The sequence below is a fragment of the Vibrio sp. Vb1980 genome, from assembly GCF_033338615.1.
In the GTDB taxonomy this organism is placed as follows: domain Bacteria; phylum Pseudomonadota; class Gammaproteobacteria; order Enterobacterales; family Vibrionaceae; genus Vibrio; species Vibrio alginolyticus.
This window is the reverse complement of the sequence record NZ_JAWOSZ010000004.1, coordinates 230,687-288,357: the sequence shown is the minus strand read 5'-3', so window position 1 is coordinate 288,357 and position 57,671 is coordinate 230,687. Positions and strand designations below refer to the sequence as shown.

Below are 57,671 nucleotides of genomic sequence, written 5' to 3'. Positions count from 1 at the left end.
TGCAGTGGTTATTTTGGCGCTCTTTTCGCTGCTAATGGCACGTAACTTACAGCAACCATTGGATCGATTGAGAGAAGCAAGCAAAAAGCTATCTAATGGCGATTTTAATGTTAGTGTCGTGAAAGAGCTGAAGTCGAGCACGCGTGAGTTTAACGAGTTAGCGCAAGACTTCGATCACATGACGCAACAGATTCATTCTCTCGCTGAAAAGCAGCGACTGCTTATAAGAGATGTCTCTCACGAATTGAGAACGCCGTTAGCGAGGCAGAACTTGGTTCTGCATCTTTTGCGAAAGCGTGTTGGAGAAAGTGAGCAAAGCCTAGTGACAAGGCTAGAAGATGAAGCAAAAGAGCTAAACCATTTGATCAGCGATATATTGGAGTTCAGTCGCTTGGAAAATGCGCGCTTCGACAAAGCCACGAAACGCTGTGATTTAGAAGTTTTGCTCTCCCCGCAAGTAGAACGTTGCAAAATAGATTTGAAGTCAGAACAGACGTTGTCTTTCCGCTCAGAAGCTGTATGTGCTAAAGCCATTTGTGAAGAAACGCTGGTCATTCGTTGTTTGAACAATCTTATTGGTAATGCCATTAAATATTCAGGACAAGCATCTCAGATAGAAGTTTCTCTGGAAAATTATGTCAAAGAAGGGCAGCAATTCACCACCATGTCAGTATCTGATAATGGGCCTGGTATTCCAGAGAACAAGCTGGTCGATATTTTTGATCCGTTTACACGCTTAGATGCTTCTAGAGATAAAAAGCTTGGTGGCTACGGTTTAGGTCTTGCGATTGTCAAAGAATCCATGCGTATTATGGGTGGAGCAGTCACGGCGAAAAACCGTGAGCAAGGTGGTTTGAGGGTTACTTTAGTGTTCAAACAATAAGTATGATTAAGTTGTATTTTTTGTGATTAATGTCACATTATCATGGCGCATCATCAGAGAGTACTTTACAAAAGTTTGCAAATGCAAAGAATGTAAATTTAATGCAAATGGTAATACTTATCACTTATATTCACCCGCGAAATAATTAAGAGGGAATCGCATTCAACAAGTATGTGACCCGAAAAATAATAATCGGAGTGAAAGGATATGTTTACTAAGAGCCATTTGGCGTTAGTGATCGGTGCAGTGTTAGCAACACCTGCAGTGGCGGAAGTTCAAACAGACGAACATGTAGTTGTAGAAGGTCGAGAGTTCGGCTACAAGGCAGATACAAACAGTACAGCAATGCGCATGGAAATGACGCAGCTGGAAACGCCGGGACAAGTAGCGGTTATCGATGAAACGGTAATTGATGAGCAGCGTGCAAGTACACTTGGTGAAGTGCTACGTAACGATGCAAGTGTTAGCGCGGGTGGTACAAGCCGTAACCGCGAACGTTTCTCTCTACGTGGTTTTGAACTTAGCAGTTCAGACGGTTTTCTTCGTGATGGTCGTCAACACTGGTCACACTACCGTCAGCCAATTGAGCTTTTAGAGCGTGTTGAAGTGCTTAAAGGTCCATCAGGTCTGCTATACGGTAAATCTGAGCCGGGTGGTTTGGTAAACATGGTTTCGAAAAAACCAACAACTCAAACACAAGCAAGTTTGAGTCAAGATCTAGGTTCGAATGATCACTCACGCACTGTGCTTGATGTGAGTGGCGCGCTAAATGATGCAGAGACACTGCGAGCGCGCGCAATTTTTGCCAAAGAAAGCTACGGCTCTTGGCGCAGGTACGGTGATGGCACTGAGCCTAAAACAGATCGTACGGTAGCTGGCCTAGTGGTTGAGTACGATATCACCGACAACTTTATGGTATCGGCTCATTACGATCGCACGAAAGACGACGGTAGCGTGGACTCTGGCGCATACATTGTTGATGGCAAAGCGGTTCGCGGTGATAAGTACATTTGGGATGCGCAGTGGTCTGAAATTGATAACGAAGTAGAAAACTACGGTGTCGATATTAATGCGCAAGTCACGGATAACGTGAACGTAAAAGCAGGTTACAACCGCCAAGACTTTAAGCGTTTTGATGTAGAGTCTTACCCTAAGTTTGATCAGTATGAAGAGTTAAATACGATTAAGCATCGAGGCAACGATCGCTCCGATAATTGGGTATTTGATACTGCATATATAGATGTGACGACGGACTTTACTTTGTTCGGTACGGAAAACACGTTGTTAGTGGGCGCTAACTACTTAGATTACAGTTATGATCGCTTTATGGCATTTCATAATGAGGCGAGTATTGCGCCAGGAGAAACGGTGCCTAAGCCTAGCTATAGTAGTTCGAGGAAATCACCAACAGCTGAGTACGATACTTGGGGTATCTACGCGCAAAATATGATGACGATTAATGATTACTGGCAAGTGCTTGCAGGTGTTCGTTATGACGAAAAGCGTGATGATGAACTGACCGAAAACCAAGTTTCTCCAAAGTTAGGTGTGATATTCCACCCATCGACGAATGGCTCGGTTTACGTTCAGTATTCTGAAAGCTTCATGCCTCAAGGTGAAGTCAGCAACGGTAGTCGTACCTACATCAATGAAGGTGAGAAACTCGACGCTGAGCGTGGTATCTCTTATGAAATCGGTACGAAGTGGGAACTGTTTGATCAGCGTTTATTTGTATCTGGTGCTGTGTTTGATATCACGTTAGAGAACATCTCGCTGGATGTTGAAAGCGGCAAAGACGCGGGCGGCAATCTCCTACACAAGAAAACGCAAGGTGGTGAGCAAGTTCACAAAGGCGCTGAGTTAATGGCTCAAGGTTTTGTGACCCCAGAGTTGTCGCTAACCGCTTCTGCAATGTATTTGGATGCAGAGCTTAAGAAGGCAGAAAGATATGAAGGTAACCGCCCTGTAGACGTGCCAGAGTTCTCGGCAAGTCTATGGTCTAGCTACAAGGTTCAAGACAACACTAACTTAAACCTTGGTTTGATTTATGAAGGTGATCGCTACGGTGATGCAAAGAACACCTTCAAGAAAGATGGCTACGCTCGCGTTGATATGGGCGTGTCATACAAACATAAGTACGATGAAAACTTGGATATTATTGCTCGATTCAATGTCGAGAATTTATTCGATACCGACTACTTCGCAGGTGGTGGTAGCACGAATGGCGAGCAAAAAGGTGCGAGTGGGGTTGTGGTTGGAGAAGGCCGCAACTACATGGCAACAATCCAGTTCAAGTACTGATAACAATTTGATTATTAAAGGGGAAGGGTAGTCTTCCCCTTTGGTCGTTTTTGGAACACAGAAATATAACTCGTATGAATCTAATGAAATCAAGTATCGCTCTGTTGATATCATCGGTTTTGATTCCCGCTCACGCGGCGAACTTAAACGATGCACAAGCTGTGCAGAGTAAAACAAACCAGTCGTCGGCGGTAAGCCAAAAACGTATTGATGCAAGCGCAGAAAAATCACTTACTCTAGAAGCTGAAATTGAGCAGCTGCAAGAGGAAGTCGGTAACTTGAAGATTTATCGCGATCATCTTGCAAGCCTTGTTGAAAGTCAAAATCAAGAAGTTGATAGCTTGAACGAGCAAATTGAGCAGATTGCTCAAACTCGTCAAGGTGTCGTGCCTTTGATGTATCACATGCTTGAGGGCTTAAAAGTGCTCGTCGCTAACGACAAGCCTATACGCAAAGCGCAACGTGAGGAGCGAATTGCAAAGCTGGATTCCATGATGACGCGTGCAGACGTTGCGGATGCAGAGAAGTTTCGTCGTATTTTAGAAGCGTACCAAATTGAAATGGATTACGGCACCAAGCTTGGCGTTTACCAAGGCAAGATTAACCTAGGTGACAATGAAGCTGTGGAGGCGGACATTCTCTATTTAGGGCGTTTGTCTTTGGTAGCGCGTAGCTTATCTGGTGACACATTTTGGAGCTGGTCACAGCAACAACAAGCATGGCAACAAGTGGGTTCTGAGCAAAAATCAGAGCTAGACAAAGCGTTCGCTATGGCGAATAAACAGATCGCGCCGAGCATGTTAACTCTACCAGTGTCGTTAACCGCTGCGGAGGGCAAATAAATGATGAAAAAATGGTTATCGGTTGCATTAATCTCGACAGCCGCATTAATGCCTTATACAACTTTTGCTAGTGATGCGTTGTTACAAAAGGCGCAGCAAGAAAATCGTCAACAGCAATCGCACAATGTCGCGCGTGAATCAGGTTTTAAGCAAACAGAGCAAGACCTACAGGCTATAAAGAATAAATTGGTGGCAGAGCGTGCTGCTCTTCAAGCAGAGGCGGACTCATTAAGTGTTACCTTCGGTGAAAATGAAGCAGAACTGGCACAGCTAGAAGAAAAGTTGCGTCTAGAAACCGGGAGCCTAGGTGAGTTATTTGGCGTCGTTCGCCAGAACGCAAAAGAGCTAGAGTCTGAGCTAAAAAGCTCAGTAACCGGTGTAGATGCAAACTCATATCAGAAAGATATCGATGCTATTGTTGCGGCTAAATCACTGCCAACGTTGACCCAACTTCAGGCGATGTGGCGCAGCATGGAAGAACAAATCAAAGCAAGCGGTGAAATGGCAAACGTCTCTTTCACACTGCTAAATGGCGAGGGTCGTGAACAAACGGTTAGTGGTGTTCGTCTTGGTTCTATGGCGCTGCTGGATGACACTGGCTACGTTAAGTGGAATGGTCAACGCGGAGATGCGGTAAACTATCTTCGTCAGCCTGAAAGCGGTCCAACAGCGAATACTATTTCCTCTGGTGACATTGATGCGCTTGTCATAGATCCGTCACGTGGCATTCTTCTTGAGCAGCTCGCAAACTCACCGACTTTGGCTGATCGCCTAAATGCGGGTGGCGTTGTCGGCAAAATCATCCTTGGTTTATTGGCTATCGGCCTATTGATTGCGCTCGTACGTGGTGCATCTCTGATGATTTCGCGCCAGAAAATCATGAAGCAACTGAAAACCCCAGCGCAGCCAGGAAACAACCCTTTGGGTCGCGTGCTTGCGGTATACCAGAAAGACAAGCATCGCAGCGTAGAAGCGTTAGAACTACGTCTTTTGGAAGCCGTTGTTGATGAGCAAACCCACCTAGAAAAAGGGTTGTCGATGCTTAAGCTTCTTGCTGCTCTAGCTCCTATGCTTGGCCTACTAGGCACGGTAACGGGTATGATCGAAACCTTCCAAGTCATCACTCAATTTGGTAATGGTGATCCGAAAGTAATGGCGGGTGGCATTTCGATGGCACTTGTGACTACCGTACTTGGCCTTGTTTCAGCCATGCCTTTGCTATTAGCGCACAACGTATTGAGCTCTCAAGCAGAAAATATTCGCAGTATCTTAGAAAAACAAGGCATCGGTTTAGTTGCAGAACAAGCTGAGCGTGATATGCCGAATAACAAAAGTCACTCTAACACCTTAGCGGAGAACGCAGCGTAATGGAGCAGATCCTACTCAGCACATTGGGTTTGATCAGTGAGGATTGGGCCACAACCTTGATGAGCTTTATGCAGCAAGGTGGTCAAATCCTATGGTGGCTGGCCGCCGTCGTGGCGGTGTGCTGGCTGTTGGTTATGGAGCGAGTTATTTATCTCACAACGGTTTTCCCTGGGGTAAAAAAACAGCTTTGTGAGCAGTGGCACGCAAGATCAGAGCACCACTCTTGGTACGCGCATCAAATCCGTGAAGGATGGATTGCAAAAGCGCAAATCGAACTACGCCAAAACCTATCGACTATTAAGCTACTTGTGGCGGTTTGCCCAATGCTAGGGTTGTTAGGGACGGTGACAGGCATGATTACGGTGTTTGACGTAATGGCATCGCAAGGCAGCAGCAATCCGAAATTGATGGCTTCTGGTATCTCACTTGCTACGCTGCCAACCATGGCAGGTATGGTAGCAGCGCTTGCGGGCATGTTTATTCATGCTCGCCTTAGCAAAGTGTGTGAACGAAAAGCTATCCAGTTAGAACAATCTTTAAGGAGTCAAAAGTGAGACTCGGACGCAGACCTAACCAACAAGATGAAGCTCAAGTCGATTTAACCTCGATGCTTGATATCGTCTTCATCATGTTGATCTTCTTCATTGTGACCAGTTCGTTTGTACGTGAATCCGGTGTAGAAGTGAATCGCCCCCAGGCTTCTAATGTAGTAAGTCAAAAAGACGCGGGCATTTTTATCGCAGTAACGGCAGCGAATGATGTGTACATTGACAAACGAGTGGTTGATATTGAGCGTGTTGAGGCCTCTATTGAGCACCTGTTACTTGATCAACCTGATGCCTCGTTAGTTATCCAAGCTGACGAGCATGCTTACAATGGCACTGTCGTGAAAGTGATGGACGCTGCAAAGGCGGCGGGTGTGAAGAACATTGCATTGGCGGCGGAGAAACCTTAATGGGCAGGCTGTTACTTGCACTACCAGCATCACTGTTAATTTCTGTGAGCTTGTTTAGCTTTATGGCGTGGATGGTTGATAAAGGCAACCAGCGTGCACCAGAAGCTTCAGAAGCCGTTCGTTTTGATATGGTGATGGTAGAGAATGAAGCAGACGTGCAGCGTCGTCAACGTTCAGTGCCGGAGCAACCAGAACCACCTCAAGCGCCGGAGCCAATGGATCTGTCTCAAGCTGACACTCAAATGGAACCAATGAGTCAGATGACGCCAGTCAGTGCTTTAGGTTTAAACACAGCCCTTGAAGGCATCGCGATTAGCGCTCCAAACTTGAAGGGAACAATGGGCAACCAGCAAGCACTGCCGTTGTATCGTGTTGATCCTCGTTATCCAAGTAAGGCGCTGAAACGTAGAGTGGAAGGTTATGTCATTATGCGTTTCACGATCGATGCAACTGGACGACCAAAAGATATTGAAGTGATCGAGGCTGAGCCCGAGCGCATGTTTGAAAGGGAAGCAATCCGTGCGCTTAAAAAATGGAAGTATCAGCCAAAAGTTGAGGATGGTGTGTCAATTGAGCAGTTCGGACAAACCGCTAAAGTGGAGTTCAAGTTAGCCAAATGATGAAAAAATTCTTAATCGGTACGGTATTAAGCCTGAGTGCACTCTCAACCATTGCCAGTGAGTTAAGCCAATACACCGCAGCGAGAGTTCAACGAGCACACAACTTGGCTCAAGAGGAGAAACTAAAAGAAGCGATTTCATCTCTTGAAGCTATGGAGCTTTCTCGTGGATATGACCAAGCTTATGTCGCTCGAATGTTGGGTATTTTTTACTGGCAGAACGAGCAAACTCAAGCGGCGATTAAGCAACTTGAGTTGGCAGTCAATAGTGGTTTGCTACAAGATGAGCAAGCATGGCAAACCCGAAAAATGTTGGCTGATATACTGCTGAACGAGCAACGTTTTTCTAAGGCTTTACCTCATTACTATGCCTTGAGCAAAAACATTCCTAAAGGTCAAAAAGCGCATGAACTATGGCTGCGTATTTCCCAATCTCATTATCAACTGAGTCAGTGGCAAAAAGTGCTTTCAGCAATGGCTCGTTATGAGAAGTTTGGTCAGCCAGACAAGCTTGGCGCATTGTCGATAAAGCTTTCTGCTGAGCTAGAACTGAAAAAGTGGAAGCCGGCAATCTCGACCATCAAACGCTTAATAGTGATTGAACCTGAGCGAATTGAATGGTGGCGTCAGCTTGTTGCTCTATATCTACGGGTTGATGACAACAAACGTGCCCTAGACTCTTTGGCGTTGGCAAAACTGAAAGGGTTACAACTTAGCCAAGATGACTTAAAGCTGCTGGCACAATTGTACGCGAAACGAGGTATTCCTGAGAGAGCTGCATTGGTGATGAACGAGCTAGAGGATGTAAACTCGAATAGTAAGCTAAAAGCTCAGCAAGCAACGTATTGGCAAATGGCAAAAGAGTGGGAAGAGTCTATTGATAGCTGGCGTATTGCAGCTCAGCTAGATAGGCAGTATTACTGGAACTATTCTCAACTGCTGGTGCAAGAAGGCCATTATAAAGATGCCATTGCCGCGCTCGATAATGTCAGAGGTCGTAAAGCGGATGTTGCACTTATCAAAACTCGCGCTTACTACAAACTTAAGCGGTTTGACGATGCGCTCGCTAATGCCAAAAGAGCGAATGAGATTAAGCCATCGAATCAGGCAAAAAGTTGGGTTAAGTATCTATCTCAGCTACGCAAAGTAGAATCGACGCAGAACTCATAGCGAACATTTTTATTAAATACCCGAGCTCAGTCTCGGGTATTTTTTTGTCTAAAGTCATAAAGGCTATTTACTGCATGAGTTTTTCATAAAAGGCTAACGCATCAAATGGTCGGGAGAAAAAGGGTTTTTTCTCTATATATTCTTGATGTACTTTGCTCAGTGTTTCAAACTTTTCTATAGATGTAGGTTCGATATGAAAAGTAAGGCTTTCAGTCGATTCTACAAGCTTTAATGTTGAGGTTCTTGAAGCGTTATTTTTTGCTATTAATAAGTGATATGCTAGTTCTTGTTTCTCTTTTAAGACACAAGCTTCAAAAGCTTTTTCGCTTAAAAAAGGCAGAACAGGAGTTAATGCTTCTATATGGTTCTTTGAATACTCTAGGATTTTTTTGTCAGGCGTATTCTGTTTTGCCATAGATTCACACTGCTTTATCTTAGCACCATAATTATCAATAGATTGGCTTACATTTTTAAATAAACTGTCTTCAAATTTTGCATTTGCTAAAGCGACACTTGAGAAAAATGATAAGAGTATTATTACAGCGTTCTTGTTCATATTTTACATCCATCTGAGATCGCTTTCCAAAATCTATATTGCTTGCTATCGTGTACATGATCAAGTGCTTGGAAAGTGGCGATTTTTTCGATTTCTCTCAGCTTGATCTGATCTAAGGCACTATATGATTTGAAGTAATACTCCCAATTAGCTTGTGATATACTCCAAGCAGTTTGGCTTGCATCAGAAGAAATTCCTCTTCCTAATCCAATGCTAACATTTTTAGCGGTTTCCCATCCTGGTTTGGCGGGAATAGCAGTAATTGCTTTAGATAGGCCACTACTCGCTGTCCCCTTCAGGGAGTTTCCTCCAAAAATACTCCAAAGGTTACCCTAGCTAATAAATACTTTGGCCGATCTCTCTAATTCATGTAATTCATTTATTCTATCGATAGCTTTCAAACTCTTTTCATCAAATACAATACCGATGATCGCAGGACATTTATTCATGTTTTACACCGAAAGTAATTAGGTTAAAAGAACATAGTAACCTACGTTTATATGAGATCTATGTCATTTTTGCGAACTGAGGAAGTGGTTTAACTTTTAGTTATTTTAATTGAGATGATTATTATCTAAAAGGTAGGCAATCGGTAACTCGCATTGGGCCAAATAGCTAAAACATGTGCAAGCCAAGCTGAATTGAAAAAGTAAACAATGTAAATTAAATGCCAATACGAATGATTATCACCTAAATTATGCCCCACATTTATTGGTGATGATTGTTTCTATGTTGCTTAAAAGCAAAGGTGTTCAAACTTGGGCTCGCCGCCTACATATCTATATTTCGATGGCTCTTCTCTTAGTTACGCTGTTTTTTGCAGTAACTGGTATTACCCTCAATCGCCCCGAATTGTTTGAACGCAGTGAACCTATCATTCAACAACATACTCTGACGGTTCCGCACTCAGTTCTATTCTCACATTCAGATACCTTTCAACCTAATCGTGAAGAACTGGTGGCTTTCTTGACTAAAGAAACCGAGCTTCGCGGCACTCCTTCCGCACTAGATGTGTATACCGAAGTTGAGCAAGGTGAGTTGTTACTCGGAGAGCTTTCTATGGATTTTAAAGGCCCGGGTTATAACGCTACGGTCTTTATTGATATGACTACTGGTGCGGCTGATGTTGAACACAGGAAGATTTTTCCGCCGTAATCACTTTTGTAAAGCCGCTTTGATCGCGGCTTTTGCTCCTTTCTCTCTTTCCGCGGCGCCTATACCAGATAACGCGAAGGTCGACTTCGAACTCGAACTTCCAAAGATAGATACCTCAATGTATGCACGCCCTTATGTGGCGGTTTGGGTTGAAAACGATCAGCGTAAACCGGTTAAAACCATTCAGTTATGGGTAGGGAAAGACGAATGGTTAAAAGATCTACGCAGCTGGTGGAGAAAAGCGGGTCGTTATGATCGTGAACTTGTTGATGCGGTGACTTCTGCAACACGTCCTGCTGGTCAATACCGCTTTGTCTGGGATGGAACCAATGACGCAGGGAAGCGTTTGGAACAAGGAAATTACACGTTGTACGTCGAGGTCGTTCGTGAACACGGTGGGCGAAACTACTTACGTCAAAAAATAACGCTAGCGGACAGTGACGTGCGCTATGAGCTTAAACCAACACAAGAGACGGGTGTCATCACCGTCAATTATCAAGTTAAGTGATTAAAGGACACAACAATGAAAACCAAAATGAAAACAGTGGCATTGGCGAGTGTAATGGCAATGGGATTGGCTGTAACCACCACCGCACAAGCACATCCACGTTGGGTTCTGCCCTCTCACTTTACGGTTTCTAAAGAAGGCGGTGACTGGCTGACATTTGATGTTACTGCCTCTCACGGAACGTTTGTTTTTGATAAGCCTGCGGGTAGTGACCAGGCATTTGTGGTGATGCCGGATGGCCGCTCTGAGCGTCCTAACTTTGTTGTTCGTGGCAAGCGTCGCTCTATGTTTGATTTCTTTTTTACAGAAGAAGGCACGCACAAAGTTGCGATTAATAATCAGCCGAGCTACTACACACAATACAAAGCGGGCCGTCGTGATACGGTGAAATGGGCGCGAGCAAGCAAAGCTGAGCGTGGTGATGTGCTTCCCGAGCAAGCGCGTGATGTGGTTACTCAACTAAGTTACACCCGAGCAGAAAGCTACATTACGGTTGGTATGCCAACGGACAAAGCGTTGGAGATTGAAGGCAAAATGCTGGAGATGAAACCGATCACGCATCCATCGGACATCATTGAAGGTGAGCCTGTGACTTTCCAGTTTTTCTTTAACGGAGAGCCACAAGAGGGCGTTACTGCTGAGATTACACGTGAAGGGACCATGTACCGAAACCATCAAGAACAAATCGATGTGGTGAGCGATAAAGATGGCAAAGTGATCTTCACGCCAGAAGTCGCCGGGCGCTACTTAATGAAAGCGAACTACAAAGGTGAATTGAAAGATAATCCATTGGCGGATAAAGCGAGTGCCAATGTTCACCTTACGTTTGAAACTCAACTTAACTAATCGAATTAGGCTCAGCAATTGCTGGGCCATTTTGGAATTATCATGAATAACACTTCTCTTCTAAAAGCGGTTTTGCTTTTTTCTGGATTTGCGTCCTTTCACGCTGCTGCACATTTTCCTCTGATGAGCTGTCACTTGGCGCAAGATAAAGTGATTTGTGAAGCGGGCTACTCGGATGGATCGACAGCGGTCGACTACGATGTCGAAATGTACGATTACGACGACAATCTGATCGCCAAAGAAAAAACAGATAAGCGTTCCATCGCAGAATTTACTCACCCTGAAACAGATTTCTATTTGGTATTTGATGCCGGACATGAAAGCCCGGTGGAAGTGGATATCGTTGAGCTGAAAGAGAAATGAGTGTAAAGAAAGTTCGCCCTGATGATGGTAACCGAGAAGGAAAGTGGGTCGCACTGACAATCGCAGCGATTCTCAGTTCAGCAGCCATACTTATGCCCTACCATCAGGTCGCGACTGAAAAGCCAGACATGCAGTCTCATCAAGTGTTAATCACGGATTTACATCAAAACGAGTTGGGGTTGATCGCTGAACTTAAGCTCGCTCATGAAGAGATTCGTGATTTGCAGTTAGATACCGGAACTTGGCCTGAGATATCTGATATGGAGGCTCTTTGGATTGCTCCTTTCGTGAAAGACCAAAACTGGAAGCGTAAAGGTTCTCATCAGTGGCAACGAATTGATGACGGTGTCTACATTGGCGTGAAGACCAGTGCCCAAGGCTCTGCTTCCATGCTGTTGGATAGCCGCAGTTCTCTAGCTGATATTTGGTTTAATGATTCTAGCCGTTCGTTAAATGTGGAGGGACTAAGCGATCTAGCTAAACGCCACGATTTCGGCTGGAAACAAATCATTCTGTCAGACTCTTCTTCCCACTCTCACGCCCATTAAGACAACATAATTGATAAGTACTATGATCAAACGCTCTCTTTTACGTCGTATTCTTACAGCCACCGCGTTATTGACGGTGTCTTCTACTGGCTTTGCTGCCGATAAACTCAGTATTGGTATTACGCTTCAACCTTATTACAGCTATGTTAAAGCCGTTGTTGGTGAGAAGGCGGACATCGTTCCTTTGGTTGATGCTGGTTTTAATCCTCACAACTATTTGCCACAACCTAATGATCTTAAGCGCTTAAATGAAATGGACGTAATAGTGATCAATGGTATTGGTCATGACGATTTTGCACTGAAAGTGATCAAGGCTTCTCAGCGTGATGATCTCGTGGTTATCGAAGCGAACAAAGAAGTGCCTTTATTGCCCGCTATGGGGCAGTCTGTTGGTCAAGGAGCAGTGAACCCTCACACCTTTGTCGGTCTATCAACAACCATTCAAAAGGTTTACACCATCGCGAGTGAGCTAAGCCAATTGGACCCAGACAATGCTACGTTCTATCGCCAAAATGCTCGTAAATACGCGAAAACATTTCGCCTGATGAAGCGTGATGCAATGTTGTCTCTTGGTGAGTTGGACACGGCTGGTATGAAGGTGGCGACAACCCACAATGCTTACGGATATATCCTTCAGGAGTTTGGTGTTGACGTTGCCGCTGTCATTGAGCCTGCTCATGGTGTTGAACCAAGTGCAAGTCAGCTACAGGAAACGATAGAGAAAATTCGTGAATCGGGCATTGATGTGCTGTTTTATGAGCTCAATATGCCGAATCGCTTTGTTGATACCATCGAAGAGGCGACTGGGGTGCAGCTTTATCGCTTTTCTCACATGACTCACGGTGAGTATGAGGCTGATAAAGTCGAGGTTGAGATGCGAGATAATGTGGAAACACTAATCGAAGCCATGAAATTTGTGGCGAGTAAGCGAGCAGGGGAAAAGGCGTAATGACTGGACCTTCCGTTTCCTTAAGTAACGTGGGCCTAAAATACGCCGACAATATCATTTTGCAGAACATCAGCGCCGAATTCGAGAACGCGAAATGTCACGTGATTATGGGACCGAACGGCGGTGGTAAAACCTCTTTGCTTCGTTCGGTACTTGGACTCACGCCATTTTCGGGAAACATAGCGCTCAATTGGCCAGAACCATCAGCTGCATCGGGGAAGATAGGGTATGTGCCACAAAAAGCGATGTTTGAAGCAAGCCTCCCGTTAACCGTGATGGATTTTGTACTGCTTAACCAAACTCGTATCCCTCTATTTTGGCGACGTAAAACGAAACAAACTCAACATGCCCTGGCCCAGCTGGATCGCGTGGGTATGGCAACGCGTTGCGATCGTCGTATGGGGCAACTCTCTGGCGGTGAGCAACAGCGTGTTTTGTTTGCGCAAGCTTTACTGGATGAGCCCAATTTATTGGTTTTAGACGAACCTACAACTGGCATGGATGAGCAAGGTGTTCGATATCTTGAAGGTTTGATTCATGAAGTCGTTGGAGAAGGCAAAACGGTACTGGCAGTGCACCATGACGTGACCGCAGTGCGCCGTTTAGATGCGCAGGTCCATGTTGTAAATCGTCAAATTGTGGCGTCAGGGCACCATTCAGATGTGCTAAGTCCTGATCGTATAGAAACATTATTCAAGCACTACACAGCAAAAGTGGAGGCTGCATAATGGATTGGTTGCGAGAGTTAGCGGTTAGCGGCGTTGAAGCTGGATGGTTAAGCGATAGCTTTTCTTATGCTTTCATGGTGAACGCAATTGTGGCAGCGCTGATATTAGGGCCATTACTTGGTGGTCTTGGTACATTAGTCATCGCCAAGCGACTGGCTTTTTTCTCTGAAGCAGTAGGGCACGCTGCGCTTACCGGAATCGCGATTGGTGTGTTGCTCGGTGAGCCGCCAGAGAATCCGATCATCGGATTGTTTAGCTTTTGTATGATTTTTGCGCTGTTACTTCACTTTGTTCGTAATCGTACGAATGTACCTTACGACACACTGGTTGGGGTTTTTCTTGCACTAGCGTTAGCGGTTGGTGCTGCGCTGTTAATGTACGTTGCTCGCAAGATCAACATTCACATGTTGGAGAACGTGTTGTTTGGCTCGATCTTGACTGTGACGGACAACGATATCCTTATTTTAGCGATCAGTTGTTTGATCATATTACTGCTTCTTATTCCAACGTTTAACCGCATTTTGCTAACTTGTATCAGCCCGGATATTGCACGTGTACGCGGCTTTAATACCAGCTTTTATGATTACTTATTTGTCATGATGATCACCTTGGTCACCATCGCCGCGGTAAAGATTATTGGCGCGGTATTGGTTGGTGCATTGCTACTGATTCCTGGTGCAACGGCTCGGTTATTGACTAAACGCATGGGCAGTTTTGTTCTCCTTTCTTCTTTATTGGCAACCATTGCGTGTTTAGTAGGAACCATACTGCCAATGGAGCTTGAGCTACCAGTGCCATCAGGCGCATCCATCATCATTGTTTCTGCGGCATTTTTCCTAACAGCAACGGTTTACCGAATTATCCAAAAAGCGTAACCATTTTTATAAAGTAATGAACATGAAGATAAAAAAATTAGCGATAACTTTTGGTTTGGTTATAGCGACAACACTTCCATCGTTGGCAAGCGCCAAAGACATTTTAACCAGCACTCCCGTCACGTACATGTTGTCTGAGCAACTCATGAAAGGTACAGGGATAGAGACTCAGTATCTGCCTCCAAAGCGTTACGGCGTTGAGCGTCTTGAAAACTGGTTCGCAAATAAAGGTACAGAGCAAGTTAAGCAAGCGGGTCAAGTCGCGACGGTTGCTATTACTCTTGGTGCGATTTGGAAACAAGACCCGACTTATGTTTACGCTCGACAGGGCAACATTCACTTGATTGAAATCGATGCATCGCAGGCCATTTCTCCTAGAGCTCAAGGAGTTGCAGTACTGACATTGGAAAACGGGTCAACATCGAAGTACGCATGGCTGAACCCTACAAACTTAATCCGAATGGCGGGCATTGTTGGAGAGGATCTACAGCGTGTATATCCTGAACACCAAAAGGCGATTCAAACGAATCAACAGGCTCTTATGCTCAATGTGCGTGAACTGATCAACCAACAACAGGCAGAGATCTTCGATAAAGGCATCGATTCAGTGGTACTGATGAGTGAGTCATTAGAGGACTTTGCCTCTGGCAACCAATTGTTTGTGGTTGGGCGCGAATTTAAGCCGGAGCTCGAGTGGACAGAAGAAGACAAATTATCTTTAAAAGCTCAGTTTGAACAAGATAAAACGCTATGGTTAGTGACGGATAAACGACCGTCGAAAACCTTGACATCGCTTATTAAACCGAGCCGCATACTGCAAATTGATGTTATTGACCGCTGGGGCAGTAAGGGTATCAAAACTGAGAAGCCACTCGCACGTTGGGAGATGTGACACGTAAAAAGCCACAGATTTTATGATGGGGAATGAAAAGTTCCCTATTTTTTTGTGATACAGTTCAAAATGTGAGCATTAATACCACTGGTTGCATAAGAAAGTGTTTGTTTCATTTCTATTTCATTACTACTTTGTTATGTGTTCGTTGCGATTGATTCGGATTTAATCTGTTTCTAAGCGAACCGGTACAAACAACTATACGGATGTTAACAATGAAAATGAAAACTCTAGCCGTTGCAGTGGCGGCACTAGCATGTGGTTCACAGGCCTTCGCAGCAGAAGTTTACAACAGCGATGGTACATCTTTATCGATCGGCGGTCACGTTTCAGTTGGCGTGGGTGAGTATTTCGAAGAAGATGTAAAAGTTCACCAAGTGTCTCCGCGTATTAACGTTGCGGGTAAGAAAGACATTGGCAACGGTATTACTATCGACGCTAAAGGTGAATGGGCGCTTAACTACCTAAATGGTGGTGAACAGTCATTCAAAACTCGTCTAGGTTACATCGGTGCTACTCATGAGCAGTTTGGCCGTTTAGTAGCAGGTACTCAATGGTCACCTTACTACGATGTCGCTGGCGTTGCGGATCTACCAATCGCGTTTGCGAACGACTTTTTGTACGACAACCACGGCAACCTAGGCTCAGCTCGTGCTGATAAAATGCTTAGCTACCGTAAAGGTTTTGAATTTGGTGAAGGTTTTGCTTTCAACCTAGGTCTAGGTTGGCAAGGTGAGCAAACTTCAGATGCAACAACATACGAGCAACGTGGTCAAGTTGCATTGAGCGGTTCTGTAGCTGGCTTTGGTCTAGGCTACGTATACAGCGGCGGTGATGTTAAAAACGCGACTCTAGGTACTAAGAACGCTGAATCACACCTATTCTCTGTAAACTACGGTCAGTACGGTTCAGGTCTATACGCAGCAGTAGTATACGGTATGAACGAGTACTTCTACCAAATGCGTAAAGACACTTCTCAACTTGAAGCTCTTTTGGCATACGGCGTAAACGATTGGACATTCAGCGTTAACTACGAAGGCGTAGAAGACGAAGAAGACAATAAGACAGTTTCAAGCGAAACTGCGCTACAAGCAGAGTACGCTGTAACTCCTGCTTTCGTAACGTTTGCAGCTTACCAGTTTGATCTAGGTAACGACTACAACAATGAAGAGAACGACTACTGGACTCTAGGTGCTCGTTACTACTTCTAATAAATAGGCCAGTTTCTACTGCCTAAACACATTTATTGTGTTAACGCCTACTCGTTGTGAGTAGGCGTTTTTCTTTCTGCTTTCCGTTGGCTATAAGAGACACTGGTAGTTCTGTGCTTAGGTAACCCAACTCTTTGTTTAGAGAGTGCGTCTATAAAAATGCCCGCAATTTGCGGGCATTTTTGTTGTTAGAAGAGATGCAGTTCGATTAATACGCTTATTTTTTATCGAGTAAATCGATGAAGAACGCATACTCTAACGCATCTTCTTTTAAGCGCTTAAATCGACCAGATGCGCCGCCGTGTCCGGCTTCCATATCGGTTTTGAACAACAAGACGTTATCGTCTGTCTTCATTTCACGAAGTTTGGCGACCCACTTCATTGGTTCAAAGTACTGTACTTGAGAGTCGTGCAAGCCAGTCGTTACCAACATGTTCGGGTAGTTTTGCGCCTTGATGTTGTCGTAAGGCGAGTAACTCAACATATAGTCATAGTATGTTTTGTTATTTGGGTTACCCCATTCATCATACTCATTGGTGGTTAATGGAATCGATTCATCGAGCATGGTGGTTACCACGTCCACAAACGGAACATGTGCACCGATACCGCGGTACAGTTCTGGTGCTTGGTTGATGATAGCCCCCATTAAGAGGCCTCCTGCAGAGCCACCAACAGCGAAGACTTTATCTTTCGCGCCGTAGCCTTGTTCAACCAAACCTTTAGTCACATCAACAAAGTCGTTGAATGTGTTTTGCTTGGTTAGTTTTTTACCGTCTTCATACCAAGGGCGGCCAAGCATTTCAGATCCACGAATATGAGCAATGGCGTAAACAAAGCCGCGATCCAATAGACTCAAACGTGTCGAGCGGAAAGTTGGCTCAATGGTTGCGCCATAAGATCCATAACCATATTGGTAGAGTGGATTCGTACCATCTTTCTTAAATAAGTCTTTACGATACACCAAAGAAACGGGTACTTCTTTACCGTCACGGGCTGTGACCATGATGCGTTCTGATTGGTAATTGTCAGGATTAAAATCACCAAGTACAGGTGTTTGCTTCATGATTTCTGACCCGCCCGTTTTTAGATCGAAATCGTAGTAGGTTCCTGGAGTGGTTAAACTGCTGTAATAAATACGAACTTTCTCGTTATCCAGCTCTAGGTTACCTGTCAAATAGGCAGCAAACGCATCGTCATTAAATGTGAGGGGGAGTTCTTTTCCTGTTGAAAGCTGACGTACAGTGACGCTTGCTAGGCCGTTAGAGCGCTGCTCATAGACGATGTGATCATCGAATAACTCGAAGTCGACAAGTTGAGTGTTGTCGTCTGCGGCAATCACATCTTGCCATTTAGAGCGGTCATGCATGTCATTTTGATGAACTTTCATCAAACGGAAGTTGACGGCTTGATAGTTAGTATAAATGTAGTACCAATCGCCTAGCTTAGAAATACTGTATTCAATGCCATCTTCACGAGGATAGAACGGTTTCGCCTTTGCTTTAGGGTTGTTGGCATCAATGATAGAGACCCCACTGGTTTCTGTACTCGAATGCCAGATATAAATATCTTCGCCATCTTTGCTTTTGCTTAGTGAGGTGTAATAGGCGCTGTCGGTTTCCTCAAAAATCAGCTCATCGCTGCTTTGTGGTGTGCCCAATACATGACGATAAACTTGGTAGCCCAATAAGGTCTGTGGATCTTTTTTGATGTAGTAAAAGGCGTTGTTATCGTTCTGCCATGCGACAGCGCTTGAGGCCCCTTCGATTTCATCTTGTAGGTAATTGCCTGTTGTCAGATCTTTGATCTTAAGGGTGTACACGCGGCGGCTTAATGTGTCTTCGCCATACGCCAATAAGTTTTCATTCGGACTAACGTATAGGCCGCCGATACTGAAAAATTCATGTTCTTTTGCTAGTTCATTGACATCTAAAATGATTTGTTTGTCTTTGCCTGCAAAGTCTTTAGCTCGCAAATGGACTTCGTACTCGTTATCTCCGGTCACTTCACTGGAGTAGAAGTAGTTGCCTTTACGAACAGGTACTGAGTTGTCGTCTTTTGCGATACGCCCTTTAATTTCTTCAAATAGCGTATCTTGAAGTGTTTCAGTGTGCTTTAGAACGGTTTCTGCGTACTGATTTTCTTTCTCTAGGTGCTGTAAAATTTCAGGGTCTTTACGTTCGTCGTCACGCATCCAGTAGTAGTTATCAACGCGGTTATCGCCATGAATAGTCATCGCGTGAGGGATTTTTTTCGCAACCGGAGCTTGAGTTTGTTGAGCAACGATCTGTGTTTGGGAGTATTGAGTCATGCTAGGAATTCCTTGATTGCTGCATCCGGCGACAAGCGCGACCGAGACGGCCAACGTAGTTAAAGTGAAACGCATCTGATTTTATCCTTATTGTACACCCAAGTGGCCTCATCCTGAGGGCTGGGCTTTCATTTTGTTAGTGGTTTTCAGTTGTCCATTCTTTGTTATGGGGTATACCGAAAAAGTGAGAATCCTCAATATTTCCGAGTTGGATACTCAATTTGAAGGGAGCTGAAAACACATTGTGTAAGCAGCTGTTATTTTTAACAAATATCAATTCGAAAGTTAAATCATTCTCATCGGGAAATCGATATAGTGTGATATGAAAAAAGGGACACACTTGTTGAGTGTGTCCCTTTTGGATTTTGAAAGTAAGCTGATAATGATCAGATAACTTGCGGTACTTCGTTTGAGTGATTGTGTGCTCGATTCACCCACATTAACCCAAGCATTGCAATTACCGACATTGCCATCATCAAAATGCCCAAAGGCATCTGGTTATGCGCTGGAAATAGTGACGCGAGCAAAGTTGCGACACCTGCCCCCAAGTTTTGCATGCCACCCAATGTCGCGCCTGCTGTTCCTGCATGGTATGGGAATGGCGCAATCGCTCCAGTTGTTGCTGCTGGGAAGAGAATGCCCGCACCCAAAAAGTACACGGTTGCGCCTCCAACTAGCGTTAATGCCGTGGTTAAACCAAACAAGCCTGGGATGAGCACAATAGCAGAGCCTACAAAAATAGAGACCAAGCCTACGTTTAAAGCACGACGCTCAGAGCGACGTCTTGCGATGTAGCTAGATAAGCCTGCGCCCACCAAGTAACCTGGGATCGGCAATATAAACAGCAAACTTACCGTTGTTGCAGGTAATTCTAATACCCCACCCAACAACACCCCAGCCGCTGCTTCGAATACACCCACACCAGCGAATGTTGCAACCAGGCAAATCAAAAAGCCTTGAAAGCGACGGTCAGACAAAACGTGTTTGTAGCTTTTGGCTACTGGTTCGAATTTGCGTTTCTCTTTTGGTAGCGTCTCCATCATGCTTGTCATCATGGTGATCACAACCGCGATAGCAAATAGCGCTAAGAACAAGTAGCTCGACCGCCATCCGAAAGCTTCTGTTAGGTAACCGCCTAATACTGGTGCCATTAATGGTGAGAAAATCACACACATGCTAATTAAGCTGTTTGCTCTGTGTAGATCAGAGCCTTCAAAGCAATCGCGAGTCAGAGTGCGTGACATCGCACCGCCGCAGCCAATACCTAAGCCTTGGATAAAGCTACCAATCAAGAACCATTCAAATTGATGTGCAAATAATGCTACCAGTGTACCCGCGATGTAGATAAGCAGCCCGACGATGATGATCGGTTTGCGTCCCAAGCGGTCCGATAGTGTGCCATACGCAAATTGCGACAAGCCATATGGGATTAGGTAACAAGCCATCACAGCTTGAAGTGATGACGCAGATACCAAAAACTCGCCCGCCATATGACCGATTGAAGGCACGTACATTGTCTGGGTCATTTGACCCACGGCAGTCAATATAGCGATTAAAAAGGTAAGTTTCGCTAATGGAAACGAAGCAGACATTTGCGTATCTCTCCAAAAAATTTAAGACGTAAAAACCCTTAGCGCTCTTTTACAGAGTGCCAACTGAATTCTTGTGTTGCGGGGGTATTTGCGCGAGATAATAGTGCTTGCTTGTATAATTAGCAATCGAAAAGTGTGAAGTTGAGCAAGATAAAAATCTATGATTTAAATTAGAAAAACTAATCCGATTTTGTTTTCAAAAAGAGATGCATTTCTTTGTCTAATTAAGTTAAATCTTTTACTTTTCGTGAATAGAATGAGCCTTATAGGTAACTGGTTTTAATGGTTAAAGTGCAAAAATAAAGCGTCTGATCGGTTGATCTGAGTTCAAGATGAAACGAGTGAATAAAAGGTAGAGGAAGGCATCAGAAAGAAAAGGGAGCCGAAGCTCCCTTAGAAATGATTATGTCTATTCGCGCTCAGATGCGTATGCGTAAAGCATTTCTAGTGCGATGGTTGCTCCCGCTAGTGCGGTAACATCACTGTGGTCGTATGGAGGCGATACTTCGACAACATCCATACCCACGATATTCATGCCGGCTAAACCACGAATAATTTTCAGCGCTTTGTCTGAGTTCAAGCCACCACAAACTGGTGTACCAGTTCCCGGTGCGAAGGCCGGGTCTAAGCAGTCGATGTCAAAAGTGACATATACTGGCTTGTCTGCGACGGTGCGACGAATTTCTTCTAGGATCTCGTTCACCGACATGTCATTCGCTTGCATCGCATTAATCACATTGAAGCCGTGATCTTGCTGTTTGTACTCCGTACGAATGCCGATTTGTATTGAGTTCTTTGCTGAGATCAAACCTTCTTTCGGCGCATGGTAGAACATCGTACCGTGGTCGTATGAACTGCCATTTGCATAGGTGTCCGTATGAGCATCAAAGTGAATCAAAGCCATTTGGCCATGATGCTTCGCATAGGCACGCAGGATAGGTAGCGTGATGAAGTGGTCACCGCCCAATCCCAACATGGTTTTACCACTTTTTAGAATTTCACTGGTTGCCGCTTCAAGGCGGTAAGTAAAATCTTCCGCATCACCGCAATCGAACACGAGATCACCTGCGTCGATCACTTTCAGTTTATCCAATACGTTGAAGCTCCACGGGAACTTCTTACCTTCCCATGCCAAGTTGACTGAGGCACGGCGAATTGCATCTGGACCCATACGCGCACCTGGACGACCAGATGTTGCCATGTCCAGAGGGACTCCCAACACCACAACGTCTGCGTCTGCCGATACCGGGTTACGAATGTACGGCAGACGTAAAAACGACATAGAGTTGGAGTAAAGCGAATAATCAGTTTTAGTAAACAAATCATTCATATCAGAAGTCCTCTAAATAGGTGTATCCTGCTAGACCTTGTTCTAGTTCTGCTAGGATTTGTGCTTGTTCATTGGCTTCAACTCGCTGTGAAACCAATTGTTTATAATTGTCACGAATCGCATCCACGTCGATATGAACGTAGCGCATCATGTCTTCTACACTATCACCTTCGTTGATGTAACTGATCTCAAATTGACCATGTTCATCAACATTGACTACAGCACTGTGGGTATCACCAAATAGGTTGTGCATGTCACCAAGGATTTCTTGGTATGCGCCTACTAGGAAAAAGCCCATTAGGTACGGTTTGTCTTTGCTCCAAGCTGGTACAGGTAGCGTGCTCTCGATGCCTTGACCATCAACGTAGTGATCGATCGCGCCATCAGAGTCACATGTGATGTCCAACATCACTGCACGACGCTCTTCCGCCTCGCCAAGACCAGAAAGTGGCAGAACAGGGAACACCTGATCAATACCCCAAGCATCTGGTAGAGATTGGAAGAGAGAGAAGTTCACGAAGAACTTATCCGCAAGACGTTCGCTCAACTCGTCCAGAATCGGACGGTGGAAGCGATTCTTAGTGCTCATCTTGCGGCTTAATTCGAAGTAAATGCGTAGTGACAATTGTTCTGCCCACGCACGTTGTTCCAAGTTAAGCACACCTGTAGCAAATTGAGAGTGCACTTCTGCCAAATCACTTTGGGTATCATTGTAAATCTCAATTAACGCACGAGCGTCTGTACCATCTTGCAAGTTTTCCCAGTTTCGCCACATGTTTTGTAGCAAAAGCGGAGCGTCATCATCAAGCTCATGTACTTCTTCCGGTAGGTACGACTCGGTACCAATTACGTTAGAAATCAACACAGCGTGGTGCGCTGTTAGCGAGCGACCCGATTCCGAAATGATCACTGGCATTGGTTGTTCGTATTGCAGACACACATCGCCCACTGTGTTGACGATATTACGTGCGTATTCTGCAAGGCCGTAGTTCATCGAATTCGATGATTGGCTGCGTGTGCCGTCATAATCCACTGCCAAGCCGCCGCCCACATCGAAGTACTCGATGTTTGCACCGAGTGCGCGTAGTTCGCAGTAGAAACGTGCAGACTCGTTCACACCATTGCGTACATCACGGATGTTTGCCATCTGTGAACCAAGGTGGAAGTGAACCAGTTGCATCGCGTCTAGGTTGCCTTCGCGTTTAAGACGTTCAATAACGCTAAGCACTTGCGATGCTGATAAACCAAACTTCGATTTTTCACCGCCACTTGCTTGCCATTTCCCTGCGCCTTGAGAGGCGAGGCGAATGCGTAAACCAAGGCGCGGTTTTACGCCCAAACTTTTCGCTTCTTCTAGTACCAGATCCAGCTCAGAAAGCTTCTCTAGTACGATGAATACCTTGTGACCCAGCTTTTCACCGATCAGTGCAAGACGCACATACTCACGGTCTTTGTAGCCATTACACACGATCACGGAGCTACCTTGTTGAGCCAATGCAAGTACCGCCAACAATTCTGGCTTGCTACCCGCTTCAAGACCAAGCTGCTTGGTTTCTAGTTGAGCTTGGCTCGCTAGAATTTCATCCACCACTTCACGTTGTTGGTTTACTTTAATTGGGTACACCAACAAGTATTTGTTTGGATATTGGTATTCTTCAATTGCTTGGTTGAATGCGTGGCAAATACCATGCACACGTTGGTGCACGATTTGCGGGAAGCGTACTAATACAGGCAGATTTAACTGCTTCGCTTCTAGCTCATTTACAATAGCGCTGAAAGGGATTTGATGTGCACGATCACTACGTGGTGATACATATACTTCGCCTTGGTCATCAATGCCGTAGAAACCTTGGCTCCAGTAGTGAACGTTGTAGTCCGCGCGGATGCGGTCTAATTTAGTTGCTTTTTCCAACTCGATTCTCACAAAAATGTACTTAACTCCTTAATTAATTAGAAGGAAAAGTACAAAAAAGCAAATCATGAGGCATTTACCTCATACCCTGACACGAACTCCGTGTGCGCGCATTAACGGATAAAAGGGCCCTTGAGTCTAATGATTAAAATCTATCATCTCGATTATGATTTGTTGTCGTCGCTACGTGTGAATATTTGTTTACCGAAGCGTCCATTCTGCTGTTATAGTTGGTCTGACCAGTAAGGGTTCGGTCATGAAGCATCTCACTAAAATAAGGACATATTTTGCAGCTGCACAGAATTCAGGGGTACATTCAGACCATGTATCTCGCCGAATATCCCGATAAATTATTGTTGCTTGATGGTGCCAGTCGAGCAGACATCCCTCATCTTAAAGACTTTATTGAACATCAACTCCATCGTCCTTTTTCTGACCTAAAGTTGGTTGTTGTGACCCACATGCATCCAGACCATGCTGGTGGTGCGCACAAACTACGTGATTTAACAGGATGCAAGCTATTGGCCGCAAAGCGAGAGAACCAGTGGTATAGCGGTGTAGACGGTTGGCTAATGCATTTGACCGATTTGATGTTAGCACGCTGGATGGCGAATCGGATGCGTAAACCAAAGCAAAACCTGTGGTATTCCCGCAAGTTAAAGCCAGATATTGAACTTATTGATGGAGAGTTTATTCCTGGATTTGATGATTGGCAGGTGCTAGAAACGCTAGGGCATACTGATCGAGATCTGTCGGTTTATCATTCTGAACAAGATGTGTTGTATGTGGCGGATTTAATGGTGCAGGTGAAAAAGCATCTGATTGCGCCGTTTCCCATATTTCATCCGAATCAATATCGGCAATCATTAAAGCGTGTGTTTGAGATGAATCCGCAATGTTTGCTTTTGGCACATGGGGGAGAGGTGACTTTGGATGAAAAAGCGTATCAGCACATTTTGAATACAGCGCCGACTAAGCCAATGACGCACTGGCGAGTGACAAAAGTTAAAGCGAAGGGATTGTTGTTTGCGTTATTTCGTAGGAAGTAGGCTAAGATAAAGCCAGACGAGTGATGCTCAACAAAAACGTTCGATCACTCATCTGAAGCTACGGGGTTAAGATGCCAATAAGTGAGATTGGCTAGGATCAACGAGCACTTTGTCTGCCATACCCTGACGACCTAACAACATCATGTAAGTCATTTTTTCACGGTTAGTCAACGTAATGTCGATTGGCCATTGTTGGTCGCCCATACGCAGCATCGTTGTGATCACGCAGCGGTGCTCAAAAGTACCGTTAGAAGATTTAACCTTACGGTTTGCTTTTAGTTTCGCTGTGCAGCGAACCACTTGTTCTAAATGGTATACATCTGGGTGCAAATCGAATGCAACATAAGACTGACCATCTTTTTCAAAGCAATCAATATTGTCTACATGTAATGAAGAGGTTTGAGCGCCTGTATCAATACGCGCTTCAAGGTGAGTAATCCCTAACTCTGGCAAGCAAATAGCTTCGGCATTCCCAATGATCATTTTCTGATTCATAGTGTCATCCTAGCGACGAGTAACAAGAGAGCCGATTTTTGGCTCTCTTGTGCGTTAAACAAAAATCAACCTTTACCGCGAGTACGGTTTGAATTTGGCTTAGCGTTTTTCTCGATAAAATCGAAGATCATACCTGCAATGTTTTTACCCGTTGCTAGTTCGATGCCTTCTAGACCAGGGGAAGAGTTCACTTCCATTACCACTGGGCCATTTTTAGATTGAAGGATATCCACACCACAAAGGTTCAAGCCCATCACTTTCGCAGCATTTACAGCGGTCGCACGCTCTTCTTTGCTCAAACGTACGAGTTGTGCAGAGCCGCCACGGTGAAGGTTAGAACGGAACTCGCCTTCTTTTGCTTGGCGCTTCATTGCGGCGATTACTTTATTTCCGACAACAAAACAACGGATGTCCGCGCCTTTTGCTTCTTCGATAAATTCTTGCACCATGATGTTAGCTTTCAAACCCATGAAAGCTTCAATCACACTTTCTGCCGCTTTATTTGTTTCAGCAAGTACAACACCAATGCCTTGAGTGCCTTCTAGCAATTTAATCACTAGAGGTGCGCCACCAACGTTTTTGATCACGTCCTGAATGTTGTCAGGATGGTGAGCAAAGCCAGTGCGTGGCAAACCGATGCCTTTACGTGATAGCAATTGCAATGAGCGCAACTTGTCACGAGAGCGGCTGATCGCGACAGATTCGTTGACACAAAATGTACCCATCATTTCAAACTGACGTACAACAGCAGTGCCGTAAAACGTAATAGATGCCCCAATACGCGGAATAACAGCATCGTATTGCGGTAATTCTTCACCCTTGTAGCGGATCTTAGGGTTGTTGCTCGTAATGTCCATATAACAGTGAAGCGTGTCGATCACATCGATTTGATGCCCACGTTCTTCACCCGCCTGTTTTAGGCGCATGGTTGAATATAAATTCTCATTACGAGAGAGAATAGCAATACGCATGGCAATTCCTTAGTAAGTCAGTACCAAATTAAAATATAAGTATAGAGCATAGAATGCAGTAGGCAGGTGATCATGTTATGACATAACCTACTTACTTCAACGATTTAGAATTGTGGTTGAACAACCACGTCGTCAGAGGTGCGCACCTTAGGGCGTTTTTTTGTGAGATGAAAACGAAAAAGCATCGTCGACACGACAAAAATATTTTATCGAACGCTCACGCCTTGCGGTATGAGACTGTCAAGGGTGAGATAAATAAAATTGAGCAAAAATTTCATCGCTTTGTCACGAATTATCGCTTAAAAAAGCGGCCAATTTGACCGCTGTTTTTAGCTGTTTTGATAGTGACTTAAAAAAAGTTCCGCCGTTTGGGTAGCTAACAGCCTAGATTCTTCATTCGACAAAGAGGGGCAAATTCCCATTAACTGCGGCCAGAATGCACTGCCTTTAAGTAAGTTGTGCAATTGAGTGCTTGCTATATGTACATCATCAATTTGCAAAGCGCCACTGTTCGATTTCTCAGTAAGCCAGCGGTACAGGGCGGTTTCCTGTTTCGACATTTGTTCTGCTTGTTCTTTGAGATCTTCCGGCTTAAATAAGAAGTGCCCAAATGCCACTTTTGCCAGCTCAATATAGTTTGGTGCCGTTACCACAATGATCTCGCTGTAGAGTAATTCAATCAATTGATCTTTGAGTGGCAGAGTGGCCAAGCGTTTTATATCGCTTTCCATCATTGACGAACGCCAAAGCTCAGTCAGCAACTCCGTCACGATCGCTTCCTTAGAAGGGAAGTGATTATAGACCGTGCGCTTAGAGACTTGTGCGATTGCAGAGAGCTTATCCATGCTGGTGTTTTGCACCCCAAACTCTTGGAACGCTTGCCTTGCCGCGCACAAGATGGCTTCTCTTTTGGTTTCACTACGACTTTTTCTTTTTACATTCATAAGCTTGCTAAGTTAAGAAGATCGTTTCTTGATCTATTTTACACTAAGTAGTTTACTTTTGATAATTAGAATGTAAACTGCACCGTGTAGTTTACTTCTGTTCGGGTTAACTTTTTATGAAAAAAACTTTGCTAGCCACAGTAGGAGCGTTCGCGATGGGTACATCAATGATTTCTTGTTCTAATGTTGATACTGAAAAAGCGCCAACATACCCGGACAAATTTGCAAATACAGAGTTGGAATACAAAAGCGGTTTGGGCGACATGTTCGAAATCATGAAAGCGTATTTTACGACTGAGCGCCTTAACCCAACACCAACGATTGAAATTCCAGTGCATGCGATCACAGCGCGGCAACTGTTAGAAGAGCAAGATGACGTCATCTATCGTCTGGGTCACTCAAGCGTATTAATGAAGCTCGACGGAAAACTGGTGATGACCGACCCTGTATTCAGTGATCGCGCGTCTCCTGTACAATGGGCAGGGCCAAAACGCTTTCACCAAACCCCCATCACGATAGAAGATTTGCCAACTATCGATGTGGTGGTGATCAGTCATGACCATTACGATCACCTAGATAAAGCTTCTATTAAAGTGCTAGGCGACAAGGTGGGCACTTTCTTGGTACCGTTAAAAGTTGGCCAATTACTGGTGAATTGGGGTGTGCCGAAGGAGAAAGTGATCGAGCTAGATTGGTGGGAGTCACATTCTGTCGACGGTATTGAATATACATTGACTCCGACTCAGCATTTCTCCGGTCGAGGTTTGACAGACCGCGATACGACACTGTGGGGCAGTTGGGTTATTAATGCACAACAACACAAAGTGTTCTTCAGTGGTGACTCTGGTTACTTCAATGGCTTTAAAGAGATTGGTGAAAAGTACGGTCCGTTTGACTTCACTATGATCGAAACCGGCGCATACAATGAACTTTGGTCAGACATTCACATGTTCCCAGAGCAAAGCGTTCAAGCACACATTGATGTGCAGGGCAAAGTGATGATGCCAATTCACAACAGTACGTTTGATTTATCGATGCATGATTGGAATGAGCCGATGCAACGCGCGTTAGATATCAGTGAAGAGCGCGGTGTAACGTTAGTGAGCCCTGAGATTGGTCAACGCTTGGCGATTGCGGAGCCTCAGCCTGCGAAGGCATGGTGGCAATAATGGCTGAGCTAAACAGCCAAACATCAGAATAGTTAAGTCACTTATTAGTAGTTACTTGGTCAGGGATAAGGATAAAGGTGCGATGAAAGCAAAGTGGACGTTGTTACTTACATTAAGCATTCTGCCTACCTTTGCACTAGCAGGGGTAGAGCAAGATATCTCGACGTTGATAAAACGATTTGAGCAATCCTCTTGCACCTTTATCCGCAACGGCAAGGCGTACACTAATCAAGAAGCGGCAGAACACATGCGCAATAAATGGGATTACGCCAAAGATGACGTTGATTCCGTGGATGTGTTTATAAAAGAGGTCGCGTCAAAGAGCTGGTTATCTGGCAAACCATATTGGGTGGATTGCCAAGAGGAACGCATTACCAGCGAAGAGTGGCTAACATCATTGATGCGCGCCACCAATCACATCCAATAACACTTCTTTGATGGTCTGATAGCGCAGAGGTAGAGCACGACTGCGCTTACGAACTAGAAATAGCTCTTCACATACAGTGTTTTTCAATTGAGCAATGTGTAACGTGTCTTTTAGCGGAAAATTGTCGACCGCACTTTGAGGCAGCACGGTGAAGCCAAGTCCTTTGCTGACAGGTAGCAAAATTTGGCTCAATTGATTTACGTAGCCGGATAATGGTAAATCGCTCATCTTAATTTCTTGGAGCTGTGGTTCTTCACACTGGTCAAAAAACAGCGTCATGTAATGCTCGGCATCAGGGTGGCTAATGACACCACAGTCATGCAAGAGTTGTGGCGTTATCTGCTTATTTTGATAATGCTTTGGCAGAACCAAGCACAACCTCTCTTTACCAATTCCCTCACTGTGAAACAGACCTTTGTTGGGAACATCAGTCACGATACCAATATCGATGTGCCCTTGCGTTATGGCGTTGAGAATAGATTGATTTGGCGCGGCTTCTAAATGTAACGATAAGCTCGGGTGCTGTTTTTGCTTCTCCAAAATGGGCCCATACAACATTAACGCCATTGCACCAGAACAAGCCAGTTTACAGTGGCCTGAAAACGCATCATCAAAACTGAGCTCTTCGAGCAGCTTCTTCTCTCTATCTTCTAACTCGAGCGCATATGCGTAGACAATCCTGCCTTGCTCGGTTAATTCGAAGCTTTTGTTTTCGCGCTTGATCAAGGCATGCTGACAACTTTGCTCTAATTTTTTGATGTGTTGGCTGACGCCAGGCTGAGTCATAAAAAGTTTTTCTGCCGTTTGCGTAAAATGACCGACTTCAATCAATGTCTTAAATGTATGTAACCAAACAGGATTAAGCATAGTGTGTGATTTTCTGAGAGCTTCGTTGGGAGACGTAAAGAAAATGATAGCACGGTGTTTTATGAAAACAGAGAAGACTTAAACGATAAAGATGAATCTTTATCAATACATTACAGACAAAATAAAACCCCGCCTGGTTTCCCAGACGGGGCTTATTCTTTTTCGCAGCAATCCAGCTACTAATAGGTGCTCCCTGCATCTATCCTTGATTGTGGCTAAGTCCTTTAACCGAGTTCCTTGTTCATCGCCTTCCTAGCGGTGTCCATTCTTGCCTATCATCCTGACGGGCGAACTCTATCCTAGAGCTTAACTACATCCTTGCTGACAACTCATCCTAAGCTATCAAATCTTCATCCTGAAGATACCCAATCCTTTAGGCTTTTTTCCTGTTCCCGCCAACATCCTGTCGACAAGTTGAGTATTGATGTTTTGCTGATTTGACTCAATTAACTTTTCTAAATTATTTTTACTTATTATTTTAAGTGAATTTAAATATTACTTTTAAATCATATGCTTAATGTTTTTTCTGGCATTGCTCTTAGAGGTGATTAATCTATTTGCTTACAACTCTTGTAAGAGATCTCGCACAGGTTTGGTGGTGAATGTATTAATGTGCGCTTTTTGTTCCGAGTTCTGTGGATTGAACTGGATCACAATGCGTTAAAAGGGAGGCGATAAAGATGAAAGTGAATTGATCTTGAGTAGAGATTTGTTTGAAAAGAAATAAAAAATCTTGCGGTTTTTATAAACAGTATGGTAAATCTGAAATGCCCACCTTGTTAATCCTTATTAAGATTCAATGACAGTATAAGTAGGGAACTTGATTGCCATTTTTCTGTCATATCTGGTGAGTAAGTTAACTGTGTCAGATAGATAATATGCCGTTTGCCAGTAAAAACAGGCTGCAAGAAATCGGTAATTATCATTATGTTGTGAAATTGGTCACGGTTAAATGATTGATTCCCTTATAGATTGAAGGGGATACGACCTTAGACAATAAGCTCCATGAGGAGCGTTACTTATATAAGATGAGGGACTTTACTATGAAAAAGACTAGAAGAGCTCAGCTACATCGTGTGCGTATTCAATACTGGAAAGACACGAAAGACGCCCCAGCTAAAAAATCATAGTTAATTATACCTAAAGGCACGAGCTGGCTGTGGAACACAGTTTCCCGTTGATTGCCAGCTCAAAAACACCACAATCACATTCACTCCGCGCAACTTCCCAAACCCCTATTTTTACTATCGCATTCTTCAAAAAATAAAAAAGCCAGTCTTAAGACCAGCTTTCTCTACCATTTACTGAGCTCTGCGTATTACAGGTTGCCCTTTAGTTACAGGTAGTTGGCGTCAACTAGTTCGCCCGCTTGCGCGCTTTTCACTTCTGGACGTGCTTCTAACCATTTAATAACTTGCGCTTTCTGTTCTTCAGTCGCACTGCCGTAACGGTCAGTAGAACATAGGAAGCCTTCAAACAGTTCTAGACCACCGCCACCGAAGCAAAGACCAAGCTCGTCAATGTAGTCGATAAAGTCATCAACGAATGCATCGTAACGGTCGAAGTCGTTAATGTCTGTTTCACAGCTGATCTCGAAACCTAGGATTGCGAACTCACCTAAGAACAGCTTTTTACGGATACGACGGCTCTTGTTATCGATCTTGTCTAATTTCATGATTATCTCTCGTAGATGATTTGATTTCGTACACCTTATACCTTCTATCACACTTTAGCCCAAGTAAAATCAGAATGAAGCGATACAGTTGGTGATTATGTGACCAGAATTTAATTGCTTCGTTAGCTGTGTTGGTTGGTTTGCAGTATTGTTGAAACACAAGTTTCATATGTTTTAAGCACTTTTGTCATTTTTCTTATCCAAACTTCTTGCCGTTCAACTAATCACTTATTTATTAATTAAACTATAAGATCGGGAAAGTAAAAATGAGCAAGGAAACCTTTGACGCGACGCGTTATAACCAAAGTGAAAACAAACCATTTGAAGAAGTATTAGAAGCGAGCCTATCTCGACGCAGCATTCTGAAAGGTGGTTTAGGTATCAGTGCGATGACAGCGTTTGGTGCTTTCGGATTGGCTGGTTGTAACTCGTCTGACTCAGGGAGTACAGTAAGCAGTGGTTCGGGCGCATCTAAAGCCGTTCTTAACTTTGAATCTATCCCTGGCTCACTCACTGACGCAGTTTCAATTCCACAAGGCTACACCGCACAAGTACTAGTACCTTGGGGAACACCACTTAATGCGCAAGGCAGCGCATGGCAAAATGATGGTACCAACACCAGTACCGATCAGTTAAATGCGCTAGGCATGCACCATGACGGCATGCATTTTTTCCCATTGAACGATAGCACTACAGATGGCTTGCTATGTATTAACCACGAGTACATCGACACATCAGCACTGCATCCAAATGGTCCGACGGTTGAAAATGGCGTACGTACCATTGTAGATGAAGTGCGCAAAGAGATTAACGCGCACGGTGTGTCAGTGGTTCGAATTCAACTGGAAGACAACATGTGGAAGTTGGTTGATACCGATCCACTAAACCGTCGTTATACTGGTGCGACAGTCATGGATTTGTCTGGCCCGGTGGCCCACACATCTTTAACTGTCACTCGTTTCTCGCCAGATGGCAGCCAAGCGCGTGGTACGTTAAACAACTGTGGCAACGGCTACACGCCGTGGGGCACGTACTTAACGTGTGAAGAGAACTGGCCTGGTTACTTTGTTAACGCCGGGACTCGTACAGAAGAGCAAGATCGCATTGGTGTTGATGACCAAAGCACACGCTACTTGTGGGAAACATTAGCAGGAAATGCAGAAGAGCGTCTTGATGAGTTCTCTCGCTTTAATGTGGCTCCAACAGGAGCAAGTGCGATGGATGATTACCGTAATGAAGCCAATGGTCACGGTTACATTGTCGAGATTGACCCTTACACGCAAAACTCACGTGCGAAGAAACGCACTGCGCTAGGTCGTTTCCGTCACGAGGGCTGTACTTTCGGTAAGCTTGAAGAAGGCAAACCAGTGGTATTTTATTCTGGTCACGATTCTCGCTTTGAATACCTATACAAATTTGAATCTGCGGCAGCGTGGGATCCAGCAGATGCTAACCCTGATAACCGCTTGGCGATGGGTGACAAGTACATGGACGAAGGCACACTGTATGTGGCGCGCTTCAATGAAGACAGCACAGGTACTTGGTTACCATTAACGCTTGATAGCGTAACAACCGCTGGTGGTACGTTAGCGGATCACTTTGATTCACTGGCTGAAATTATCATCAATACTGCGGGTGCGGCGGATTTAGTTGGAGCAACACCAATGGATCGACCAGAGTGGTGTACGGTTGATCCATTCACGGGTTCAGTATATTTAACATTGACGAACAATACGCGCCGTACAGATGAAACCAATCCTGCGAATCCACGTTTGAATAATAAGTTTGGTCATGTTATTCGTTGGGATGAAGGTGCTTCAGCAACTGACTTTACTTGGGATATCTTTGTGTTTGGTTCGCCAGCAAATGGTGATGCAGATACCAACCGTTCTGGCTTGAATGAGTTAAACCAGTTTGCGAGCCCAGACGGCTTAGCGTTTGACCCTCGCGGTATTCTGTGGATTCAAACAGACAACGGTGCAGACGAAGTGACGTCTTACACCAATGACCAAATGCTTGCGGTTGTACCTTCTAAGCTGACGGATGAAAACGGCACACAAGAAGTGATCGGTGCAGAAAACCAAGCTGAGTTGAAACGTTTCTTTGTTGGCCCTAACGGCTGTGAAGTGACGGGCTTTACCATTAGCCCAGACTACAAGTCTCTGTTCGTGAACATTCAGCACCCAGGCAACTGGCCTTACAGCGACAATGCAGCAGAAGAAACACCTGCGGGGATGACACTGCGTCCACGTGCCGCGACGGTGGTTATTCGCCGTGAAGACGGTGGTGAAATTGGTGTTTAACCAATAGGTCATACGACTGAATATCGGGAATAAGAAAAGCCCTGCGTTTGCAGGGCTTTGTTTTTTCTATCTAAATACACATGCACTTTGTATCTAGGCTTGTATCTAGATAATAAGCTTAGTTTTTCAGCGAGCCGCCCGCAGTGCGAATCACATCTTGATACCAGAAGAAGCTCTTCTTACGTTTACGTTCTAACGTACCTTGACCATCGTTGTGGCGATCAACGTAGATGTAACCGTAACGTTTGCTCATTTCAGCGGTTGAGTTCGCGACCAAATCGATTGGTCCCCAACTGGTGAAGCCCATCAGCTCAACGCCATCCAAAATTGCTTCATGTGCTTGTACAAGATGGTCGTTCAAGTAAGCGATGCGGTAATCATCTTGAATCTCACCGTTTTCATCGATTTCATCACGCGCACCTAGGCCGTTTTCTACGACGAACAGTGGCTTTTGGTAGCGGTCGTGAAGGAAGTTCAGCAGAACACGCAGGCCTTTTGGATCGATCAGCCAGCCCCATTGGCTCTTTTCAAGGTATGGGTTTGGTACGCTATCGACGATGTTACCCACTTCTTTCTGTTTCGGATCCGCACTTGCACAGCCGCTTGCGTAGTAGCTGAATGAGATGAAATCGACACTCGCAGACGCAATTTCTTCTAAGTCGCCTGCTTCCATCTGAATTTCGATGCCGTTTTCACGGAAGTAACGCTTCATGTAGCCTGGGTACTGACCACGTGTTTGTACATCACCGAAGAACAACCACTTGTTGTTTTCATGCATGGCAGCAAGCACGTCATCAGGGTTACAGGTGTATGGGTAGTTGATTGCGCCAAGCAGCATGTTACCAATCTTGCCGTTGGGTACGATTTGCTGACACAGTTTTACCGCTTTTGCGTTGGCGACTAGTTGGTGGTGAATCGCTTGGTAAATCTCTTGTTCACTGGCGTCTTCTTGCAAACCAACACCAGTAAATGGTGCGTGTAGAGACATGTTGATTTCGTTGAACGTTAACCACAGCTTCACTTTGTCTTTGTAGCGTTCCAGCACGGTGCGGGCATAACGTTCGAAGAATTCGATGACGCGACGATCGCCCCAACCGCCATAGTTTTCAACCAGTGCGTAAGGCATTTCGTAGTGAGATAAAGTTACGAAAGGTTGGATGTTATGCTCGGCAAGTTCGTCAAAAATTTTATCGTAGAACGCCAAACCTTCTTCGTTAGGTTCTAGCTCGTCACCGTTCGGGAAGATGCGGCTCCACGCTAAAGACAGGCGCAGACAGTTAAAGCCCATCTCTTTGAATAGCGCAATGTCTTCTGGGTAGCGATTGTAGAAGTCGATCGCCACGTCTTTGATACCCGGCGTACGCTCTTCACGAGTTTGATGCGGACTCAAAATACCGTTTGGCAGCATGTCTGATGTCGATAACCCTTTACCCCCAAGGTTGTACGACCCTTCTACTTGGTTTGCAGCAATGGCACCGCCCCAAAGAAAATGTTCAGGAAACTTAATCATGTTTCTCACTCTTTATCGTTCGGAAGTTATTCGTTTTATTTGCTTGAGAATAGTGTAGGTCAAGGAGGGATTCTTGTATCGAGATCGTGTTTTTCTCAAACAGCGGGGATGCCTAGTTCTAATGATGATTTTGTAATCAATATCACCTTAGGCTGATTTGAACAATAAAGTGAAAGTCAGCCCATTTTGTTCATTCCTATGCACGGTAATTTGTCCGTTCATATCACGCATATTGTTGGCCGTAATTGCTAAACCCAGCCCTAAGCCTTCACCAATTTTCTTTGAGGTTTGGAAGGGCTCGAACATGGATTCAAGCATCTCATCCGACACGCCGCAGCCATTATCACTGACGATCAGTTCGACCCGATTGCCGGTTGGATTGACGATCAAGTTGAGCTGCGGGTTGGTGGTATTGTTCATTGCGTCTAGCGCATTCGAGACAAGATTACCGAGCACCTGAAGCAGTCGTTGTTCTTCACCCATGATGTTAGGTAAGTCATGAGGAACTCGAACACGTACATCCACCTTGTCTAATTGGGATTGATAAACGCGTAAGGTTTCTTCGAGTGCGGAGGTAAGAGAAATCGCTTGTAGGCTTTCTGGTTTGTTATAGGCGAACGTCTTTAACTGGCTAGTCATGCTTGCCATGCGATCAATCAGCTTCTGCACCAATACATTGTTGGCTTTCATCATCTCGGTTTCGCCACGTTCTGCTAACAGTTCGTTTGTTGTGAGCAGGGTACGCAAACCAGTCAGTGGCTGATTGAGTTCATGAGTAATCGCGCTCGACATGCGACCCAAGGCGGCCATTTTGCTCGATTCAATCAACTGGCTTTGTGCTTCTTTTAGCGCTTGAGTTCGCTCTTCAACTCGCTGCGCCAGTTCTTGGTTGACCTGTTGCAGTGATTGCTCGGCTTTTTTCCGCTTACTGATGTCTATGATCGTCGCAAGGAAATACTGCTCGCCATGCCAAGGGAAACTGGTCAGTGAGAACAAGACAGGGAAGACGCTACCGTCACTGCGTCTGGCAATGGTTTCGACCGTGCTGATCTCTGCGAGCTCTTTATGCTTAGGCAGGTCCTTTAGTAACTTAAGTGTTGTGGAATTGGGATTGCCAGCGTCGAATAACTCCCAAGCAAAAGCGTGTCGATTGACGCTTTCTGGTAAACAGAACAAACGTTTCGCCATTGGGTTGAGGTCGAACAGTTGCCCTTGTTCATCAATCAATAGCAAACCAACGTGGGTTTTATTGATCATCTGTTTCAAGCGGCGTTGGGACTCTTCCAACAGAGCTTGAATTCGTTGTTGATTGATGTGCTTTTGTCGTCGTTGTAAGCCAATGATGACGAGCAATACAACCAATAAGAGCAGCGCTGCTACGCTCCAACCAATCACATTGATGGTTTGTTGAATCGGCTTAGAAGGGGTGAGGTAGCTGACGTACCAATTCAAATCATCTAATTTAACGGTGTGTGCAAAATAACGCTGTTGGTTGAGCGTCCACACACTGATGTTGGTGTTGTCGTATAAGCGTTGCGTTTCTAACTGAACGGTGTTGCTCGGTTCGTTAAACCAGTCTGCGTTATAGAGCGAGCTGCTCGATAGGAAAAAGCGTTGCTGACGGTTCTGCAACGTAATGATGTCTTGGCTAGTAATGGTCTGTTCGGTCAATAGGCTAAGGTTGATTTGCACCACCACAATGCCAGCGATATCCAGACCATCGTAGATAGGGGCTGCAAGATAATACAATGGGCTCGAACCTTTGGTTTTGTTCACCAAGGAAACACCGCCGCCTTGGTTGTGAATTTGTTCCACAATGGCTTTTCGGTCAGACAGGCTAAAGCGCTCTTCGATCAAACTTGAGACCAATACTTCGCCAGAGTTAGACAGGATTAGCCAACCTTCCGTATTGGCGGCTTTATCTAGTTGAGTCAGTTGGGTTTGCAACGGTTCGTAATAAGTCAGATTCCCTTTCACAAAAGCGATGGTTTCTGGGTTATTGGTGACGAGGTAAGGTAAGTGGTAGAAACGTTTGAGTGCACGGCGAACTTCACCGATATAGTCGAGCAGTTTTTGTTGAGCTTCGGTTTGAGTTTGTACGCTCAACCATTGACGAGCAACCTCTCTGCTGGCGCTATAACAAGACAACATCAGCACTGCTGCAATTACGACCACAAGCCACGTTTTGCCATTCCTTTTGCGCTGCATACTGACTCCGTTCAGCTAGTGCGTTCTCACCGAGAGTCATTAAAGAGTGCGCCTAACTGGTTGGATGTTAAAGACTTGTAAGCAAGAAGTGAGATCTAGCTCCTTTTCTCCTCAGTGGTTTTTGCTACCGTTAGCAAAGAGCGATTTCTATTCCACCTACGGTAGTAACTCATGGCTTTTGACGACACCCCTAAAATTGCACTTATCGAAGACGATGACATTGTTCGTCAGGCTACCAGTCAGTGGCTGCAACTGGCGGGGTTCGACGTGACCGCATTCAGTTTAGGAGAAGAGGGGAAAGCGGCCATTCTTAGCCAAGAATTTGATGCGATTGTCAGTGATGTTCGCCTGCCGGACACCGACGGCTTGTCGATACTAGAAAGCCTGATTGCTAATCACATCCCAACGCCAGTTATCTTGATCACCGGACATGGTGACGTCGATATGGCAGTAGGGGCGTTACAAAACGGTGCGTTCGATTTTATTGAGAAACCTTTCCAACCTGAGCGTTTATCCCAACGAGTAACCGAAGCGGTCGAGAGCTATCGCGCACAAACGTCTACTCAAGATCGCCAAGAGTACCTATCTAGCGTTAGCGGCTTAGAAGAGGTGTTGATTGGGCGAAGCCGAGTGATGCAACAGCTTAGAGAACAAGTAGCCAAGTTAGCACGCATTGATACTAACGTGATCATTTACGGCGAAACAGGTTGTGGTAAAGAGCTGGTGGCGACCAGTTTGCATAATGAAAGCCAACGCAGATCCTATCATTTTGTGCCAATCAACTGTGGCGCTATTCCTGAGAACCTGTTTGAAAGTGAGCTGTTTGGGCATGAAGCAGGGGCATTTACCGGAGCGGGTAAAAAGCGCATTGGTAAGTTGGAATACGCGGATAAAGGCACTTTATTCTTTGATGAAATCGAGAGTATGCCGCTGTCCATGCAGGTGAAAGTGTTGCGTTCATTACAGGAACATACGGTAGAGCGCGTTGGGGGCAACCAACAGATCTCAGTTGATTTGAGAGTGATCGCCGCCGCGAAAGAAGATCTCAATGATCATGACGAGTTTCGTCAGGATTTGTACTATCGTCTTAATGTGGCGCAGATCTATTTGCCACCGCTACGTGAGCGAGAAGATGATGCGTTGATCTTGTTCGAACACTTTGCTCTGAAAAGTAACCCTGAGAGCCGCCCACTGAGTGAAGCCGATAGAAAGGCCATTCTTGCTTACTCTTGGCCTGGTAACGTACGTGAGCTTAGGAATGTAGCGATGCGTTTTGCATTGGATGAAACCGTCTCCGTAATGGAAATTCTCTCTAGTCGACCATCCTCAACAACCGAAGAGACGCATGCGGGCGTGCCGTTGGCGATTCAGCTACATAACTTTGAACGTAAGGTGCTACATGATTCTTTAGTCAGGCATCATGGACGCATCAATGAGGTGATGCAGGAGTTGGATTTACCACGTCGAACCCTTAACCAAAAGATGCAGAAGTTTGGTTTGAATCGCTCCGACTATACTTAGTACGATTTCTAGCTAATGTAAAATCATTGGCATAACAAACATGTTATGCGCTTTTGGCAGGAGCTGGGACAAACTTATAATTTAGGTCTTTACCTTCTCCAAACAAGGTAACGAGGTTCCTTCCAGTATGTTTAGAGCTATATAGCGCTTCGTCTGCTTCAGCAAGCGCCTCTTGAAGTGATTGCCCCTCAGATAACTGACTGATACCAAAGCTCATGGTCACTTCAGTTTTAAATGATTGCAAAGCGGTTTCAGTTTCGACCGCAAGGCGAATTTGCTCTGCGACAATTTTGGCTTGTTGTGCTTTTTCGAGCAAAACAATCATGAACTCGTCACCACCAAATCGCACAATGCAGGCTGACTCAGGAAGATGCTTTTTAAAAATAGTGGAGATCGTTGCCATGACGGAGTCGCCAACCGTGTGACCATAGTGATCATTAATCGCTTTGAACTTGTCGACATCAGTCATAATAATGCTGATTGCTTGGCTTTTTTTATGTGCTTTACTAACCAAGTTTGGAACGATTTCTTCCATGGCTCGACGATTATATAGCCCTGTGAGTGCATCTAAATGAGAGAGATCATTTATGGATTGCACCAAGCGTCCGTTAATTAACCACAGCATACTAAAGCTCAAAGCAACGATCAGGCAGATGCTAAATAAGAAAGTCAGCTGATGGATAAGGCCTGCGACCATAAAACTTGGTAACTCACCTGAAAAAGTACTCCAAAGCGCCCTAAATCCCATAAAAAAACTAAATCCAAAGAAAGAGTAAGCCATTGCTTTAACAGGGAGCTTTAAGTCCTTTTGGGTACCTTTAAGCATGGCGACACCACTAAAGAAGGTGACGATACAAATATACATGCTCAGATAAATAATGCGGCTTTTGATAGAAGGGTCATGGAAGGTGAAATAGTAAAATGAACCACTGAAAACAGGTGTTAACAAGGTAAGACAGTGAGCCAATTTTAAAGGATATTGACGAAAAATGCTTACGCTATATAGCGTAAGCAAGAAGCCGACTAATATGAGAGTGTTGGCTATGACGATGGTCAGCCAGTCTGGCGCAGAGCCTCTAAAGCCAAGTAAAAAAGGGCCTAAACCAATAAACAGTAGTGATATCGAGAAGGTTTTTAAGCCTTTGACTCTACCCTGAGTGTATTGATAACAAAGCAGACTAATAGAGTAAATGCAAGAGAACAGAATAACGATAAAGTTCAGTGTTCTGATGTCTAGATACTGATTATCCATAGGCGACCCATATCAATCTTTCATTCAGGCAACTCCTTTGCCTGATATCAATAAGCGAGCTACATAGTAACGCACTTATTGAGCGATGTCTTATGTTAAACGGCTATTCATTCACCAGCTCGAATTGTTCGGTTTGGTTGGTTTTCGTCGTAAACAGCAGACCAACAATCATCATAAATACGCTAGGCACAATCCAGCTAGCAAAGTCATTGTACAGAGGCATGTAATTACCCATCCACTCATCAGTGGAACTTGGCATGTAACCTAGGATGTGCAGCGCATCAACACAACCAAACGTTAGAGCAGTGAACGCCGTCGCGATGACCATGATTTGCGACATCTTGTTGCGCACCGGTGCCATGATCATCAACGCAATCGCTACTGGGTGAAGCGCCACAACCGCTGGTAATGTGATAGCCAATAGTTGCTCCAGACCTACGTTGGCGATTAAACCTGCCAATACCATGGTCGTGATAACGCAGCCTTTGTAGTTCACTTTGCTGAAGGTGTTGTCGTAAAACTCACTGCCTGCGGTGGTTACGCCGATAGCAGTAGTCAAACACGCTAATACCATCACGGCACCTAGTAATAGTGAACCAAATGCGCCGAAGTGGCTGAAGGTGAATGCCGTTAAAATGTCGCCACCATTGCTGAACTCAGAACCCAAGTATGAGCTTGTCGAGCCAATGTAAGCCAATGAGATGTAAACAAACGCCATGGCAACCGCGTACATCAAAGCTGCGATTAGCGTGTATTTTGCGGTGGCTTTCGGGCAATCCACACCCATGCTGCGAATCGCGCGGAAGATAATCCAACCAAAACCGATAGAACCTAGCGCATCCATGGTCATGTAGCCTTGGGTCAAGCCTTCAGCAAATGCACCAGATAGGTATGGTCCCGTTGCGGCAGTTAGCTCACCTGCAGGAGAAACCAAAGCCGTCACAGACATGATGATCAAGATTGCCATCAAGGCAGGCGTTAAGATCTTGCCTAGGTTGTCGACCAATTTACCCGGATATAGGGCAAATAGAATGGTGATAGCACAGAAGGCAATAGTGAAAGGCACCAAAGCTGCATCACCAAACATTGGCGCAAAGCTGAATTGGTAAGCCACGGTAATTGCACGTGGAATCACGAACGCAGGGCCAATTACGATAAATACCATTACCCAAAAACTGGTCGCCAAAGGTTTAGGTAGGGCAGCGGTTAATTTGTCTGAACCGTTTACGATAGCCACCATCACTAGTGCCATCGCAGGCAGACCTACACCCGTTAAGAGGAAGCCAGACATCCCGCTCAGAAAGTTTTCACCTGCTTGGTAACCCAAAAATGGAGGGAAGATCAGGTTACCCGCGCCTAAGTACATGGCGAAAGTCATGAAGCCCAAAGCGGCGATATTGCGTGCGCTTAACATTGTTATTCCTCTTATGTTTCGCTTGGAAGAAACTGAAAGGAATGGGAGGAGTATGTGGTGTTCCCGTCAGCTTCTTCTCAAGCTGACAGAAAGTTTAGATATAGCCTGTCAGCTCTGAATCAGTTCCAGAGAGAGCAGGAGGATCGCAGCAGCAACGCCAGATGGGCGTTTTAAAGCGAATTGTAATTGCGCAGTTGCTGACATGGGTGATCCTTAAAGACGAAAAAATACCAAGGAATACGTTTGCCTTGGCGTGTTGTTACACTAACGAACATAGGGCCATTGGCACAACCCCGAAGTAGAAAATAAGTTGATACGGTCAATGTTTATTTCTTAACTGGTGGATCGAGCTGCTTTTTAAATTAAAAATTAGAATAAATGACTTTTCATTTTTGTAACATGGCTTTCTTTGCTGTATTTTTGTGCTATTTGTAGTCGTTTAGGCTATAAACCTCAGCTGATAAATTGAGCAGTTTAGAATGATGCGCTTTTTCTTCTTATTGTTAAGACGCTCATTAGTTGCAATTCAATCCAAAATTGCATCGGCAAAATATTGCTTATTAGTGAATCGTGCATTTATTTTGTCTTGATCACATTTTATTAACCTTTTGCGATCTAGGCGTGCAACCTTCTCCTCTTCAATGAGCAAGATCTTGCTCATTACTTTGCTATCAAATCAGCATGATTTTGCTCATTTTTGATGTCTTTCAGTACTTAGTTCAATAAATACAAAGGGTTAAAAGTTGGCATTTCAATTGCTCTAGGGAATGTGTTGTTAATAAAGGTTTAACATGATGTAAATCCCCAATCGTGAAACGACTACACGGAGAGTAATAATGAAAATGAATAAGCTGGTAAAAGCTTTGGCTGTCGCTGTGACTTCTTTTGGTATTGCTGCTAACGCTGCGGCAGAAGATCGTAGCTATATTCTTGCAACGGCATCGACAGGTGGTACTTACTACCCTGTGGGCGTAGCGTTGGCGACGTTAAGCAAAGTGAAGTTGGCACCAAAGCACCACTTCTCCCTTTCTGCAATCAGCTCTGCGGGCTCTGGTGAAAACGTCAAACTGCTGAACGAAAACGAAGCACAGTTCGCGATTCTACAAGGTCTTTACGGTGCGTGGGCTTGGTCTGGCGAAGGTCCTTATGAGAAGAGCGGTCGTCAAGAACAGCTGCGTTCGGTCTCTATGCTGTGGCAAAACGTTGAGCACTTTATTGTTCGCTCTGATCTAGCAAAAACTGGCACTGTGACTGACCTGAACAACCTAAATGGCAAGAAATTCTCTATCGGTAAGAAGAATTCTGGTACGGAGAACTCTGGTCGCCAAATAATGAAAGGTCTGAAGGTCGACCCTGATAAATTCAATCTTGCTTACATGGGTTACGGCGGCAGTGCGAGCGCACTTCAAAACGGCACCATTGACGGCATGAACACGCCTGCGGGTGTTCCTGTTGGTGCGGTCACTCAAGCTTTTGCTGCGCTGGGTAAAGACATTTCGATTCTTTCGTTTACTGACGAACAAATCAAAGAGGCGAACGGTAACTACAACCTATGGACGAAGTACGAGATCCCTGCGAACACGTACCCGGGTCTAGATAAGCCGATCACCACCATTGCACAGCCTAACTTTTTGGCAGTTCGTGAAGATATCTCGGAAGAAGACGTTTACCAGCTAACCAAAGCAATTTACGAGAACCTGCCGTTCTTACAAGGTATCCACAAAGCAACAAAAGCAATGGCGATTGAGAAAGCGATTGCTGGCTTGCCAGTGCCTCTTCACCCAGGCGCGGCGCGTTACTACAAAGAAATGGGCATCGAAATCCCATCAGACCTAATGGCGAAATAACGCCTACTTGGCCCCGAGTTTTGGCTCGGGGCATTTTATCCCTACCGATTTCAAAGATGGAAAAAGCCGCCAGAGCTTGGAGTATGAGATGAGCGACTCAATAGAAAAGGAATTGCAGAAGTTTGAGCTGCCCACGCGCACTGATTTTCCGTGGGTAACCACCACAATTACAGTGTTTGGCGTGGTGTTGTCTGCTTTGCACATTTGGTTTAATACCTTATCAACGTTACCAGAGTTATGGATTTCCGCGACCCACTTTGCTGGCTTTGCGGTGATTTGTGCGCTTTGGTATCCGGCTCATATCTCTCTCAAGCAGAGTAAGATTGCACTCGGCATCGATGTGTTGATTGCCATGGGCGCGGTAGCGTGTTTGCTCTACATTCCCTATGCCGAAGATGCGCTGTACGAACGTGGTGTGAAGTTCGTGACCAGCGATTGGATCTTCGCCATCATGGCAATTTTGATTGTTATTGAGCTGATCCGACGTACCATGGGCTGGTTTATTCCAGTGCTGATTGTGGTGTGTCTGAGTTACGTTGTGCTTTGGGGTAAGTGGGCAACAGGCATTTTCCATTTCCCGGGTTTGAGCATGGAAACCTTGCTCTACCGCAGTTTCTATTCTTCTGAGGGTATGTTTGGCTCTATTTCGCGCATCAGTTGGACTTTCGTATTCATGTTCATTCTGTTTGGGGCGTTTCTTGTGCGTTCTGGTGTCGGTGATTACATCATCAATGTGGCACGAGCTGCGGCTGGCAAAATCATCGGCGGTCCGGGTTTTATTGCGGTGATTGGCTCCGGTTTGATGGGCTCAGTATCTGGCTCAAGTGTGGCAAATACGGTTTCAACCGGTGTTATCAGTATTCCTTTGATGCAAAAAGCAGGTTTTCCTTCGCGCTTCGCGGCGGGGGTGGAAGCTGCGGCGTCAACAGGTGGTCAGTTGATGCCACCAGTGATGGGCGCGGGTGCTTTCATCATGGCGTCTTACACGCAAATTCCTTATGTCGATATCATCGCAGTTTCTTTTATTCCTGCTCTTATCTATTTCTTGTCTGTGGCGTTCTTTGTGCGTATCGAAGCCAAACGCAGCGGCGTTCAAAAAATCACGACCAGCGATGAATCTCTACTGAAAGTGTTGATCAGCGGTTGGCATAACCTTATCCCGCTGGCGGTATTGGTTACTTTGTTGGTTCAAGGTTTTACACCGACTTACGCTGCGGGCTTGTCGATCATCTCAGTGGTGGTGGCGTCTTGGTTCTCGAAAGATCACAAGATGGGACCAAAAGCGATCATCGAAGCACTTTCGCAAGGCGCGAAAAACATGGCGACAACTGCCGTATTGCTGGTGGGTATTGGTCTGGTGATCAACGTGATCAGTACAACAGGCATCGGCAACACGTTCTCATTGATGATCGATGGTTGGGCGAATGGTGACTTGTTCATCATGATCGTTTTGATTGCACTCGCTTCTCTTGTTTTGGGTATGGGTTTACCTGTAACAGCGGCGTATATTGTATTGGGAACACTGTCTGCCCCTGCGCTTTACAAGTTGATTGCAGAAAACCAATTGCTTGAATTGATGGTGTCGGGTCAATTGCCTGAACAAGCAAAAGCTATCTTCATGTTGGCGGCGCCAGAAAAGTTGGAACTGCTTAATGCACCAATGGCGTTGGAAACCGCGAAAGAAATGGTGGCGCTAGTACCTGCGGACTTTATGGAAACCCTACTAGAGCAAAGTTTGGGTATGGAAGCGGTAGGCTTGGCATTGCTGGCTGCTCACCTCATCATCTTTTGGTTATCGCAAGACAGTAACGTTACGCCACCAGTGTGTTTGACCGCTTTTGCAGCAGCAACCATCGCCAAAACACCACCGATGCGCACTGGTTTGATGGCGTGGAAAATCGCCAAAGGTTTGTATCTTGTACCGCTACTTATTGCCTATACAGGCTTGGTCAGTTGGGATGTGACGTCGGTAATTACCGTAGGCTTCTTTGCCATCATCGGTACCTATGCATTGATTGGTGCGATTGAAGGCTACTTGGAAGGTCCTCTAAACATTCTGACGCGTCTCTTGTTGGTAGTGGTGGGTACATTGCTGGTTTGGCACGATATCCCAATGTTGGTTCGTGTGGCAAGCTGTGCGGTATTTGTCGCGGTGTTCATTTACAGTGGTCGCAAGTTCAAATTGCAACAATCTCAACTATCGGTTTTATAAGAGGTCGTATGAAATCAGTCTATGACTACATCATTGTTGGTGGCGGTATCGTTGGTGTGTCGACAGCATGGCAACTACAGCAACGTCATCCAGACAAATCCATTTTATTGGTTGAGAAAGAGTCCGGTTTTGCCAAGCACCAAACCGGACACAATAGCGGCGTGATTCATGCTGGGGTGTACTACGCTCCGGGCAGCTTAAAAGCGGATTTTTGTAAGCGTGGGGTAGAGCGAACCATTTCGTTCTGTGCTGAGCACGATATTCCGGTGGAGAACTGTGGCAAGTTATTGGTTGCGACCAATGAGCAAGAAGTCGAACGCATGAATGCCCTCTATGAGCGCTGCCATGTCAACGGCATCGACGTAAAGCTACTCGATGAAGTTCAACTCAAACTGGCTGAGCCAAACATCACTGGCTTGGGTGCGATTTATGTCAAAACCACTAGCATTGTTGATTATCGTTTGGTCACTGAGCAGATGGCGGAAGAGTTCAAAAAGCTCGGCGGTCAAATCAGCCTGAGAACCAAAGTGGTGGCTGCCGAAGAGAAGGATGAAGAAGTCCAACTGACCTGCATTTCAGACGGTCAAACGATGCAGCTTAATACCAAGTTCTTGGTTACTTGCAGTGGCTTGATGGCGGATCGCATGACTAAGATGATGTCTATTCCGACCGATTTCCAAATCATCCCTTATCGTGGTGAATACTACCGCTTAGATAGCAAACACGACCGAGTGGTGAATCATCTTATTTATCCAATTCCAGACCCTGATTTGCCATTCTTGGGCGTCCACCTGACTCGCATGATTGATGGCAGTGTGACTGTTGGTCCAAATGCGGTTCAAGGCTGGAAGCGGGAAGGGTACGACAAGGTTAACTTCAGCTTGCAAGATACCATGCAAATGCTCAGTTTCTCCGGTTTCTGGAAGGTGACACAAAAGCATCTAAAAACCGGACTGGATGAGTTTAAGAACTCGTGGTGGAAGCCGGGCTACCTCAAGTTGGTCAACAAATATTGCCCTAGCATCAAGGTAGAAGATCTCAAACCATATCCTGCGGGTATTCGCGCACAAGCGGTGTTATCCGACGGAACCTTGGTTCATGACTTTTTGTTTGCCGAGAGCGCCAGAAGCCTACACGTTTGCAACGCACCCTCTCCCGCAGCGACATCTGCAATGCCGATTGGAGAGTACATTTGCGATAAAGTGAATGAGAAGATAGAGGCGAAAACCGAGACGGTTTAACAGTAAAAAGCCAAACCAAAAGTACACCAGAGATGACTCTATTTGTTGAGTAATTAGTGTCGGGTGTGCCGGAAGTTTGGCTTTTACTTTGGTGATTGGATAATTTCCTTCTTATGATATTTGGATTTATTAGGAGAGGGATGGATGAAATTAGGTTTAGCCAATTACAACGTAGGTGTTGTTAAGCATGATCCTGCATGTCGACAGGATTTTGCACGCAGCCGATCTGAACTGGCGTTAGTGACGGAGATGATGTCAACTCAAATCGAGCATATTGGCAGTACTGCCATTTTGGATATGCCTGCCAAACCTATTATCGATATGGTACTAGGTATTGCGCACTTTCCTCATGTTTCTCTAAAACTTTCTTTGATGGAACAAGCTGAAATTACCATCGAAAAATATACGGATGCTAAGGCAAACTTCGTACGTAAAGTCATAGATGAGTTGAAGACAAAATGAAGAAACGGCTTGGATTCATTTTACTTTGTAGTGCATTTCATTCTTTTGCGTATCAACTGCATGAGCGCGACGAGAGCTATGTATTAATTGGTCATGAGCTCAGTGCTGGCTATATCGTTTATGTACCAGGCTCTATGGAAGCAGAAATTACCAATGTGTTTAAATTTGATTGTGAAGGCAGTCGCGTTGAAGCTGTGAAAATTGGTAGCGAGATTAATAACGCTGCGACATATGGCGAGCATCTCCAATACTATTTCTTTCTCGTGAGAGATCATCAGTTTCACGTTCCTCTAAGAATTATTGAATCTTTTAAAACGGTTGATAAAAAGTCAAAAGAGGTTCTATCAGAACATTTACCTTTCACAAAAAATGATGACCTTGGGTTAGCTTGTGATTTAGTTAGGCCTCAGGTTGAAAGCTATTACTTTTCCCAAGCTTTTGAAGCGATACCTAAACATACCAACAATAAAGGCGACTGAATCAGTCGACTTTATTGTGTCGGCTGTAGAGTCGTAGTGTCTATTGCTATTTAGGGCAGAGTTCGCCTTTCTTTGCGTGTCTTTCGATCATGTAATCGCCTCGGGCACTGTGTAATACAATTGCATTCCAGACTTGACCATCTTGCAACTCGAACTCAAACGCATAATGGGTGCCGCCGACCATTTTCGTTCTCACCTCATGAATTGCTTTCAATTTATCATCGGCATTCATTTGATAAAGCACCATGTTGAGTGAGCGTCTGGCGTCAGGAGTTGCCTCAGCAAGTTGCCAATGGCCCTGCTCGTCTGTTGCGGAGCAAATAGACCGAATTTTACTTTTCATGGCGGATGACATCTGCTTGTCTACGGCCAATGCATTTGGTGAAAACAGTGGAACCGTCAAAGGAATCAAAGTTACCAGAAACCGCTTTAAGGTCATAAAAACACTCCGTTGTTTTACTCTTGCTTGAGTATAGACCTCAATGGCTTCAGATGTGGTGCAGTCGACTCTGGGCCTACAATATCGCAGTTTGTATCAACGAACTGATGATAAACAAGGCGACAACGCTTGCCAGCCAAATGCCAATGAACCACAAAATGGGTTTTAGTTTCATCAGTGATATCCTTCTCCACGTTTCATCTTGCCGCGGAAAACCCAGTACGAATAAGCCGTGTAGGCTATGATCAGAGGAAGTAATACCACCGCACCGGCAAGTAAAAATGCCAAACTTTTGTCTGGCGCGGCGACGTCTTGATAAGTGAGTGCGAATGGGACCAAGTAAGGGAATGTACTGACACCGAAACCCATCGCGGACACAAGAAACAGGCCGATCGCAAGAATGTAGGCTCGGACGGCTTTGTGGTCGAGTAAGGCTTTGAATAGCTGCCAAATAAGTGCCGCTGCAATAATTGGTAAGATGAAAAACAGTAGTGAGTTTGGTAATGAGAACCAACGTTCAAATACGATATTTTGGCTCAATGGCAGCCACAAACTGGCGATGAATATACAGGCTACCATCGCTAGTCCCCATCGTCGCGCGACCACGTAATAGCGCCCCATCAGCTCTTCTGGAAGCTTGATTAATAACCAGCATGAACCGAGCAGAATATAAGCACAAACAAGCGCCAGGCCACAAAATACGCTAAATGGTGAAAGCCAATCAAACCATCCACCTGCGTATGCTCGTTCACTAACCTCTATACCTTGGAGCAGGGTTCCGAGCATAATGCCTTGCATCAATGCCGCGGTGAGTGAACCAATGAAAAAAGCGCTATCCCATAAAAACTTTCCGCGTTGTGTTCGGAAGCGATACTCAAAAGAAACCCCGCGCAGAATTAACCCGAGCAGCATTAAAATCAGGGGAGCATAGAGTGCTGGCATAATGACCGCGTAGGCGAGGGGGAACACGGCAAAAAGCCCACCTCCGCCAAGAACTAGCCAAGTTTCATTCCCATCCCAAACAGGAGCGATGCTGTTCATCATCATGTCGCGCTCTTCATCGTCATTAGCGCTGAGGAATAGGATACCAATACCGAGATCAAAGCCATCTAACACGACATAAATCAGAACGGCGAGCCCAATCAAAGCGTACCAAATTAATGCGTAATCCATGAGTTAGCTCCTAGGTTAGATGGTTAGAATGTGTGATGGCATCAGTTTTCGTGCCATCAGGAAGTCGGCTATCTAGACCTTCTTCATATCGAGTTGGAGACTTGCGCATCAAACGTAGGAGATAGAAGAAGCCAGCTCCAAAAACCACAAAGTAAACCACGATGAACGCCGTCAGGGAGACGCTCACCGCGGCGGCATCAATAGGCGATGCCGAATTGGCTGTGGTTAAAAGACCGTATACGGTGTAAGGCTGGCGACCGACTTCGGTAGTTATCCAGCCTGCTAAAACTGCAATGAACCCCGCTGGGGCAAACAGCACACAAATACGTTGAAGTGCCCTCGAATCAAAAAGTTGGCGACGTTTTCTTAGCCAAAGGCTCCACAAACCAATAACAAGCATGCCAAAACCAAGCGCGACCATGACTCGGAAAGACCAGAAAACGATAGAGACAGGAGGGTGTTCCTCCTCTGGAAAAGCATCTAATCCCTTCACTTCACCGTTGAGGTCATGAGTTAAGATCAAACTACCGAGTTTGGGGATTTCCAGTGCGTATTCCATACGTTTTTCTTCATCGTTAGGGATACCGAAGAGGATCAATGGCGCGCCTTGGTGAGACTCATAGTGCCCTTCCATCGCGGCGACTTTGGCGGGTTGATGTTCAAGGGTGTTTAATCCATGCATGTCTCCAGCAACGATTTGAATTGGTGTCACGATGGCAGCCATCCACATTGCCATCGAGAACATAATTCTGGCTAGAGGGTTATGGTTTGCTTTTAGCAAGTGATAAGCGGCAACGCCGGCTACAACAAAGGCGGTAGTAAGGTAAGCGGCGAGCAACATATGAACGAGCCGGTAAGGGAAGGAAGGGTTGAAGACAATCGCCCACCAGTCTTCTGGGACAAACTGTCCGGCTTCGTTGATACTATAGCCCGCTGGTGTTTGCATCCAACTATTAACCGAAAGTATCCAAAACGCAGACAAAAACGTCCCGAATGCAACAATACAAGTCGCGGCGAAGTGAAGCTTCTTACCCACCTTATCCATACCGAAAAGCATCACGCCTAAAAACCCCGCTTCGAGGAAAAATGCAGTAAAAACTTCATAACCCATTAGCGGGCCCAGGATTGGGCCTGTTTTGTCGGCAAACACGCTCCAGTTAGTACCGAATTGATAGCTCAACACGATGCCACTCACCACACCCATACCAAAACTGATGGCAAAGATTTTGATCCAGTACTTATAGATTTGCATGTACTGTTTGTTGCCCGTTTTTAAGTACAAGCCCTCTAATACAGCGAGATAACTTGCCAAACCAATCGTAAAAGCTGGAAAAATAATGTGGAAAGAGACAGTAAAGGCAAATTGGAATCTAGCTAGGTCAATGGCGAGTGTGTCCATGAGCGGTCCCTTTTTCGTTGGATAAACTGTTCGCCGGATTTAAAGAGGAGACAGAAGAGTGGCGAACAAGGTGAAATACGAAGAAGGAAGACGAAGAGATTAAAAAACGATCGCTTTTTACACATGTGCGTACCATCTTTTAGATAAAGGAGGAGCGTTATGAGCCTTAAACATTACTTTGAGAAAGCGACACCTAAGTTTGGTCCAGGTGGGAAGTATCACAAGTTCTACCCACTTTTCGAAGCTGTCGAAACCATTTTTTACACGCCTGGTAAGGTAAACCAGGGCATGACTCACGTTCGAGATAGCATCGATTTAAAACGTATTATGATCATGGTGTGGCTGGCGGTCTTCCCAGCCATGTTCTGGGGTATGTACAACATAGGCCAGCAAGCGAGTGATGCCTTGTTGTATGGAATGGATCAAGCCTCAGCTCAGCAAGCGCTTGTTTCTTCATGGCAACTGAGTTGGGTATGGGGCTCGTTAGATGCGGTTTCACAAGCGGGGTGGGGAAGTAAAATGTGGCTTGGTGCTACTTACTTTCTCCCGGTTTATGCGACGGTGTTTATCGTTGGTGGTTTCTGGGAAGTTCTGTTTGCTATTGTGCGAAAGCATGAGGTAAATGAAGGTTTTTTTGTCAGCTCTATACTCTTTGCGCTGATCCTTCCCCCGACAATTCCACTATGGCAAGCGGCTTTAGGTATCACTTTCGGTATTGTTGTGGCGAAGGAGATTTTTGGTGGTACTGGACGAAACTTCCTAAATCCAGCTTTAGCAGGGCGAGCGTTCTTATACTTTGCCTATCCTGCCAACATGTCCGGTGGTGCTGTGTGGGTCGCGGCTGATGGTTACTCTGGCGCTACTCCACTTAGTCAATGGTATGAAGGCGGGCAAAGTGCTTTGATAAATAATATGACAGGACAAACAATTTCATGGGGAGATGCTTTTGTTGGTAATTTACCAGGCTCGATGGGTGAAGTCTCCACGTTGTTGATCGCACTAACAGGCTTGGTTCTCATCTTTATGAAGATTGCATCGTGGAGAATTGTTGCGGGCGTGTTGGTCGGTTTAATCGGAGCTTCATTACTATTGAATGCGATCGGTTCAGACTCTAACCCCATGTTCTCCATGCCGTTCTACTGGCACTTCGTGATTGGTGGGGTTGCGTTTGGTACCTTCTTTATGGCGACAGACCCTGTCTCGGCAGCTTTTACCAATAACGGGAAATGGGCATACGGACTATTAATCGGCGTGATGACGATTTTTATCCGAGTGCTGAACCCGGCTTATCCAGAAGGCATCATGTTAGCGATTCTATTTGCTAACTTATTCGCGCCACTTTTCGATTACCTAGTCAAAGAAAGTAATATCAAACGCAGAATGAAAAGGGCGAGACCTTCTTAAAATGAGGGTGACCTCACTGAAAATTGATTGAAAACTGCACTATATTGAAAAGGTCAGAGACATGGGGTTTCTGACTTTTTATTTTTATCAGGAGGACGAAGACGATGAGAATAAAGGATATTCTCGATAGCCGTTTGGTGCTGTCGTTCTGGTATAACCTAGACTACTGCTTGTCTCTTCTTAGTAAAATCTCTTCTCGTTGATTTCCTCAATGCAATCGCATTGAAAAGCATTCTATCTATTTGTTTTTTAGTCTTACGTGAAACTGCGTAGGGCAATGCGTATAAGGAAATTAACAATGAAACGTATTCCAGAACCTTTCCGTATCAAAATGGTTGAGCCAATCAAAATGACGACTTTGGCAGACCGTGAAGTCGCGTTAAAAGAAGCGGGCTATAATCCATTTCTTCTTCGTAGTGATGATGTTTATATCGATTTGCTGACTGACTCAGGCACTGGTGCCATGAGTGATAATCAGTGGGCTGGCATCATGATGGGGGATGAATCCTATGCGGGGAGTCGAAATTACTACAACCTGTGTGATGCAGTGGAGTACTTCTTCGGTTATAAGCTCACCGTGCCTGCACACCAAGGGCGTGGTGCCGAGCAAATTTTGTTCCCCGCTTTGATTGAGCGTATGCGTCAGGTGCGTGGTGGCGAAACGCCAGTATTTATCTCGAACTACCATTTTGATACCACAGCGGGTCACATTGAACTCAATGGCGGTAAAGCGATTAACGTGGTAACGGAAGAAGCATTCGACACCACTACGCCTTATGATTGGAAGGGCAATTTTGATATCGATAAGCTGGTGGCAACAATTGAAGCGCACGGTTCGCATAACATCTGTGCAATTATCACCACGATTACTTGTAATAGCTCCGGTGGTCAGCCTGTGTCGATGGAAAACATGCGCAGTGTGTACGAGATTGCAACCAAGTACGATATTCCAGTGGTGATTGACTCGGCTCGTTACTGTGAGAACGCCTACTTTATCAAGCAGCGTGAAGGGGGTTACGAGAATAAATCGATTCTGGAAATCATCCGTGAGATGTACCAGTACGGTGATATGCTCACCATGTCAGCTAAGAAAGACCCGATGGTAAACATTGGTGGCATGTGTTGTATTCGTGATCATAAGGAGTTGTTCCAGGCGGTGCAGACGCGCTGCGTACCCATGGAAGGATTTGTAACATACGGCGGCATGGCTGGGCGTGATATGGAAGCGCTCGCTCGCGGTTTGTATGAAGCCGCGGATGAGGATTTTCTTCACTATAGAATTAGCCAAGTTCAATACTTAGGTGAGCGCTTACGTGAAGGCGGTATTCCGATTCAATACCCAACGGGTGGTCATGCGGTGTTTGTGGATGCCGCTAAGATTTTGCCACATATTCCAGCGGATCAGTTTCCTGCGCAGGTATTGTGTAATGCTTTGTACTTGGAAGCGGGTATTCGAGCAGTAGAGATAGGATCGTTGCTGCTTGGTAGAGATCCGGAAACGGGTAAACAAAAAGTGTCAGAGCTTGAGTTGATGCGTTTGACCATTCCACGTCGTGTCTACACAAACGATCATATGGATTACATTGCGGATGCGATTATCGAACTGAAAAATCGTGCACATGAGTTAAAAGGGCTCACTTTCGAGTACGAGCCACCAGTGCTGCGCCACTTTACTGCTCGATTTAAAGAGATCGATTAACTCAAGTTTAAATCTAGATAAGCAAAAGGCCGCGAGTTTCGCGGCCTTTTTCGATTCGTTTATTTCTTAGCGTTACAGTTACGCTAACTCTAATGTGATGCGAACGAACTGGTCGTCTTGATACTGCACTTCATAATTGAAGGTACCACTGGCGTAAATGCTGCCAAGGAAAAGTGAGCGTTGACTCATTGGTCCGCGGAACAGCATCGAAATAGGAGCGATTAGGGCGTTATTATCATCGAAGTGCTGATTTAAGTTCTCAGAAAGCACACACAGCAAACAGCCGTGTTGGTCGTGAGATAAGTCGACGTCTTCCGGTCGCGATAATAACACGGTAGTCCCCAGTTTCTTCTCAATCTCGTTGATCAGCAGCAAGTAGCTATCTAGATCGGGTTGAGGATTTCTGGGTTTGTCTGCACCGACGCAGCGCTCGAGTAATTCTTCCAGATTTCCGTTCTCACCTTTTGCCTGCTGAGTCAAAGACTTTAACGGCTTTTTAATCAGCTTATAGCGATTACTCTTCAGTTTTGGTTTCAGCCATTTCTGAAGTAAGTCATTACGTTCTTTAAGGGAGAGGCCATGCGAGGACGCGTGAATTTTAAAGTGCAGGTGTAATAAAGCGTGAACCGCAAGCTCACTCAGAAGTTGATTAGCATCTGTAGACTGTCTTGCCTGCTTAGAACTTTGCATTACACTCGAACAAAATTAGGGAAGAAGGATAATGGTGCCGAGAGAGGGACTCGAACCCTCACACCAAAGGCACTAGCACCTCATGCTAGCGTGTCTACCAATTTCACCATCTCGGCATCATGATGCTCTGAATACTCAGAGGCCTCGAAAGAAGCAACGCGAATTGTATAACCAAAATCCACCTGTTGGCGAGAGCAAAATGACGAATTTTGGCTCTTTCGAGTTTGATTGCATATTTATTGGTCACTTTTATGTTTTTTACCATCAACGCCTATCCTTATGCCCTTACTTTTATTAATAGTATGACGACAAAAGAGTACTTTTGCCTAAATTTTGAACGCTTGAACGTTTGCGTAAATAAATGTGATGAATATCTCTTTTTGTTGGCTATACTTGCGTCCCGTTTAAGCGGGAATTAGGGTTTAGTTGTTCAGGACCCTTACCCATACAAGCCGTCACATGGAGCAGGCCAAGCAACATGCTCGCCAGCAGTGAATGACCCCACGGACCGGACCAGCTACGTTCAATTGCTTGTATAAGGTAAAAATAAGATGTCGAACTATTCGTTCTGTCTACATTCTGGATCTAAAAGTGAGTTATCACTCGCTGCGTTGTCCCTTTCTTCTGCCAATTCCTTTGGCTCTTTTTTCTTTTTCAACGTTTAGTAGGTCCAGCTCATGAGTGTTCTATTTAGTCTATTTGGTATTGTTGCACTGCTAGGTTGTGCTTTCCTACTTTCTGAGGGTCGTTCTTCCATTAATTGGAAAACTGTATCTCGCGCCTTGATGCTACAAATGGGGTTTGCTGCGTTAGTGCTCTATTTCCCGTTGGGTCAAGCGGCGCTGGCGAGTTTAAGTAATGGTGTCGCGGGGCTACTCAGCTTTGCTGATGAAGGGATTAAATTCCTCTTTGGTGACCTCGCTTCTTCTGGCTTTATCTTCGCTATCCGTGTCCTTCCTATCATCATCTTCTTCAGTGCTCTTATCTCCGCCCTTTACTATTTGGGCATTATGCAAAAAGTGATTCAATTTATTGGCGGCGCTATCCAGAAGTTCTTGGGTACGAGTAAAGCAGAGTCTTTGGTTGCAACAGGGAACATTTTCTTATCTCAAGGCGAGTCACCACTTCTTATTCGTCCATTTCTTTCTAACATGACTCGCTCTGAACTGTTTGCCGTGATGGCTGGTGGTATGGCTTCAGTGGCGGGCAGTGTGCTTGGTGGTTATGCTGGTTTGGGTGTCGACCTCAAATACTTGATCGCGGCAAGCTTTATGGCAGCACCAGGTAGTTTGATGATGGCAAAAATCATCGTTCCTGAGCGTCAAACGCCAAGCGATTACAACAATATTGAGCTAGATAAATCAGAAGAAAGCAACGTAATTGATGCGCTAGCAAGCGGTGCCATGGGCGGTATGAAAGTTGCCGTTGCTGTTGGTACCATGCTTATCGCTTTCGTGAGTGTTATCGCGATGGTGAACACGGGGCTAGAAAACTTGGGTGAGATACTTGGTTTCTCTGGCGTAACGCTACAAGCGATTTTTGGTTATTTGTTTGCACCTCTAGCGTGGTTGATTGGTGTGCCAAGCCACGAAATTCTAGCTGCGGGTTCATACATTGGTCAGAAAGTGGTGATGAATGAGTTTGTTGCGTTTATCGATTTTGTGCAGCACAAAGCGACACTGTCTGAGCATACTCAAATTATTATCACTTTTGCGTTGTGTGGTTTTGCGAACATTGGCTCAATTGCGATTCAGTTGGGTTCTATCGGCGTGATGGCACCTGAGCGCCGCAAAGATGTTGCAAGTCTAGGCCTAAAAGCGGTTGCTGCTGGTACACTCGCTAACCTGATGAGTGCTTGCTTAGCGGGCATTTTTATCTCTCTCTAATTTAGATTGAAGATCCACACTCAAAACCCGCCTAAATGGCGGGTTTTGTTATTTCTAAGGCTTGGGCATTAAGCCGTAAGGTATCGATTTAAAAGCCTCTGGGTGCTCTTGATAAGTTGGCGCTTTATGTACCCCTTTCCAATCGAGCAGCATGATGGCTAGCACGTTACGGTGTTCGCCGTACTTGAGATCAAAGTTACCGTCGACCGACGGAATCATCCCTTTTTCTGCGTTGATTGCATGACGAATGGCTTGGCGGGTCTTCTTTACGACCGGATCATGGTCCAAGCCTGCTAACAAAAACGAAATGCCGACTTCCGCAATCACGTCTTCTTTGGCGCGCAGTAGGATAGTGTCGATGTTGTTGCGAAAGTAATCATAAATCCATTGGTGTTTCTTCTCGCTTACTCGCTCCTGATAATACTGTGAATCGGCAAAGATGATGTGCGTCATACCATAGAGTTTGTTCCAATACTGCTGAGCTGAAAGCATCTTATCTTTATCGTCGGGGTAGGTGTCACGGAAGGTTTGAGTGAATTCCTCGACCACATCTTGCTCTCCTAACTGACGAAGCCAGTAGACTTGGTTTGCAAGCTGAGCTGCCCATGCTTCTATCATCTCTTTGTCCGTAACGTAACGCGAGAAATCGTAGCGCCTAATAATTTTTCTCAGCGTTTTGTCTTGTTTATGCTTTAGGCCGTATTCGTTTGCTCTTGCCATTGCGCCAAGCAAATCCACACCAAGATAAAGGTACTCAGGATGGTGTTTAGTCACGGTATAGCGTCGCTGCCCTCGTTCGGTTTCTTTCTCTTGATACGTGGTCAGCCTTTGAGATGAATAGAGAATGATGTCTTCTGGTTCAACAACTTCATTAGCAAATTGGTTTAACCGGCTGGCTACTTGTGCCATGTCGGTCCAAATGGCAGCGTGATATTTCTCATCTAATGTTTGGCGGTACATGCGTAAGCCAAAATGGCCCTCTTTAAACGCCGGGAGAGTGAACAGTTCTTGTTCGTAGGTACTA

At 45.2% G+C, this 57,671-nt stretch carries 49 protein-coding genes, 1 tRNA gene and 1 pseudogene (2 of these 51 running past the window's edge); 31 read left to right on the top strand and 20 right to left on the bottom strand.

All coding sequences use genetic code 11. The features are described from left to right. The 8 genes from R7F64_RS10265 to R7F64_RS10230 form a co-directional block, all read left to right on the top strand. A protein-coding gene (locus R7F64_RS10265) for a sensor histidine kinase (protein ID WP_064369509.1) crosses the window boundary here: on the top strand, window positions 1-883 show its 3' portion. 491 nt of this gene lie to the left of the window's left edge; the window shows 883 of its 1,374 coding nt (coding positions 492-1,374); its start codon lies beyond the left edge, outside the window; the stop codon is at window positions 881-883. Window positions 884-1,090: 207 nt separating this feature from the next. Further along, window positions 1,091-3,184 carry a TonB-dependent siderophore receptor gene (locus R7F64_RS10260; protein ID WP_054729623.1) on the top strand — a complete coding sequence of 698 codons (2,094 nt, stop codon included), beginning with the start codon at window positions 1,091-1,093 and terminating at the stop codon, window positions 3,182-3,184. A 74-nt stretch (window positions 3,185-3,258) separates the two neighbouring features. After that, complete coding sequence (locus tag R7F64_RS10255; RefSeq protein ID WP_005374260.1) at window positions 3,259-4,026, top strand: DUF3450 domain-containing protein; 768 nt, start codon at window positions 3,259-3,261, stop codon at window positions 4,024-4,026. Continuing rightward, window positions 4,027-5,394, top strand: coding sequence for a MotA/TolQ/ExbB proton channel family protein (locus R7F64_RS10250; RefSeq protein ID WP_042523423.1), 1,368 nt, complete (start codon window positions 4,027-4,029; stop codon window positions 5,392-5,394). Further along, entirely contained in the window at window positions 5,394-5,948 is a 555-nt protein-coding gene (locus R7F64_RS10245; protein ID WP_017819708.1) for a MotA/TolQ/ExbB proton channel family protein, read from the top strand. Before R7F64_RS10250 ends, R7F64_RS10245 begins: the two co-directional genes overlap by 1 nt. Continuing rightward, on the top strand, window positions 5,945-6,349 hold the full coding sequence (locus R7F64_RS10240) for an ExbD/TolR family protein (protein ID WP_005374257.1): 405 nt from the start codon (window positions 5,945-5,947) through the stop codon (window positions 6,347-6,349). Before R7F64_RS10245 ends, R7F64_RS10240 begins: the two co-directional genes overlap by 4 nt. Next, the gene (locus R7F64_RS10235) at window positions 6,349-6,969 is read left to right on the top strand and encodes an energy transducer TonB (protein WP_005374256.1); all 621 of its coding nucleotides are present in this window, start codon (window positions 6,349-6,351) and stop codon (window positions 6,967-6,969) included. Before R7F64_RS10240 ends, R7F64_RS10235 begins: the two co-directional genes overlap by 1 nt. After that, window positions 6,966-8,138 carry a tetratricopeptide repeat protein gene (locus R7F64_RS10230; protein WP_005374255.1) on the top strand — a complete coding sequence of 391 codons (1,173 nt, stop codon included), beginning with the start codon at window positions 6,966-6,968 and terminating at the stop codon, window positions 8,136-8,138. The genes R7F64_RS10235 and R7F64_RS10230 overlap by 4 nt, the downstream gene beginning before the upstream one ends. A gap of 67 nt (window positions 8,139-8,205) precedes the next feature. Here the strand turns inward: R7F64_RS10230 and R7F64_RS10225 are convergent, their stop codons facing one another. Further along, the gene (locus tag R7F64_RS10225; RefSeq protein ID WP_054576197.1) at window positions 8,206-8,694 is read right to left on the bottom strand and encodes a hypothetical protein; all 489 of its coding nucleotides are present in this window, start codon (window positions 8,692-8,694) and stop codon (window positions 8,206-8,208) included. Between the two features lie 729 nt (window positions 8,695-9,423). Here R7F64_RS10225 and R7F64_RS10220 point away from each other — a divergent pair. The 10 genes and pseudogenes from R7F64_RS10220 to R7F64_RS10175 all read left to right on the top strand — a co-directional run. Then, window positions 9,424-9,825, top strand: a pseudogene (locus R7F64_RS10220) (PepSY-associated TM helix domain-containing protein); the annotation flags it as partial. After that, on the top strand, window positions 9,818-10,357 hold the full coding sequence (locus R7F64_RS10215) for a DUF2271 domain-containing protein (protein ID WP_053349400.1): 540 nt from the start codon (window positions 9,818-9,820) through the stop codon (window positions 10,355-10,357). The pseudogene R7F64_RS10220 and the gene R7F64_RS10215, both read left to right, overlap by 8 nt. A gap of 15 nt (window positions 10,358-10,372) precedes the next feature. Next, the gene (locus R7F64_RS10210) at window positions 10,373-11,203 is read left to right on the top strand and encodes a DUF4198 domain-containing protein (RefSeq protein ID WP_203345257.1); all 831 of its coding nucleotides are present in this window, start codon (window positions 10,373-10,375) and stop codon (window positions 11,201-11,203) included. A 42-nt stretch (window positions 11,204-11,245) separates the two neighbouring features. Continuing rightward, window positions 11,246-11,566: a hypothetical protein gene (locus tag R7F64_RS10205; protein WP_005374251.1), complete on the top strand. Its 321-nt coding sequence runs from the start codon at window positions 11,246-11,248 to the stop codon at window positions 11,564-11,566. After that, on the top strand, window positions 11,563-12,114 hold the full coding sequence (locus tag R7F64_RS10200; protein ID WP_054729635.1) for a DUF6162 family protein: 552 nt from the start codon (window positions 11,563-11,565) through the stop codon (window positions 12,112-12,114). Before R7F64_RS10205 ends, R7F64_RS10200 begins: the two co-directional genes overlap by 4 nt. 22 nt (window positions 12,115-12,136) lie before the next feature. Then, complete coding sequence (locus R7F64_RS10195) at window positions 12,137-13,063, top strand: metal ABC transporter solute-binding protein, Zn/Mn family (protein ID WP_005374249.1); 927 nt, start codon at window positions 12,137-12,139, stop codon at window positions 13,061-13,063. Further along, window positions 13,063-13,791, top strand: a complete 729-nt coding sequence (locus R7F64_RS10190) for a metal ABC transporter ATP-binding protein (RefSeq protein ID WP_025768067.1) — start codon at window positions 13,063-13,065, stop codon at window positions 13,789-13,791. Before R7F64_RS10195 ends, R7F64_RS10190 begins: the two co-directional genes overlap by 1 nt. Further along, window positions 13,791-14,666 carry a metal ABC transporter permease gene (locus tag R7F64_RS10185; protein WP_005393560.1) on the top strand — a complete coding sequence of 292 codons (876 nt, stop codon included), beginning with the start codon at window positions 13,791-13,793 and terminating at the stop codon, window positions 14,664-14,666. Before R7F64_RS10190 ends, R7F64_RS10185 begins: the two co-directional genes overlap by 1 nt. A 22-nt stretch (window positions 14,667-14,688) precedes the next feature. Then, window positions 14,689-15,558: a metal ABC transporter solute-binding protein, Zn/Mn family gene (locus R7F64_RS10180; RefSeq protein WP_053304671.1), complete on the top strand. Its 870-nt coding sequence runs from the start codon at window positions 14,689-14,691 to the stop codon at window positions 15,556-15,558. Between the two features lie 215 nt (window positions 15,559-15,773). Continuing rightward, the gene (locus R7F64_RS10175; RefSeq protein ID WP_017635534.1) at window positions 15,774-16,769 is read left to right on the top strand and encodes a porin; all 996 of its coding nucleotides are present in this window, start codon (window positions 15,774-15,776) and stop codon (window positions 16,767-16,769) included. 217 nt (window positions 16,770-16,986) lie between these two features. Here the strand turns inward: R7F64_RS10175 and R7F64_RS10170 are convergent, their stop codons facing one another. From R7F64_RS10170 to speA, 4 genes are all read right to left on the bottom strand, one after another. Continuing rightward, window positions 16,987-19,152, bottom strand: a complete 2,166-nt coding sequence (locus R7F64_RS10170; RefSeq protein WP_318071658.1) for a S9 family peptidase — start codon at window positions 19,150-19,152, stop codon at window positions 16,987-16,989. A 311-nt stretch (window positions 19,153-19,463) separates the two neighbouring features. Then, window positions 19,464-20,669, bottom strand: a complete 1,206-nt coding sequence (gene emrD / locus R7F64_RS10165; protein ID WP_005374234.1) for a multidrug efflux MFS transporter EmrD — start codon at window positions 20,667-20,669, stop codon at window positions 19,464-19,466. Between the two features lie 409 nt (window positions 20,670-21,078). Continuing rightward, window positions 21,079-21,999: an agmatinase gene (gene speB, locus R7F64_RS10160; protein WP_005374233.1), complete on the bottom strand. Its 921-nt coding sequence runs from the start codon at window positions 21,997-21,999 to the stop codon at window positions 21,079-21,081. A 1-nt stretch (window position 22,000) separates the two neighbouring features. After that, on the bottom strand, window positions 22,001-23,911 hold the full coding sequence (gene speA / locus R7F64_RS10155; RefSeq protein ID WP_033906546.1) for an arginine decarboxylase: 1,911 nt from the start codon (window positions 23,909-23,911) through the stop codon (window positions 22,001-22,003). A gap of 323 nt (window positions 23,912-24,234) precedes the next feature. Here speA and R7F64_RS10150 point away from each other — a divergent pair, with 323 nt between their 5' ends. Beyond that, window positions 24,235-24,960, top strand: a complete 726-nt coding sequence (locus tag R7F64_RS10150) for an MBL fold metallo-hydrolase (RefSeq protein ID WP_053304689.1) — start codon at window positions 24,235-24,237, stop codon at window positions 24,958-24,960. A gap of 66 nt (window positions 24,961-25,026) precedes the next feature. Here R7F64_RS10150 and R7F64_RS10145 read toward each other — a convergent pair whose 3' ends face one another. From R7F64_RS10145 to R7F64_RS10135, 3 genes are all read right to left on the bottom strand, one after another. Further along, the gene (locus R7F64_RS10145) at window positions 25,027-25,455 is read right to left on the bottom strand and encodes an ATP-dependent zinc protease (RefSeq protein WP_005384193.1); all 429 of its coding nucleotides are present in this window, start codon (window positions 25,453-25,455) and stop codon (window positions 25,027-25,029) included. Window positions 25,456-25,520: 65 nt separating this feature from the next. Further along, complete coding sequence (rimK, locus tag R7F64_RS10140; protein ID WP_005374224.1) at window positions 25,521-26,426, bottom strand: 30S ribosomal protein S6--L-glutamate ligase; 906 nt, start codon at window positions 26,424-26,426, stop codon at window positions 25,521-25,523. 329 nt (window positions 26,427-26,755) lie between these two features. Then, window positions 26,756-27,370: a TetR/AcrR family transcriptional regulator gene (locus tag R7F64_RS10135; protein ID WP_203345261.1), complete on the bottom strand. Its 615-nt coding sequence runs from the start codon at window positions 27,368-27,370 to the stop codon at window positions 26,756-26,758. Between the two features lie 155 nt (window positions 27,371-27,525). Between R7F64_RS10135 and R7F64_RS10130 the strand changes: the two genes are divergently transcribed. Both R7F64_RS10130 and R7F64_RS10125 read left to right on the top strand, forming a co-directional pair. After that, window positions 27,526-28,539: an MBL fold metallo-hydrolase gene (locus R7F64_RS10130; RefSeq protein ID WP_031780877.1), complete on the top strand. Its 1,014-nt coding sequence runs from the start codon at window positions 27,526-27,528 to the stop codon at window positions 28,537-28,539. An 82-nt stretch (window positions 28,540-28,621) separates the two neighbouring features. Continuing rightward, window positions 28,622-28,966: a DUF5329 family protein gene (locus R7F64_RS10125; RefSeq protein ID WP_138939798.1), complete on the top strand. Its 345-nt coding sequence runs from the start codon at window positions 28,622-28,624 to the stop codon at window positions 28,964-28,966. Here the strand turns inward: R7F64_RS10125 and R7F64_RS10120 are convergent. Beyond that, window positions 28,934-29,833, bottom strand: coding sequence for a LysR family transcriptional regulator (locus R7F64_RS10120; RefSeq protein WP_318071657.1), 900 nt, complete (start codon window positions 29,831-29,833; stop codon window positions 28,934-28,936). The genes R7F64_RS10125 and R7F64_RS10120 overlap by 33 nt on opposite strands. Before the next feature lie 1,336 nt (window positions 29,834-31,169). Next, entirely contained in the window at window positions 31,170-31,508 is a 339-nt protein-coding gene (locus R7F64_RS10115; RefSeq protein ID WP_005374208.1) for a YggL family protein, read from the bottom strand. Between the two features lie 266 nt (window positions 31,509-31,774). Between R7F64_RS10115 and R7F64_RS10110 the strand changes: the two genes are divergently transcribed. Continuing rightward, window positions 31,775-33,811 (top strand): PhoX family protein, encoded by a 2,037-nt coding sequence (locus tag R7F64_RS10110; protein WP_171342683.1) that lies wholly within the window; start codon window positions 31,775-31,777, stop codon window positions 33,809-33,811. Between the two features lie 118 nt (window positions 33,812-33,929). Here R7F64_RS10110 and R7F64_RS10105 read toward each other — a convergent pair whose 3' ends face one another. Next, window positions 33,930-35,321, bottom strand: coding sequence for a glycoside hydrolase family 1 protein (locus R7F64_RS10105; RefSeq protein WP_039989596.1), 1,392 nt, complete (start codon window positions 35,319-35,321; stop codon window positions 33,930-33,932). 147 nt (window positions 35,322-35,468) lie between these two features. After that, a complete protein-coding gene (locus R7F64_RS10100) occupies window positions 35,469-37,529 on the bottom strand; it encodes a sensor histidine kinase (RefSeq protein ID WP_171342681.1) in 2,061 nt (686 codons plus the stop codon). 171 nt (window positions 37,530-37,700) lie between these two features. Here R7F64_RS10100 and R7F64_RS10095 point away from each other — a divergent pair, with 171 nt between their 5' ends. After that, on the top strand, window positions 37,701-39,050 hold the full coding sequence (locus R7F64_RS10095) for a sigma-54-dependent transcriptional regulator (RefSeq protein WP_005374204.1): 1,350 nt from the start codon (window positions 37,701-37,703) through the stop codon (window positions 39,048-39,050). Between the two features lie 43 nt (window positions 39,051-39,093). Here the strand turns inward: R7F64_RS10095 and R7F64_RS10090 are convergent, their stop codons facing one another. Both R7F64_RS10090 and brnQ read right to left on the bottom strand, forming a co-directional pair. After that, window positions 39,094-40,302, bottom strand: coding sequence for a GGDEF domain-containing protein (locus R7F64_RS10090; RefSeq protein WP_005374203.1), 1,209 nt, complete (start codon window positions 40,300-40,302; stop codon window positions 39,094-39,096). A gap of 103 nt (window positions 40,303-40,405) precedes the next feature. Then, window positions 40,406-41,716 (bottom strand): branched-chain amino acid transport system II carrier protein, encoded by a 1,311-nt coding sequence (gene brnQ, locus R7F64_RS10085; RefSeq protein WP_318071656.1) that lies wholly within the window; start codon window positions 41,714-41,716, stop codon window positions 40,406-40,408. A gap of 836 nt (window positions 41,717-42,552) precedes the next feature. Between brnQ and R7F64_RS10080 the strand changes: the two genes are divergently transcribed. The 5 genes from R7F64_RS10080 to R7F64_RS10060 all read left to right on the top strand — a co-directional run bounded on the left by R7F64_RS10080 (window position 42,553) and on the right by R7F64_RS10060 (window position 47,957). Continuing rightward, complete coding sequence (locus R7F64_RS10080; RefSeq protein WP_318071655.1) at window positions 42,553-43,563, top strand: TAXI family TRAP transporter solute-binding subunit; 1,011 nt, start codon at window positions 42,553-42,555, stop codon at window positions 43,561-43,563. Window positions 43,564-43,651: 88 nt separating this feature from the next. Then, a complete protein-coding gene (locus R7F64_RS10075) occupies window positions 43,652-45,775 on the top strand; it encodes a TRAP transporter permease (RefSeq protein WP_145472589.1) in 2,124 nt (707 codons plus the stop codon). 8 nt (window positions 45,776-45,783) lie between these two features. Continuing rightward, window positions 45,784-47,016, top strand: coding sequence for an L-2-hydroxyglutarate oxidase (lhgO, locus tag R7F64_RS10070; protein WP_169628636.1), 1,233 nt, complete (start codon window positions 45,784-45,786; stop codon window positions 47,014-47,016). Window positions 47,017-47,160: 144 nt separating this feature from the next. Then, window positions 47,161-47,478, top strand: a complete 318-nt coding sequence (locus tag R7F64_RS10065) for a GrpB family protein (RefSeq protein ID WP_033906247.1) — start codon at window positions 47,161-47,163, stop codon at window positions 47,476-47,478. Beyond that, window positions 47,475-47,957 (top strand): hypothetical protein, encoded by a 483-nt coding sequence (locus tag R7F64_RS10060; RefSeq protein ID WP_033906248.1) that lies wholly within the window; start codon window positions 47,475-47,477, stop codon window positions 47,955-47,957. The genes R7F64_RS10065 and R7F64_RS10060 overlap by 4 nt, the downstream gene beginning before the upstream one ends. A 46-nt stretch (window positions 47,958-48,003) precedes the next feature. Here the strand turns inward: R7F64_RS10060 and R7F64_RS10055 are convergent, their stop codons facing one another. The 3 genes from R7F64_RS10055 to R7F64_RS10045 all read right to left on the bottom strand — a co-directional run bounded on the left by R7F64_RS10055 (window position 48,004) and on the right by R7F64_RS10045 (window position 50,968). Further along, window positions 48,004-48,396 carry a hypothetical protein gene (locus R7F64_RS10055; protein ID WP_042523401.1) on the bottom strand — a complete coding sequence of 131 codons (393 nt, stop codon included), beginning with the start codon at window positions 48,394-48,396 and terminating at the stop codon, window positions 48,004-48,006. Between the two features lie 174 nt (window positions 48,397-48,570). Further along, the gene (gene cydB, locus R7F64_RS10050; RefSeq protein WP_042523399.1) at window positions 48,571-49,569 is read right to left on the bottom strand and encodes a cytochrome d ubiquinol oxidase subunit II; all 999 of its coding nucleotides are present in this window, start codon (window positions 49,567-49,569) and stop codon (window positions 48,571-48,573) included. 10 nt (window positions 49,570-49,579) lie between these two features. Next, window positions 49,580-50,968: a cytochrome ubiquinol oxidase subunit I gene (locus R7F64_RS10045; protein ID WP_042523398.1), complete on the bottom strand. Its 1,389-nt coding sequence runs from the start codon at window positions 50,966-50,968 to the stop codon at window positions 49,580-49,582. Between the two features lie 159 nt (window positions 50,969-51,127). Between R7F64_RS10045 and R7F64_RS10040 the strand changes: the two genes are divergently transcribed. Together R7F64_RS10040 and R7F64_RS10035 are read left to right on the top strand one after the other, a co-directional pair. Beyond that, window positions 51,128-52,372, top strand: a complete 1,245-nt coding sequence (locus tag R7F64_RS10040) for an NADH:ubiquinone reductase (Na(+)-transporting) subunit B (RefSeq protein ID WP_005374169.1) — start codon at window positions 51,128-51,130, stop codon at window positions 52,370-52,372. Between the two features lie 298 nt (window positions 52,373-52,670). After that, window positions 52,671-54,071 carry a tryptophanase gene (locus tag R7F64_RS10035; protein ID WP_042523396.1) on the top strand — a complete coding sequence of 467 codons (1,401 nt, stop codon included), beginning with the start codon at window positions 52,671-52,673 and terminating at the stop codon, window positions 54,069-54,071. A 78-nt stretch (window positions 54,072-54,149) separates the two neighbouring features. On the opposite strand, the gene R7F64_RS10030 is transcribed toward R7F64_RS10035, so the two are convergent. Both R7F64_RS10030 and R7F64_RS10025 read right to left on the bottom strand, forming a co-directional pair. Further along, window positions 54,150-54,761, bottom strand: coding sequence for a DUF2913 family protein (locus R7F64_RS10030; RefSeq protein ID WP_005384170.1), 612 nt, complete (start codon window positions 54,759-54,761; stop codon window positions 54,150-54,152). Between the two features lie 32 nt (window positions 54,762-54,793). Further along, window positions 54,794-54,877: transfer RNA gene (locus R7F64_RS10025), tRNA-Leu, on the bottom strand. A 561-nt stretch (window positions 54,878-55,438) separates the two neighbouring features. Between R7F64_RS10025 and R7F64_RS10020 the strand changes: the two genes are divergently transcribed. Beyond that, window positions 55,439-56,647: a NupC/NupG family nucleoside CNT transporter gene (locus tag R7F64_RS10020; RefSeq protein ID WP_017635515.1), complete on the top strand. Its 1,209-nt coding sequence runs from the start codon at window positions 55,439-55,441 to the stop codon at window positions 56,645-56,647. Window positions 56,648-56,701: 54 nt separating this feature from the next. Here R7F64_RS10020 and R7F64_RS10015 read toward each other — a convergent pair whose 3' ends face one another. Then, window positions 56,702-57,671 carry the 3' portion of a DUF3541 domain-containing protein gene (locus R7F64_RS10015; RefSeq protein WP_085569244.1) on the bottom strand. 119 nt of this gene lie beyond the right edge of the window, so 970 of the gene's 1,089 nt are visible here — the last part of the coding sequence; its start codon lies off the right edge, out of view — the gene reads right to left on this strand; the stop codon is at window positions 56,702-56,704.

What these genes read in the sequence shown, in the direction of transcription:
- R7F64_RS10260 (WP_054729623.1), top strand. Translation starts at nt 1,091, where the DNA reads ATGTTTACTAAGAGCCATTTGGCGTTAGTGATCGGTGCAGTGTTAGCA.
- R7F64_RS10255 (WP_005374260.1), top strand. Translation starts at nt 3,259, where the DNA reads ATGAATCTAATGAAATCAAGTATCGCTCTGTTGATATCATCGGTTTTG.
- R7F64_RS10250 (WP_042523423.1), top strand. Translation starts at nt 4,027, where the DNA reads ATGATGAAAAAATGGTTATCGGTTGCATTAATCTCGACAGCCGCATTA.
- R7F64_RS10245 (WP_017819708.1), top strand. Translation starts at nt 5,394, where the DNA reads ATGGAGCAGATCCTACTCAGCACATTGGGTTTGATCAGTGAGGATTGG.
- R7F64_RS10235 (WP_005374256.1), top strand. Translation starts at nt 6,349, where the DNA reads ATGGGCAGGCTGTTACTTGCACTACCAGCATCACTGTTAATTTCTGTG.
- R7F64_RS10230 (WP_005374255.1), top strand. Translation starts at nt 6,966, where the DNA reads ATGATGAAAAAATTCTTAATCGGTACGGTATTAAGCCTGAGTGCACTC.
- R7F64_RS10225 (WP_054576197.1), bottom strand. Translation starts at nt 8,694, where the DNA reads ATGAACAAGAACGCTGTAATAATACTCTTATCATTTTTCTCAAGTGTC.
- R7F64_RS10215 (WP_053349400.1), top strand. Translation starts at nt 9,818, where the DNA reads ATGTTGAACACAGGAAGATTTTTCCGCCGTAATCACTTTTGTAAAGCC.
- R7F64_RS10210 (WP_203345257.1), top strand. Translation starts at nt 10,373, where the DNA reads ATGAAAACCAAAATGAAAACAGTGGCATTGGCGAGTGTAATGGCAATG.
- R7F64_RS10205 (WP_005374251.1), top strand. Translation starts at nt 11,246, where the DNA reads ATGAATAACACTTCTCTTCTAAAAGCGGTTTTGCTTTTTTCTGGATTT.
- R7F64_RS10200 (WP_054729635.1), top strand. Translation starts at nt 11,563, where the DNA reads ATGAGTGTAAAGAAAGTTCGCCCTGATGATGGTAACCGAGAAGGAAAG.
- R7F64_RS10195 (WP_005374249.1), top strand. Translation starts at nt 12,137, where the DNA reads ATGATCAAACGCTCTCTTTTACGTCGTATTCTTACAGCCACCGCGTTA.
- R7F64_RS10190 (WP_025768067.1), top strand. Translation starts at nt 13,063, where the DNA reads ATGACTGGACCTTCCGTTTCCTTAAGTAACGTGGGCCTAAAATACGCC.
- R7F64_RS10185 (WP_005393560.1), top strand. Translation starts at nt 13,791, where the DNA reads ATGGATTGGTTGCGAGAGTTAGCGGTTAGCGGCGTTGAAGCTGGATGG.
- R7F64_RS10180 (WP_053304671.1), top strand. Translation starts at nt 14,689, where the DNA reads ATGAAGATAAAAAAATTAGCGATAACTTTTGGTTTGGTTATAGCGACA.
- R7F64_RS10175 (WP_017635534.1), top strand. Translation starts at nt 15,774, where the DNA reads ATGAAAATGAAAACTCTAGCCGTTGCAGTGGCGGCACTAGCATGTGGT.
- R7F64_RS10170 (WP_318071658.1), bottom strand. Translation starts at nt 19,152, where the DNA reads ATGCGTTTCACTTTAACTACGTTGGCCGTCTCGGTCGCGCTTGTCGCC.
- emrD (WP_005374234.1), bottom strand. Translation starts at nt 20,669, where the DNA reads ATGTCTGCTTCGTTTCCATTAGCGAAACTTACCTTTTTAATCGCTATA.
- speB (WP_005374233.1), bottom strand. Translation starts at nt 21,999, where the DNA reads ATGAATGATTTGTTTACTAAAACTGATTATTCGCTTTACTCCAACTCT.
- R7F64_RS10150 (WP_053304689.1), top strand. Translation starts at nt 24,235, where the DNA reads ATGTATCTCGCCGAATATCCCGATAAATTATTGTTGCTTGATGGTGCC.
- R7F64_RS10145 (WP_005384193.1), bottom strand. Translation starts at nt 25,455, where the DNA reads ATGAATCAGAAAATGATCATTGGGAATGCCGAAGCTATTTGCTTGCCA.
- rimK (WP_005374224.1), bottom strand. Translation starts at nt 26,426, where the DNA reads ATGCGTATTGCTATTCTCTCTCGTAATGAGAATTTATATTCAACCATG.
- R7F64_RS10135 (WP_203345261.1), bottom strand. Translation starts at nt 27,370, where the DNA reads ATGAATGTAAAAAGAAAAAGTCGTAGTGAAACCAAAAGAGAAGCCATC.
- R7F64_RS10130 (WP_031780877.1), top strand. Translation starts at nt 27,526, where the DNA reads ATGGGTACATCAATGATTTCTTGTTCTAATGTTGATACTGAAAAAGCG.
- R7F64_RS10125 (WP_138939798.1), top strand. Translation starts at nt 28,622, where the DNA reads ATGAAAGCAAAGTGGACGTTGTTACTTACATTAAGCATTCTGCCTACC.
- R7F64_RS10120 (WP_318071657.1), bottom strand. Translation starts at nt 29,833, where the DNA reads ATGCTTAATCCTGTTTGGTTACATACATTTAAGACATTGATTGAAGTC.
- R7F64_RS10115 (WP_005374208.1), bottom strand. Translation starts at nt 31,508, where the DNA reads ATGAAATTAGACAAGATCGATAACAAGAGCCGTCGTATCCGTAAAAAG.
- R7F64_RS10110 (WP_171342683.1), top strand. Translation starts at nt 31,775, where the DNA reads ATGAGCAAGGAAACCTTTGACGCGACGCGTTATAACCAAAGTGAAAAC.
- R7F64_RS10105 (WP_039989596.1), bottom strand. Translation starts at nt 35,321, where the DNA reads ATGATTAAGTTTCCTGAACATTTTCTTTGGGGCGGTGCCATTGCTGCA.
- R7F64_RS10100 (WP_171342681.1), bottom strand. Translation starts at nt 37,529, where the DNA reads ATGCAGCGCAAAAGGAATGGCAAAACGTGGCTTGTGGTCGTAATTGCA.
- R7F64_RS10095 (WP_005374204.1), top strand. Translation starts at nt 37,701, where the DNA reads ATGGCTTTTGACGACACCCCTAAAATTGCACTTATCGAAGACGATGAC.
- R7F64_RS10090 (WP_005374203.1), bottom strand. Translation starts at nt 40,302, where the DNA reads ATGGATAATCAGTATCTAGACATCAGAACACTGAACTTTATCGTTATT.
- brnQ (WP_318071656.1), bottom strand. Translation starts at nt 41,716, where the DNA reads ATGTTAAGCGCACGCAATATCGCCGCTTTGGGCTTCATGACTTTCGCC.
- R7F64_RS10080 (WP_318071655.1), top strand. Translation starts at nt 42,553, where the DNA reads ATGAAAATGAATAAGCTGGTAAAAGCTTTGGCTGTCGCTGTGACTTCT.
- R7F64_RS10075 (WP_145472589.1), top strand. Translation starts at nt 43,652, where the DNA reads ATGAGCGACTCAATAGAAAAGGAATTGCAGAAGTTTGAGCTGCCCACG.
- lhgO (WP_169628636.1), top strand. Translation starts at nt 45,784, where the DNA reads ATGAAATCAGTCTATGACTACATCATTGTTGGTGGCGGTATCGTTGGT.
- R7F64_RS10065 (WP_033906247.1), top strand. Translation starts at nt 47,161, where the DNA reads ATGAAATTAGGTTTAGCCAATTACAACGTAGGTGTTGTTAAGCATGAT.
- R7F64_RS10060 (WP_033906248.1), top strand. Translation starts at nt 47,475, where the DNA reads ATGAAGAAACGGCTTGGATTCATTTTACTTTGTAGTGCATTTCATTCT.
- R7F64_RS10055 (WP_042523401.1), bottom strand. Translation starts at nt 48,396, where the DNA reads ATGACCTTAAAGCGGTTTCTGGTAACTTTGATTCCTTTGACGGTTCCA.
- cydB (WP_042523399.1), bottom strand. Translation starts at nt 49,569, where the DNA reads ATGGATTACGCATTAATTTGGTACGCTTTGATTGGGCTCGCCGTTCTG.
- R7F64_RS10045 (WP_042523398.1), bottom strand. Translation starts at nt 50,968, where the DNA reads ATGGACACACTCGCCATTGACCTAGCTAGATTCCAATTTGCCTTTACT.
- R7F64_RS10040 (WP_005374169.1), top strand. Translation starts at nt 51,128, where the DNA reads ATGAGCCTTAAACATTACTTTGAGAAAGCGACACCTAAGTTTGGTCCA.
- R7F64_RS10035 (WP_042523396.1), top strand. Translation starts at nt 52,671, where the DNA reads ATGAAACGTATTCCAGAACCTTTCCGTATCAAAATGGTTGAGCCAATC.
- R7F64_RS10030 (WP_005384170.1), bottom strand. Translation starts at nt 54,761, where the DNA reads ATGCAAAGTTCTAAGCAGGCAAGACAGTCTACAGATGCTAATCAACTT.
- R7F64_RS10020 (WP_017635515.1), top strand. Translation starts at nt 55,439, where the DNA reads ATGAGTGTTCTATTTAGTCTATTTGGTATTGTTGCACTGCTAGGTTGT.